Annotated in this window: 60 protein-coding genes and 5 pseudogenes (1 of these 65 cut by a window edge); 28 read left to right on the plus strand and 37 right to left on the minus strand. The window is 60.8% G+C overall.

All coding sequences use genetic code 11. From position 1 onward, the window contains the following. On the plus strand, positions 1–382 hold the 3' portion of the coding sequence (locus NKH83_RS18585; RefSeq protein ID WP_254820088.1) for a GntR family transcriptional regulator. The gene continues 299 nt to the left of window position 1, outside the view; only the last 382 of its 681 coding nucleotides appear in the window; the start codon falls outside the window, past its left edge; it ends in the stop codon at positions 380–382. Between the two features lie 95 nt (positions 383–477). On the opposite strand, the gene NKH83_RS18590 is transcribed toward NKH83_RS18585, so the two are convergent. The 8 genes and pseudogenes from NKH83_RS18590 to NKH83_RS18625 all read right to left on the minus strand — a co-directional run bounded on the left by NKH83_RS18590 (position 478) and on the right by NKH83_RS18625 (position 4,322). Continuing rightward, positions 478–714 (minus strand): type II toxin-antitoxin system Phd/YefM family antitoxin, encoded by a 237-nt coding sequence (locus tag NKH83_RS18590; protein ID WP_352507630.1) that lies wholly within the window; start codon positions 712–714, stop codon positions 478–480. A 106-nt stretch (positions 715–820) separates the two neighbouring features. Beyond that, positions 821–1,198 carry a recombinase family protein gene (locus NKH83_RS18595; RefSeq protein ID WP_352806453.1) on the minus strand — a complete coding sequence of 126 codons (378 nt, stop codon included), beginning with the start codon at positions 1,196–1,198 and terminating at the stop codon, positions 821–823. 48 nt (positions 1,199–1,246) lie between these two features. Further along, positions 1,247–1,612: a type II toxin-antitoxin system VapC family toxin gene (locus tag NKH83_RS18600; protein ID WP_352507629.1), complete on the minus strand. Its 366-nt coding sequence runs from the start codon at positions 1,610–1,612 to the stop codon at positions 1,247–1,249. Then, positions 1,606–1,821: a ribbon-helix-helix protein, CopG family gene (locus tag NKH83_RS18605; RefSeq protein ID WP_352806456.1), complete on the minus strand. Its 216-nt coding sequence runs from the start codon at positions 1,819–1,821 to the stop codon at positions 1,606–1,608. Before NKH83_RS18605 ends, NKH83_RS18600 begins: the two co-directional genes overlap by 7 nt. A gap of 341 nt (positions 1,822–2,162) precedes the next feature. Beyond that, positions 2,163–2,318 (minus strand): annotated as a pseudogene (locus NKH83_RS18610) (helix-turn-helix transcriptional regulator); the annotation flags it as partial. 385 nt (positions 2,319–2,703) lie between these two features. After that, a complete protein-coding gene (locus tag NKH83_RS18615; protein WP_352689862.1) occupies positions 2,704–2,892 on the minus strand; it encodes a hypothetical protein in 189 nt (62 codons plus the stop codon). A 506-nt stretch (positions 2,893–3,398) separates the two neighbouring features. After that, positions 3,399–3,698, minus strand: coding sequence for a DUF1236 domain-containing protein (locus NKH83_RS18620; protein WP_352480134.1), 300 nt, complete (start codon positions 3,696–3,698; stop codon positions 3,399–3,401). 285 nt (positions 3,699–3,983) lie between these two features. Continuing rightward, a complete protein-coding gene (locus tag NKH83_RS18625) occupies positions 3,984–4,322 on the minus strand; it encodes a hypothetical protein (protein ID WP_352806459.1) in 339 nt (112 codons plus the stop codon). Between the two features lie 310 nt (positions 4,323–4,632). Between NKH83_RS18625 and NKH83_RS18630 the strand changes: the two genes are divergently transcribed. The 5 genes and pseudogenes from NKH83_RS18630 to NKH83_RS18650 all read left to right on the plus strand — a co-directional run bounded on the left by NKH83_RS18630 (position 4,633) and on the right by NKH83_RS18650 (position 11,639). Continuing rightward, the gene (locus NKH83_RS18630) at positions 4,633–4,953 is read left to right on the plus strand and encodes a YidB family protein (RefSeq protein WP_352806460.1); all 321 of its coding nucleotides are present in this window, start codon (positions 4,633–4,635) and stop codon (positions 4,951–4,953) included. Between the two features lie 696 nt (positions 4,954–5,649). After that, a complete protein-coding gene (locus NKH83_RS18635) occupies positions 5,650–6,753 on the plus strand; it encodes an efflux RND transporter periplasmic adaptor subunit (RefSeq protein WP_352806625.1) in 1,104 nt (367 codons plus the stop codon). Beyond that, positions 6,750–9,953 (plus strand): efflux RND transporter permease subunit, encoded by a 3,204-nt coding sequence (locus NKH83_RS18640; protein ID WP_352806463.1) that lies wholly within the window; start codon positions 6,750–6,752, stop codon positions 9,951–9,953. Before NKH83_RS18635 ends, NKH83_RS18640 begins: the two co-directional genes overlap by 4 nt. Before the next feature lie 577 nt (positions 9,954–10,530). Then, positions 10,531–11,132, plus strand: a pseudogene (locus NKH83_RS18645) (NADPH-dependent F420 reductase). Between the two features lie 3 nt (positions 11,133–11,135). After that, a complete protein-coding gene (locus NKH83_RS18650) occupies positions 11,136–11,639 on the plus strand; it encodes an SRPBCC domain-containing protein (RefSeq protein WP_352806466.1) in 504 nt (167 codons plus the stop codon). Between the two features lie 150 nt (positions 11,640–11,789). Here the strand turns inward: NKH83_RS18650 and NKH83_RS18655 are convergent, their stop codons facing one another. Further along, positions 11,790–12,002, minus strand: a complete 213-nt coding sequence (locus NKH83_RS18655) for a hypothetical protein (protein WP_352806469.1) — start codon at positions 12,000–12,002, stop codon at positions 11,790–11,792. A gap of 127 nt (positions 12,003–12,129) precedes the next feature. Continuing rightward, positions 12,130–13,047: an NADP-dependent oxidoreductase gene (locus NKH83_RS18660; protein WP_352806472.1), complete on the minus strand. Its 918-nt coding sequence runs from the start codon at positions 13,045–13,047 to the stop codon at positions 12,130–12,132. A gap of 253 nt (positions 13,048–13,300) precedes the next feature. On the opposite strand from NKH83_RS18660, the pseudogene NKH83_RS18665 reads away from it, so the two are divergent. Together NKH83_RS18665 and NKH83_RS18670 are read left to right on the plus strand one after the other, a co-directional pair. Continuing rightward, positions 13,301–13,525 (plus strand): annotated as a pseudogene (locus NKH83_RS18665) (hypothetical protein); the annotation flags it as partial. Positions 13,526–13,893: 368 nt separating this feature from the next. After that, entirely contained in the window at positions 13,894–14,181 is a 288-nt protein-coding gene (locus NKH83_RS18670; protein WP_254818635.1) for a hypothetical protein, read from the plus strand. Positions 14,182–14,403: 222 nt separating this feature from the next. Here NKH83_RS18670 and NKH83_RS18675 read toward each other — a convergent pair. After that, positions 14,404–14,586 (minus strand): annotated as a pseudogene (locus NKH83_RS18675) (aspartate/glutamate racemase family protein); the annotation flags it as partial. A 272-nt stretch (positions 14,587–14,858) separates the two neighbouring features. Here NKH83_RS18675 and NKH83_RS18680 point away from each other — a divergent pair. The 4 genes from NKH83_RS18680 to NKH83_RS18695 all read left to right on the plus strand — a co-directional run bounded on the left by NKH83_RS18680 (position 14,859) and on the right by NKH83_RS18695 (position 18,157). After that, on the plus strand, positions 14,859–15,110 hold the full coding sequence (locus NKH83_RS18680; RefSeq protein WP_352507601.1) for a type II toxin-antitoxin system Phd/YefM family antitoxin: 252 nt from the start codon (positions 14,859–14,861) through the stop codon (positions 15,108–15,110). Positions 15,111–15,202: 92 nt separating this feature from the next. Beyond that, positions 15,203–15,496, plus strand: a complete 294-nt coding sequence (locus NKH83_RS18685; protein WP_352806477.1) for a hypothetical protein — start codon at positions 15,203–15,205, stop codon at positions 15,494–15,496. Between the two features lie 1,129 nt (positions 15,497–16,625). Further along, a complete protein-coding gene (locus tag NKH83_RS18690) occupies positions 16,626–17,777 on the plus strand; it encodes a Fic family protein (RefSeq protein ID WP_352806479.1) in 1,152 nt (383 codons plus the stop codon). A gap of 206 nt (positions 17,778–17,983) precedes the next feature. Then, positions 17,984–18,157, plus strand: a complete 174-nt coding sequence (locus NKH83_RS18695; RefSeq protein WP_352806482.1) for a Fic/DOC family N-terminal domain-containing protein — start codon at positions 17,984–17,986, stop codon at positions 18,155–18,157. A 130-nt stretch (positions 18,158–18,287) separates the two neighbouring features. Here the strand turns inward: NKH83_RS18695 and NKH83_RS18700 are convergent, their stop codons facing one another. The 3 genes from NKH83_RS18700 to NKH83_RS18705 form a co-directional block, all read right to left on the minus strand. Continuing rightward, positions 18,288–18,743, minus strand: a complete 456-nt coding sequence (locus tag NKH83_RS18700) for a Ros/MucR family transcriptional regulator (RefSeq protein WP_352804612.1) — start codon at positions 18,741–18,743, stop codon at positions 18,288–18,290. Positions 18,744–18,829: 86 nt separating this feature from the next. Next, positions 18,830–19,180 (minus strand): hypothetical protein, encoded by a 351-nt coding sequence (locus tag NKH83_RS31675; protein ID WP_502895583.1) that lies wholly within the window; start codon positions 19,178–19,180, stop codon positions 18,830–18,832. Between the two features lie 205 nt (positions 19,181–19,385). Next, on the minus strand, positions 19,386–21,776 hold the full coding sequence (locus NKH83_RS18705) for a thiamine pyrophosphate-binding protein (RefSeq protein ID WP_352806486.1): 2,391 nt from the start codon (positions 21,774–21,776) through the stop codon (positions 19,386–19,388). Between the two features lie 129 nt (positions 21,777–21,905). Here NKH83_RS18705 and NKH83_RS18710 point away from each other — a divergent pair, with 129 nt between their 5' ends. Then, a complete protein-coding gene (locus NKH83_RS18710) occupies positions 21,906–22,379 on the plus strand; it encodes an Lrp/AsnC family transcriptional regulator (RefSeq protein ID WP_254818629.1) in 474 nt (157 codons plus the stop codon). 136 nt (positions 22,380–22,515) lie between these two features. Here the strand turns inward: NKH83_RS18710 and NKH83_RS18715 are convergent, their stop codons facing one another. Continuing rightward, positions 22,516–23,148 (minus strand): acyl-homoserine-lactone synthase, encoded by a 633-nt coding sequence (locus NKH83_RS18715; protein WP_352806488.1) that lies wholly within the window; start codon positions 23,146–23,148, stop codon positions 22,516–22,518. Positions 23,149–23,221: 73 nt separating this feature from the next. After that, positions 23,222–23,971 (minus strand): autoinducer binding domain-containing protein, encoded by a 750-nt coding sequence (locus tag NKH83_RS18720; protein ID WP_352806491.1) that lies wholly within the window; start codon positions 23,969–23,971, stop codon positions 23,222–23,224. A 127-nt stretch (positions 23,972–24,098) separates the two neighbouring features. On the opposite strand from NKH83_RS18720, the gene NKH83_RS18725 reads away from it, so the two are divergent. Continuing rightward, a complete protein-coding gene (locus NKH83_RS18725) occupies positions 24,099–24,314 on the plus strand; it encodes a helix-turn-helix domain-containing protein (protein ID WP_352806494.1) in 216 nt (71 codons plus the stop codon). A 23-nt stretch (positions 24,315–24,337) separates the two neighbouring features. Here the strand turns inward: NKH83_RS18725 and NKH83_RS18730 are convergent, their stop codons facing one another. Continuing rightward, entirely contained in the window at positions 24,338–24,598 is a 261-nt protein-coding gene (locus tag NKH83_RS18730; RefSeq protein ID WP_352689842.1) for a helix-turn-helix domain-containing protein, read from the minus strand. A gap of 146 nt (positions 24,599–24,744) precedes the next feature. Here NKH83_RS18730 and NKH83_RS18735 point away from each other — a divergent pair, with 146 nt between their 5' ends. The 6 genes from NKH83_RS18735 (at position 24,745) to NKH83_RS18760 (ending at position 30,387) form a co-directional block, all read left to right on the plus strand. Next, positions 24,745–25,518 carry an IclR family transcriptional regulator gene (locus tag NKH83_RS18735; RefSeq protein ID WP_352806497.1) on the plus strand — a complete coding sequence of 258 codons (774 nt, stop codon included), beginning with the start codon at positions 24,745–24,747 and terminating at the stop codon, positions 25,516–25,518. Next, on the plus strand, positions 25,508–26,701 hold the full coding sequence (locus NKH83_RS18740) for a M24 family metallopeptidase (RefSeq protein WP_352806499.1): 1,194 nt from the start codon (positions 25,508–25,510) through the stop codon (positions 26,699–26,701). Before NKH83_RS18735 ends, NKH83_RS18740 begins: the two co-directional genes overlap by 11 nt. Further along, positions 26,698–27,990, plus strand: coding sequence for a threonine synthase (locus NKH83_RS18745; RefSeq protein ID WP_352806502.1), 1,293 nt, complete (start codon positions 26,698–26,700; stop codon positions 27,988–27,990). Before NKH83_RS18740 ends, NKH83_RS18745 begins: the two co-directional genes overlap by 4 nt. A 226-nt stretch (positions 27,991–28,216) precedes the next feature. Continuing rightward, positions 28,217–28,900 (plus strand): substrate-binding periplasmic protein, encoded by a 684-nt coding sequence (locus tag NKH83_RS18750; RefSeq protein WP_352806629.1) that lies wholly within the window; start codon positions 28,217–28,219, stop codon positions 28,898–28,900. 102 nt (positions 28,901–29,002) lie between these two features. After that, complete coding sequence (locus tag NKH83_RS18755; RefSeq protein ID WP_352806506.1) at positions 29,003–29,659, plus strand: amino acid ABC transporter permease; 657 nt, start codon at positions 29,003–29,005, stop codon at positions 29,657–29,659. Then, entirely contained in the window at positions 29,656–30,387 is a 732-nt protein-coding gene (locus tag NKH83_RS18760) for an amino acid ABC transporter ATP-binding protein (RefSeq protein WP_352806509.1), read from the plus strand. Before NKH83_RS18755 ends, NKH83_RS18760 begins: the two co-directional genes overlap by 4 nt. A 43-nt stretch (positions 30,388–30,430) precedes the next feature. Here the strand turns inward: NKH83_RS18760 and NKH83_RS18765 are convergent, their stop codons facing one another. Together NKH83_RS18765 and NKH83_RS18770 are read right to left on the minus strand one after the other, a co-directional pair. Next, positions 30,431–31,477, minus strand: a complete 1,047-nt coding sequence (locus tag NKH83_RS18765; RefSeq protein ID WP_352806512.1) for a cysteine synthase family protein — start codon at positions 31,475–31,477, stop codon at positions 30,431–30,433. Next, entirely contained in the window at positions 31,474–32,454 is a 981-nt protein-coding gene (locus tag NKH83_RS18770) for a GHMP family kinase ATP-binding protein (protein ID WP_352806514.1), read from the minus strand. The genes NKH83_RS18765 and NKH83_RS18770 overlap by 4 nt, the downstream gene beginning before the upstream one ends. Positions 32,455–32,803: 349 nt before the next feature. Here NKH83_RS18770 and NKH83_RS18775 point away from each other — a divergent pair, with 349 nt between their 5' ends. Then, positions 32,804–33,691, plus strand: coding sequence for a LysR family transcriptional regulator (locus tag NKH83_RS18775; RefSeq protein WP_352806517.1), 888 nt, complete (start codon positions 32,804–32,806; stop codon positions 33,689–33,691). A gap of 496 nt (positions 33,692–34,187) precedes the next feature. Here the strand turns inward: NKH83_RS18775 and NKH83_RS18780 are convergent, their stop codons facing one another. The 11 genes from NKH83_RS18780 to trbB form a co-directional block, all read right to left on the minus strand. After that, positions 34,188–34,415 carry a DUF2274 domain-containing protein gene (locus tag NKH83_RS18780; RefSeq protein WP_352806520.1) on the minus strand — a complete coding sequence of 76 codons (228 nt, stop codon included), beginning with the start codon at positions 34,413–34,415 and terminating at the stop codon, positions 34,188–34,190. Then, positions 34,412–35,620 (minus strand): TraB/TrbI/VirB10 family type IV secretion system protein, encoded by a 1,209-nt coding sequence (locus NKH83_RS18785; RefSeq protein ID WP_352806523.1) that lies wholly within the window; start codon positions 35,618–35,620, stop codon positions 34,412–34,414. Before NKH83_RS18785 ends, NKH83_RS18780 begins: the two co-directional genes overlap by 4 nt. Continuing rightward, positions 35,617–36,678 carry a P-type conjugative transfer protein TrbG gene (gene trbG, locus NKH83_RS18790; protein ID WP_352806526.1) on the minus strand — a complete coding sequence of 354 codons (1,062 nt, stop codon included), beginning with the start codon at positions 36,676–36,678 and terminating at the stop codon, positions 35,617–35,619. The genes NKH83_RS18785 and trbG overlap by 4 nt, the downstream gene beginning before the upstream one ends. Then, positions 36,678–37,364 (minus strand): conjugal transfer protein TrbF, encoded by a 687-nt coding sequence (gene trbF / locus NKH83_RS18795; RefSeq protein WP_352806529.1) that lies wholly within the window; start codon positions 37,362–37,364, stop codon positions 36,678–36,680. The genes trbG and trbF overlap by 1 nt, the downstream gene beginning before the upstream one ends. Continuing rightward, positions 37,361–38,731 carry a P-type conjugative transfer protein TrbL gene (gene trbL / locus NKH83_RS18800; RefSeq protein ID WP_352806533.1) on the minus strand — a complete coding sequence of 457 codons (1,371 nt, stop codon included), beginning with the start codon at positions 38,729–38,731 and terminating at the stop codon, positions 37,361–37,363. Before trbL ends, trbF begins: the two co-directional genes overlap by 4 nt. After that, positions 38,728–39,096 carry a putative entry exclusion protein TrbK-alt gene (gene trbK-alt, locus NKH83_RS18805; RefSeq protein ID WP_352806536.1) on the minus strand — a complete coding sequence of 123 codons (369 nt, stop codon included), beginning with the start codon at positions 39,094–39,096 and terminating at the stop codon, positions 38,728–38,730. The genes trbL and trbK-alt overlap by 4 nt, the downstream gene beginning before the upstream one ends. Before the next feature lie 12 nt (positions 39,097–39,108). Continuing rightward, positions 39,109–39,822, minus strand: a complete 714-nt coding sequence (gene trbJ, locus NKH83_RS18810) for a P-type conjugative transfer protein TrbJ (RefSeq protein WP_352806632.1) — start codon at positions 39,820–39,822, stop codon at positions 39,109–39,111. 32 nt (positions 39,823–39,854) lie between these two features. Beyond that, positions 39,855–42,362 (minus strand): conjugal transfer protein TrbE, encoded by a 2,508-nt coding sequence (gene trbE / locus NKH83_RS18815; RefSeq protein ID WP_352806539.1) that lies wholly within the window; start codon positions 42,360–42,362, stop codon positions 39,855–39,857. A 10-nt stretch (positions 42,363–42,372) separates the two neighbouring features. Further along, positions 42,373–42,636, minus strand: a complete 264-nt coding sequence (locus NKH83_RS18820) for a VirB3 family type IV secretion system protein (RefSeq protein WP_352494331.1) — start codon at positions 42,634–42,636, stop codon at positions 42,373–42,375. Continuing rightward, positions 42,636–42,899: a TrbC/VirB2 family type IV secretion system protein gene (locus tag NKH83_RS18825; protein ID WP_254818676.1), complete on the minus strand. Its 264-nt coding sequence runs from the start codon at positions 42,897–42,899 to the stop codon at positions 42,636–42,638. Before NKH83_RS18825 ends, NKH83_RS18820 begins: the two co-directional genes overlap by 1 nt. A 74-nt stretch (positions 42,900–42,973) precedes the next feature. Continuing rightward, positions 42,974–43,939: a P-type conjugative transfer ATPase TrbB gene (trbB, locus tag NKH83_RS18830; protein WP_352806637.1), complete on the minus strand. Its 966-nt coding sequence runs from the start codon at positions 43,937–43,939 to the stop codon at positions 42,974–42,976. Positions 43,940–44,672: 733 nt separating this feature from the next. On the opposite strand from trbB, the gene NKH83_RS18835 reads away from it, so the two are divergent. The 3 genes from NKH83_RS18835 (at position 44,673) to NKH83_RS18845 (ending at position 45,624) form a co-directional block, all read left to right on the plus strand. After that, positions 44,673–44,915, plus strand: coding sequence for an IS110 family transposase (locus NKH83_RS18835; RefSeq protein WP_352806543.1), 243 nt, complete (start codon positions 44,673–44,675; stop codon positions 44,913–44,915). Positions 44,916–44,981: 66 nt separating this feature from the next. After that, positions 44,982–45,287 carry a type II toxin-antitoxin system VapB family antitoxin gene (locus NKH83_RS18840; RefSeq protein ID WP_352806546.1) on the plus strand — a complete coding sequence of 102 codons (306 nt, stop codon included), beginning with the start codon at positions 44,982–44,984 and terminating at the stop codon, positions 45,285–45,287. Beyond that, positions 45,238–45,624 (plus strand): type II toxin-antitoxin system VapC family toxin, encoded by a 387-nt coding sequence (locus NKH83_RS18845; protein ID WP_352806549.1) that lies wholly within the window; start codon positions 45,238–45,240, stop codon positions 45,622–45,624. The genes NKH83_RS18840 and NKH83_RS18845 overlap by 50 nt, the downstream gene beginning before the upstream one ends. Before the next feature lie 225 nt (positions 45,625–45,849). Here the strand turns inward: NKH83_RS18845 and NKH83_RS18850 are convergent, their stop codons facing one another. Further along, complete coding sequence (locus tag NKH83_RS18850; protein WP_352806551.1) at positions 45,850–46,971, minus strand: GSU2403 family nucleotidyltransferase fold protein; 1,122 nt, start codon at positions 46,969–46,971, stop codon at positions 45,850–45,852. Positions 46,972–47,034: 63 nt separating this feature from the next. On the opposite strand from NKH83_RS18850, the gene NKH83_RS31680 reads away from it, so the two are divergent. Then, complete coding sequence (locus tag NKH83_RS31680) at positions 47,035–47,418, plus strand: DUF3072 domain-containing protein (RefSeq protein ID WP_502895584.1); 384 nt, start codon at positions 47,035–47,037, stop codon at positions 47,416–47,418. Positions 47,419–47,663: 245 nt separating this feature from the next. Here the strand turns inward: NKH83_RS31680 and NKH83_RS18860 are convergent, their stop codons facing one another. From NKH83_RS18860 to NKH83_RS18870, 3 genes are all read right to left on the minus strand, one after another. Further along, complete coding sequence (locus NKH83_RS18860) at positions 47,664–47,789, minus strand: hypothetical protein (protein WP_352806552.1); 126 nt, start codon at positions 47,787–47,789, stop codon at positions 47,664–47,666. Positions 47,790–48,240: 451 nt separating this feature from the next. Next, positions 48,241–48,345, minus strand: coding sequence for a DUF2905 family protein (locus NKH83_RS18865; RefSeq protein ID WP_352806555.1), 105 nt, complete (start codon positions 48,343–48,345; stop codon positions 48,241–48,243). A 186-nt stretch (positions 48,346–48,531) separates the two neighbouring features. Beyond that, entirely contained in the window at positions 48,532–48,654 is a 123-nt protein-coding gene (locus NKH83_RS18870) for a hypothetical protein (RefSeq protein ID WP_292654615.1), read from the minus strand. 273 nt (positions 48,655–48,927) lie between these two features. Between NKH83_RS18870 and NKH83_RS18875 the strand changes: the two are divergent. Together NKH83_RS18875 and NKH83_RS18880 are read left to right on the plus strand one after the other, a co-directional pair. Further along, a pseudogene (locus NKH83_RS18875) lies at positions 48,928–49,828 on the plus strand (hypothetical protein). A 520-nt stretch (positions 49,829–50,348) separates the two neighbouring features. Then, entirely contained in the window at positions 50,349–50,654 is a 306-nt protein-coding gene (locus NKH83_RS18880) for a hypothetical protein (protein ID WP_352806559.1), read from the plus strand. A 772-nt stretch (positions 50,655–51,426) separates the two neighbouring features. Here the strand turns inward: NKH83_RS18880 and NKH83_RS18885 are convergent. The 3 genes from NKH83_RS18885 to NKH83_RS18895 all read right to left on the minus strand — a co-directional run bounded on the left by NKH83_RS18885 (position 51,427) and on the right by NKH83_RS18895 (position 54,287). Then, positions 51,427–51,603 carry a hypothetical protein gene (locus NKH83_RS18885; RefSeq protein WP_352806561.1) on the minus strand — a complete coding sequence of 59 codons (177 nt, stop codon included), beginning with the start codon at positions 51,601–51,603 and terminating at the stop codon, positions 51,427–51,429. A gap of 247 nt (positions 51,604–51,850) precedes the next feature. Then, positions 51,851–52,285: a CopG family transcriptional regulator gene (locus NKH83_RS18890; protein ID WP_352806564.1), complete on the minus strand. Its 435-nt coding sequence runs from the start codon at positions 52,283–52,285 to the stop codon at positions 51,851–51,853. Positions 52,286–52,289: 4 nt separating this feature from the next. Next, positions 52,290–54,287 carry a conjugal transfer protein TraG gene (locus NKH83_RS18895; protein ID WP_352806566.1) on the minus strand — a complete coding sequence of 666 codons (1,998 nt, stop codon included), beginning with the start codon at positions 54,285–54,287 and terminating at the stop codon, positions 52,290–52,292. Positions 54,288–54,757: 470 nt separating this feature from the next. Here NKH83_RS18895 and NKH83_RS18900 point away from each other — a divergent pair, with 470 nt between their 5' ends. After that, positions 54,758–55,006, plus strand: coding sequence for a hypothetical protein (locus NKH83_RS18900; RefSeq protein WP_502895587.1), 249 nt, complete (start codon positions 54,758–54,760; stop codon positions 55,004–55,006). Positions 55,007–55,279 lie beyond the last annotated feature (273 nt).

Here is a 55,279-nt window from a genome sequence, read left to right on the forward strand (position 1 = left end):
AATCGAGGCGATCGCCGCCGCATGGGCCGCAGAACGCATTGACGATCACGGCGTGATGCTGCTGGGCCAGCATCTGGAGGCACTCGAGCAGGCCAATGCCGCCGGAGACGTAAAATCCTATCTCAGGGCCAATTACGCTTTTCACTTTTCCATCTACCGGGCCGCGGGCTCGGAAAACATGCTCAGCATCATCGAGAACCTGTGGCTGCAGATCAGCCCCTATTTCAACATGCTGCACGATTCTGGAAACTATTCGACCGCCAACCAGCACCATCAGCAGATGTTTGCAGCTCTGCGAGACCGCAATGCGGAAGCGGTTCGGGCGGCGGTTCGCGCCGACATTGACGCGGCTTTCGCAGTGCTGATCAAACTGCTGAAGTAACATTCCTCGAAGTCGCGCCGGTTGCGGCGGCGAGCCGCCGCTAGGCACGAATATGTCCATCTGCATGTAGCGTCCGCCCGTCTGCTTCCCTGAGATCAGGAAGATGAAGACTCCGGCTCCATTTCAGAGGCTTCGAGCGCGGCGACCTCGTCCGCGCCGAGCTCTGCTGTCAGCTCGACCCGCCGGTCGCGCTTCAACAGCCGGACAAAATCCTCGTAGGCCAGCAGCACCGTGTGCGGGCGACCGTTCTTGGTGACCGGGTCGTGCACCGCGGCATCCTGATAGGCGCCGAAATTTTTCAAGACGGCGGCGGTGGTGACGGTGGTGGTCATCCGCGAGACTCCTTTGTTCCGGAATATACGGGCTTTCCGCTAGTGTCGGGCGCCCGCCAGAGGGAAACGAGGCAGTAACAGGGCAACCTCCAAAAACCCCAGAATGCTAAATCGTCGCTACACAGGCCGAACCCTCGACGCGCGCGATTCCGTGCTGCCCTTCGACCGCCGCCATTTTCTGGCCCTCGGACAGGGTGACGATCGTCACCCCTGCGAAACTCAGGCGCCGGAAGACACCTGCCACGTCCTGATCGCGACTGATGCGATCCAGCGCCTCCGACAGAACCAGGTCGAAACGGCCCGCCTGAGCATCGGCAAGAACCGACTGAATACCGGAGCGGATAAGGATGTTCCCGAGATGGCCCGGTCGGATTAGTTCTCTACTCGGCCCCCCTCGCGCGGTGCGCTCACAACACTGGCGCAACTGGTCCTCGATGGAGGACGTCGCGCTGGTTGTCGGAGGAATAATGGGCGTAAAAGGCAATACGGGTCATGGGGCTGGCTCTCCCTTCACGGGCCGGGGGCGCGTTCGCTACAGGGTGTATGGTTCGCGAATCCCCGGATCGTCAGGTGGAAAGTCTTTGGTATTGCGGGTCACAAGCAAGCGTCCGGCGGTCTGCGATGTAGCCCAGATCACGGCGTCGGGCAGCTTGATACGATGTGCTCGCCGCAGCGCTACTGCACGGTTGGCGATCTCGTCGTCCAGAGCGATGACTTTGAAGCCTTCGAGGAAAAGCCGGGTCGGCTCGACGAGATCGGCGTTTGCGCCCACCATCACTTCCATCCAGGTGATGATACTGACGGCACGGCTTTCGAAGCGCTCGATTTCCTCGCGGGCCTGGGGGACGGCGTTCAGATAGTCGATGAGGATATTGGTATCGAAAAGCGCGCCTACCATTCGCGGCGCACTTTCTCCTGATAAACCAGCCCATCAACCTTGCGCTTACCCCACAGGCCGAAGCCTTCCTCGACCTGTTCGCGATGATGGCGGTCGAGATAATCGTCTATTGCCGCCCGGATCAGGGCCGCACGGGATTGGCGCGCCCGTTTGGCAAGACTGTCGAGGGCTTCAACCTGGGCATCGTTCATGTCGATAAGGGCTCGCATCGCACACTCCAGTGATATGCCTTATACATATCATATGCTGCGATGCAGCGGAAGGGAAAAGATCGTCTCGAGCATGTCTCGAGGCTGTCTCTTTACTCCCTGGCGGCCTCGTCTTCCATGGTCGGGGTGTTCAGAGGTTTGTTGTCGTTCGTTGCCGTGCGCGCGGCAAAATCCTCACGCGCCATGCGGCGGCCGATGATGTGCGCAAGCTGGAGGCCACGTCGTTGACCTTTCGCAGCGCCTCGGGATCCGGGGCCGTCGCGTCGCCATGACCATTGGCCCGCTCTTTCTCTACCGGTGCGTTTCCGCTCACCGGTCACAGCCGGCTTCTCCCTCTGGCCCCACCTGACCGGATCGGCAACCCACCCGTTGATATCGGATTCCCGCCATCCTGCGCCGTTGACGCTGATCCAGAACTGGGCCGGGAACGTCCCCTCGGCGATCTTTGCGGTAGATTGTGGATCGTGACAGGCGGTGCGAGCAAGGCCGGTGTTCAGGCGGCAACGCCAACCCTATCTCAGGGCCAATTAACTTCTCGATATAGGGCCGCCGGCTCGGAATACATGCTCAACATTATCGAGAACCTGTGGCTGCAGAGGTTTGCGCTCCGACACCGCGAAGCGAAGGCGGTCAGGGCTGCGGTTCGCGTTGGCATCGACACGGCTTTCACAGTTTTGATCATATTGCTGTCGGTGTTCGAGATGGACGCCCCACCTAGAACCACCCAGCTCGGTGTAGGTCTGGGCCTAGCGAGCTGCTGACTACCAGGCGCGGCCGGCTCTACACGCACATGGCTGGCGCGCTCGATCTCGGCAGCCCGGATAAGACGGTTCGCGATTTCACCGATGTTCAAGGCGCGCCTTTTCCTGGCTGTTCTGTTCCTCACCACCGTCCGTGCGGTTGATTGTCACCATGCACGTGATCAGGGTATTCCGGGCCGTGTTCAATGACGTTATGAAGCTCGGAAATCTCTTCTAGAAAATGCTCGATCGCAACGGGGCCGTTCTGGTGGGCGGAGACTAGAACCGCTTTCCAGCGCTTGTCACCATGAAGCGTTACGACGTTACTCATGCCGAGTGTCTCCTGGGTCACCAACAAATCCCGCTGGATGCCGCGGGCCAAATGCCTTGACCACCGCTCATATGGTACGCGTCGAGTGCAAACCTCAGTGGGACGATGCCGCGAAGACTCTTGGCAATCGTTCGGGCAGCCACCCCATATATCGCCGGTCGCCCGCGCTCAATTTTCGCCGAGCAAGCTCGCACCAGCCTCAGGCGGCGGATCGCGGCCGACAACGGGACGTAGAAGGAAACGCCAAGGTCAAGCCGCAGATCGCCATTGCCGCGCGATGATACGCCCAGCTGATCTCTTCAACAATCGATCCGGTGGCAGCACGGCGGCCAACTCGTGGGACGGGCAATCGACCTCGCCTCCTGAGGATGCGTTCACTTGTTCTATGGACCCACGGGTGCATGAAGGCGAGGCGTTTGCAAAGGCGATGATCGAAACTGTGGAACGGCTGACCCGGACTATTGGCGATTGCCACCGCTATCCGGGCCAGCGCTTCCAAGATCAGCTCAGTCGTAGACCTTGATGATCTTGCGCGTGCTCGGATCCACCAGAACGGTCCGGTTGTCGACGATCACATAACGGTATTTGACGTTTGGCACTTCATGAAGCTCGACTGTATCGGGCAGAGGCGAGCCGATGTTGAGCTCCACCCCAGGAATTTTCACCGAAGCGAGCGGCTGCTTCTTGACGTATTCCTTGATGACGGTTTCCTGCTGCGGTTCGATGATCACGTCCTGGGCGGCAGCGGCACCAATGCCGGCCAACAACAGAAATCCCGCCGCTGCGGTGGAAAGATGCATTCTCATAGCCGTCTCCTTGTTGAGATTTTGCCGGGACGCAGCTTCATCGCGCCAAGCTCACCTCAACGCGAGCCAACCAACGAACGTTCCTCGAAGGGGCTTAAACCACTAGACCGTAGGACTTAAGTCTGGCCTGGCCGCGCAATGGTCCGGTGCGCAAGACGCGGCGGGAACCAGCCCTCGCCATTGCCTGTTGGTAGCGTCATCTCCGGGAGGAGATTTGGCGCATAAAAAGTCCCTTCATGCGCTGACGGGGTCCGCCGGCCATTGCTGGATTTGGCAAGCGGACCCTTAGTTCCCAAGAGGCCCCGGATCATCTCTGAGCAGCGAAACGTTTCGCCGCGAAGAAACGCGAAAAACCGCCACCTGTAGGGAACTACCCCAGAAGCATTGCAGCGCCGATTCCGTAGCGAACCAGAACTGCGGCCAGCGCGACCCAAATCCCGGATCCGCCAACAACGCCATTTCACTGCGAAGCTGCTCCATCGCGTGGTCCCAATTGGTTTCAGCCCTCAGCCGCTGCTCCCGGACCCGAGCGGTCTTTGCGTCTCGTGCCGTGCGCTCGTCGTCGATCAGCGCCCGTGCGGCATCTGACGTGCGCTCTGTCGTGTCTTTGCTTCTCGAGGCCAAGCGGCGCTCTCCTATGCGGGGCCCGATCTGGGGGATAGTGCTACTTATCGAACCATCGCCGCAGGCGGATGTTCACCCAACGCAACAAAAAGTCCGCCGACCGAAGCCGACAGGCCAGGTGTGACCGACAGCCGATCACGATTGCTATGTAGCTGGAGGACAAAGTTCCAACACGCGAAAAGCCCGAAAGTCTCCGCAGATGTTAATATACAGCAGGTTCGGGGCTAGCCCGGAATTCCCGGTGGGAGGCCGAACCGTGGAACCTTTCAAAAGCGCATGGCTTTTGCTTTCTTGTGGAAGGAGATACGAAATGAGCCTTGACATAGGAAAGGTGGCCATAGCGTTGCTTGGCCTGCTTGCCTACAAGAACAGGGACAAGATCGGCGAGCTGATCGCTGGCAGGAAATCGACAGATCCCAACGCTAGCGCCGGCTCCCACGGCGGCCTCGGCGACATCCTGGACCGTCTCAGAAATGCAGGTGCGGGCGATCAGGTAGATTCTTGGGTAGGAAAAGGATCCAACCGACCGGTTCAGCGCGAACAGGTCGAGAAAGCAATCGACCCGCAAACCTTGGAGCAGCCGCGCGGACCGCCACACGGTTCCCCGTCGACCGGGAGCAGTACGCCATGACCCCGGCATGGAATGGTTCAGCCTTCAGCTGCAGGCACTCAGCCTTCGGCAACGGATCGACGCACGTCTATGGTGATTATCGACGCCGACAGAGCCGCGCCCAGCCGCCCACCGTCCCGACAAGACCGCGCGGAGGCGCAACGAAGCGGTCTGTCCGCATTCACCCCTGAGCTTCCCGACGGCGGTCACGCCATCGCCGACATCCGCCGAAATCCGAAATCCCCATAGCCATCGCCTGTGGCCCACGGGTTCCTTCGTCGCGGACTTTCGTACGCCTGCCGGCGCCCGAAACTCATCACGATGGCGGAATGGCGGCTTTAACGTTTGAAGAAGGATTGCGGACGTTCAGCCCGACGGGACCAAGATCTGCTCACAGGTCTAGCCGCCCCGTCTCAATGGCATCCCGGATCGCCCGGTGGATCTGCGTCGCCAGTCGCGGGTGGCGGGGCAGCCACAGGGTGGACATTTCAGCCCACATGGAAAATGATCATCTTGCCATGCACAACACTGCAGTGCTCTGATTTCGACGAGTAGCTTGAACGTAGAAGCGGATCAACCGGCCTCCGGGTCCAGCGAGCGGGGACGCAAATGGACACCCTAGAGAATGGGCAATTGCATCGCGACGCGGGCGGGCGAGCCCGTCGATCGGCCGACTGGCTTGCCCGCGCCGCCGTATCGGCGACATTCCTGCTCGGCATGGCTTTCAGCACTGCGTTTGCGCAGGACCAGCAGCTACCCGTGGTGACGGCGGCCAAGCCAGTGGTCCGTGAAATCGTCGAAGACGACGAGTTCGTCGGGCGCTTCGAAGCCGTCGACCAGGTCGCCATCCGTTCGCGCGTCAGCGGCTATCTGGACAAGGTCAGCTTCCAGGACGGCGCACTGGTCAACAAGGGAGACCTGCTCTTCACCATCGACCAGCGTCCGTACCAGGCGGCTTATGATGCCGCCAAGTCGCAAGTGGACGTCGCCAAGAGTCTGCTCGAATTCTCCAAGATGCAGCTGGATCGCGCCGACGAACTCGCCAAGACCGGCAATATCTCAACCGCGACGCTCGACGACCGCCGGCGGGAATACCTTTCGGCGCAGGCGCAGATGCAGGGCGCGACAGCTGCGCTGACGACGGCTAGCCTGAACATGGAATTCACCGAGATCAAGGCGCCCTTGTCCGGCCGCATCGACCGCCGGCTGGTGTCGGTCGGCAACCTCGTGCAGCCGGATTCCACCTTGCTGACGACAATCGTTACGCGCGATCCGATTGACTTCTATTTCGACGTCGATGAGCGCCTGTATTTCAGCTACGCCCGGGACGCGAAGGAGCGCGGCGGCAGCATGCAGGAAGGCGCCGGCGGGCTCGAGGTGGTGGTTCGCGTCGCCGACCGCGCGGAGGCGGTATTCAAAGGCAAGCTCGATTTTGCCGAGAACCGGATCGACAACGCGACCGGCACCATGCGGGTGCGTGCAAGGTTTCCCAACACCGACGGCATTCTCCAGCCAGGCATGTTCGGGCGCATCAACGTGCCGGGGTCGCTGCCGCATAGCGGCGTGCTGGTGCCCGACGAGGCGATCGGCGCCGATCAGGATCGCCGCATCGTGTTCCTGGTGGATGAGGCCGGGATGGTGTCGGCGAAGCCCGTGCGCACCGGCCCGCTTCTCGACGGCTACCGGGTGATCCGCGGGGGCCTGACCGGCAACGAGACGATCATCGTCAACGGGCTGATGCACGCCAGGCCCGGCACCAAGGTGAAGGTCGAAATGGTGACGTTGCCGCCCAAGGCCGAGATCGCCGAGTTGCAGCAATGAGGTTCGCACATTTCTTCGTCGACCGTCCGATCTTCGCATCGGTCGTTTCGGTCATCCTGCTGATCCTCGGCGGGATTGCTTATACCCAGCTGCCGGTCGCGCAATATCCCGAGATCGCGCCGCCGACCATCGTCGTTCGCGCGCAGTATCCGGGCGCCGACGCCGAGACGGTCGCAGCGACGGTGGCAACGCCGATCGAGCAGGAGATCAACGGCGTCGAGGGCATGCTCTACATGTCGTCCTATTCGTCGGGCGACGGGGCGATGGCGCTGACCATCACATTCAAGCTGGGCACCGATCTCGACCAGGCGCAGGTGCTGGTGCAGAACCGCGTATCGGTCGCCGAGCCGCGCCTGCCCGAAGAAGTCCGCCGCCTCGGCATAACGACCACCAAGAGCTCGCCCGACCTGATGATGGTCGTGCACATGCTGTCGCCCGACAATACCTACGACCAGCTCTACGTCTCGAACTACGCCCGCTCGCGGGTGCGCGACATACTGCTCAGACTCGACGGCGTCGGCGACCTCATCATCTTCGGCGAACGCGAATATTCGCTGCGCATTTGGCTCGATCCGCAAAAACTGTCCGCCCTGGGGATGACCTCGGGCGATGTGGTGCAGGCGCTGCGCGACCAGAACGTCCAGGTGTCGGGTGGCGCGATCGGCGCGCCGCCGACCAGCACCGGCACGGCGTTCCAGTACACGGTCACCACGCAAGGCCGCTTCAACGACGCACGCGACTTCCGATACGTGATCGTCAAATCGACCGACGACGGCCGCCTGATCTCGCTGCAGGACGTGGCGCGCATCGAGCTCGGCGCCAAGGATTACGTCACCAACTCCTATCTCAACGGCAAACCGGCGGTGGCGCTCGCCATCTTCCAGCGGCCGGGCACCAATGCGCTTGCCGCAGCGGCGGAAATCCAGGACAAGATGAAGGAGCTTTCCCGCGACTTCCCGAAGGGGTTGAGCTACGACATCGTCTACAATCCGACCGAGTTCGTCGCCGAGTCGATCCGGGAGGTCTACAAGACAATCCTGGAGGCGATGCTGCTGGTCATCATCGTCATCATCGTCTTCCTGCAATCGTGGCGCATGGCGATCGTGCCGATCGTGGCGATCCCCGTGTCGCTGATCGGCACGCTGGCGGTGCTTTACGCCGCCGGCTTCTCGCTCAACATGCTGACGCTGTTCGGCCTCGTTCTGGCGATCGGCATCGTCGTCGACGATGCGATCGTCGTGGTCGAGAACGTCGAGCGCAATATCGCCAGAGGGCTGGCGCCCAATCCGGCGTCGCACCTGACCATGGACGAAGTCGGAACCGCGGTCATCGCGATCTCGCTGGTGCTGATAGCCGTGTTCGTACCGACAGCCTTCATCCCCGGCATTTCTGGGCAGTTCTACCTGCAGTTTGCGATCACCATCGCGGTGTCGACGGCGATCTCGGCATTCAATTCGCTGACGCTTTCGCCAGCGCTGGCCGCACTGCTGTTCAAGCCGCACCACGCCGCGGCGGCGCCGCCGCGCTTTTTCCTGGCGCGGTTCGGACGGGCGCTCGCCGAGGGCTTCAATCGCGGCTTCGACAGGGTCGCCCACTGGTATTCGAGCATCATCCGCGTGCTGATCGGCTCGTGGATAACGATCGCCGCCATGCTGGCTGTTTTCGCGGGCCTCATCTACGCCACGGTCTACCTGGTGCAGGCGGTGCCGCGCGGTTTCATTCCGTCGCTTGACCAGGGCTATGCGATCGTCGTCGTCCAGTTGCCGGACGGCGCGTCTTTGTCGAGGACCGATGCGGTCATCCAGCAGGCGTCGCAGATCATCCAGAAAACGCCCGGCGTCGACTACGCAGTCGCCTTCGCCGGCTTCTCCGGCGCGACCTTCACCAACGCTAGCAATGCGGGCGTGATCTTCGCCAGGTTCAAGCCGTTTGACGAGCGACTGAAAGCCGACCAGTCGGCGACCCAGGTCATCGGCAATCTGTTCGGCAGCCTGCAAAGCATCAAGGAAGCCTTCATTATCGCACTGCCGCCGCCGCCGATCCGCGGCGTCGGAAATGCCGGCGGCTTCAAGCTGCAGATCCAGGAGCGCAACAGCGCCGATATGCGGCAGATCCTGGCGCTTGCCTACGAAATCGCCGGCAAGGCCAACAAGACGCCGGGGCTGACGGGCGTGTTCACCACCTTCTCCGTGTCGAGCCCGCAATTCTTCCTGGCGATCGATCGCGACAAGGCGCGCATCCTGAACGTGCCGATCCCCAACATCTTCGAGACGCTGTCGATCAATTTGGGCACCGCCTACGTCAACGACTTCAACGCTTTCGGGCGCGTCTACCAGGTGCGGGCGCAGGCCGACCAGGCGTTCCGCCTAGATCGCGCCGACATCTTGAAACTGAAGGTGCGCTCGGCGACCGGCGCGCTGGTTCCGCTCGGCACGTTGGTCGAGATCCGCGACGCCACCGGCCCGGCGCTGGTCCAGCGCTACAACATGTACGTCTCGGTGCCGCTGCAGGGCAACGCCGCGCCCGGCGTTTCCACAGGCGACGCGCTGGCATTGATGGAAGGGATCACGGCAAAGACGCTGCCGGCCGGTACCTCCTATGAATGGACCGAGCTCGCCTATCAGGAGCGCAACACCGGCAATGCCGCTCTCTATATCTTCGGACTTTCGGTGCTGTTCGTGTTCCTGGCGCTGGCGGCGCAATATGAAAGCTTGGTGCTGCCGTTCGCCATTGTGCTGGTGGTGCCGCTCGGCGTGCTCGCGGCGTTGCTCGGCGTGTCGTTCCGAGGGCTGGACAACAACATCCTCGTGCAGATCGGCCTCATCGTGCTAATCGGGCTTGCCGCCAAGAACGCGATCCTGATCGTCGAATTCGCGCGGCAGGCGCAGGAACGCGGGCTGTCGGCCGCCGAGGCTGCCGTCGAAGCCTGCCGGCTCAGGCTGCGGCCGATCCTGATGACCGCCTTCTCGTTCATCCTCGGCGTCGTGCCGCTGATGATCGCAACGGGCCCGGGCGCAGAAATGCGCCAGTCGCTCGGCACCGCGGTATTCTCCGGCATGCTCGGCGTCACCTTCGTCGGCCTTTTCCTGACGCCGGTGTTCTACGTCACGCTCAGGTCGCTGTTTTCGCGGCGCAAGCCCCGTGCCGAGGCCGAGCCTTCGCGGCCGGCAGGGGCGCCAGCGGAGACGGCCGCCGAGTAGGATTACGAATTCGCCGCGTCGGGCGCGGCCTACCACTCCAAAAAATCGGCGCGGCGCGGCAACGGCCACGATCTGCGCGACCTCGGCGTCGAGGTGCAGCGGAGACCCTGCTCGGTCTGAGCCAGCAATCCAGCCCAACAGCCGCATCTAGTTCAGGGAGACGATGCCGGGCGGCGAGGGCAATGCGATCTTCTATCTGGTCGGCCAGGCGGGGCTTAAGGGCGCAACCGCGACCTCCGGAGTCCTCGCTTGCGGTGTCTGCTTTCTCGGTCGGCGGCTACGTGCGAACTAATCTGTTTCGGCCGTACTTGATGGACGCGCTGGCAGCGGCCTTGCGAACGGCAGGGGCTCGCCGCATACGCGCCGCTATTGGCGGGACAACCCGACTCCAGCGAATGACGAGCGACTGTCCCTGGCCACGGATGTCGACCTTCACTGGGACGCTGAGGCGCGACCGATCCGTGAATGGTGCGCCGATGCACAGCCGCTGTCGAGAAATCGCCAATCCCGGTTGAGGCTCCACGACCTTAGCTAAGCTCCAGAACGTACCGGCAATTCGCCGATCTGGAGATATGAAATGACTTACGCAATCATAGGCGCCGGGGCCGTCGGTCAGGCGCTCGCGAAAATGTTCGCCCGCAAGGGTATCGAAGTGGCCATAGCAAGCACACGTGCGCCCAAGGCGCTCGCGCCGCTCGCAACGGCCATCGGAACCACGGTCATCCCCAGCTCCCTGAACGAAGCTATCAAGGCCGATATTATCCTGCTGGCTGTTCCGTTCTGGGCGCACGGGGAGGTTGCGAACACTGCCAAGGACTGGGGGGCAAGATCATTATCGATGTGACGAACGCCCACGGCGTCTGACCAAGCGATTTGGGCAGCCTCCCGTCTTCGGCCGTGGTCGCCAAGGCGTTTGGCGCTGCCGCGCTTGTCAAGGCGTTCAACCACCTGCCTGCAGGCGTCCTTGCTCAGGAGCCCTCCATCGACGGCTGGCGGCGAGTGGTTTTTCTCTCCAGCGACAAGGACAGCGCCCTTCCGGTGGTGTCCACGCTGGTCGAGCAACTCGGCTATGCACCGGTCAACCTTGGAAGGCTCGCAGAGGGTGGGCTGCTCATTCAGGCGCGAGGAAACACTTGGGCGCCTTTAATTTTCAAAGATCTCTTCAAGAAGCAGGCTTGAGCCATGTATGATCGTGTAATATGGCCTGACCATTTCGACCCGAAGATTTCGTCGATCTACGCGCTCAATGACATTGACGTGAAAGCCCCGCCTGAAGTGGTGTGGGAGCTGTTGGTCGACGCCAAGAACTGGTCGAGCTACTTTCCTCCTGAGGATCAGGTTAAGATCCTGACCGGTGAGCCTAAACTGGCGCTCGGAACCAGATTCAGTCGGGTGACAGTTGGATTTCCGATGAGCCTTGTCGTGACGGAGTGCGAGCCCGGCCACAGGCTCGCGTGGAAAACGGTGGTCGACGGCGACGAGACCGGCTCGACCGCCTATCACGGTTGGGTCATCACTCCCACGGACACGGGTTGCCATGTGCTGACGGAAGAGACGCAGCAGGGCCCTTGGTTCCTCGACGTGCTCGGACACAAGCACCCCGGTGGGCTCTACCGCTATCATCAGCAGTGGGTCGAAGACCTTGCTCGCGCTGCCGAGGCGGAAGCGGCGAGGACGGCACGCTAATTCCGCATCTGCGTCTTCTTCGCTCGCGGCTGATTTTAGGGCCTCCGCCTTAGGAACATCCCCGCGATAAGAAGCGGTCACGTGCTTGCATGACACGCTCTCTATTGGCGAATGCCCGCTTCGCCAAGGCAGGCGCGCAAGTTGTGGATGTCACGGCTTTGGCACGAACTCGAGCAACGGCGCGTAGGGCGGCCCCACAAGCGGTGGATAGCGGCGGTAGGTGTTGTAGACCGCTCCGTCCTCCATCGCGAAGACGCTCCACCCTGCGCTCACCGACACGGCCGACTGGAGGTCCGGCGCACCGACGTCGTCGCGGTAGTCCTGCAGCCATTGCGGGGCCCTCGCGGAGGGGAACAGCGCCAATACACCGATCGCGACACGGAGAGTCTAAGCGACGAAGACCGGCATGGCCGAGGCAATTATCTTGCTGATGGTATCTTGCTGATGGGAGTAGACGAGGAGAGAGGAACCGCCCTCTCTCCGCGCGTTCTTACGGACGAACGCTGATGACTGTCTTTCCCGTGCGTCGCTCGGTTGAGTTGAAGGTGGCGACGGCGTCATCCATGCTCGAGACCTTGCCGATGTTCGTCCGCAGTCGTCCATCCCGGATCCGCTGAACTATCTCCGAAAGCTGGGCTCGATCAGCCTCGACGACGAAGTCAACCGTCAGGCCATCTGCAGGTCGAATATCCGTTGGTCCGACGACTGTCACAAGCGTTCCTCCGGCCCGGACCAGCGTGGCGGACCGTTTCTGAATATCGCCGCCGATGACATCGAACACCAGATCGACACCGCCGACCTCTTCCAGGGTGTCATTCCCGAGATCGATGAATTCATTTGCACCGAAGTCGAGCGCCTTCTGGCGGTCGGCGGCGCGTCCGGTGCCGATGACATAAGCTCCGGCCTCCCTTGCAAGCTGCGCCACCATCGAACCGACGGCACCGGCCGCGCCATGCACGAGAACGCTCTGCCCCGCCCGAAGGCGGCCGTGCTGGAACAGTCCCTGCCACGCGGTCAGGCCGGAGATCGGTAAGCTTGCGCCAACCGTGAAGTCGACGTCGCCGGGCAGCGGTGCGAGATTGCGTGCCTCCATGGCGACATACTCGGCGAGCGTGCCGTCGCGATGCCAGTCGGCGAGGCCGAACACCCGCTGATCGATCGAAAGCCCCGTGGTGCCGTAGCCGAGGGCCGTGACCACACCGGCCAGCTCATGGCCGAGGATCGACGGCGTCCGGTCATGGAAGGCCCGATCGGCCCAGGTCGAAGGCCACTCCAGTTCGGTGTTGACGAATCCCGCCGCATGAACTTGTACGACGACATCGTTTATTGCCGCCTGCGGTTCGGGCCGCTGCCCCAGCTTCATTCCGGCCGTTCCTGCAGCCTGGTCCGTCACTACGATCGCTTTCATGGGAATTGTCTCCTCAGTGATTTGTTGGTTCGGGGTAAATTGCTGGCGTGGAAGGTCTTTTCGATCTCTCACGCAGTTAGACTAGGTCCCCATAAAGGCATGTCATCACGCCGAGCCGCAGCACGCCCTCGTTGCCGGTCGAGGTAATATCGCTACTTCAGCGCCGCCGACAGGATTCCAATGACGGTCTCATCGGTATCGGCGAGCCGCGAAACCATGCTAAGCCGCCGCCCTGTACGAAAGGACGACATCTGTGAGCGAACTGACCGTGGCCGAGGCGACCGAAAGTATCTATGCCTCGCTCTGGGCGGGCAATGCCGACATCGACGCAGGTATCGCGACGCTCAAGGCAGCGCTCACACGAGAGGGGATAAAACAGGCGGTGTTCGATCCGACCAAGTTGGCGCAGAACAATCGCTCGGGCCGCAAGTTGATGCAGGCTTATTTTCGGCAGCGCGGCGTGAGCGTGAGGTTTTCGGTAAAACCGAGCGCGGGCGATCTCAGGCGCGCCGTTGGGAGTGATGGGCCGATCCGGCGATTTGCCAACTGTAGTCGGGACTGCGCCGCATACCAGACATGAGACCATGCCGCGCTGCACGCTCACAGATGAACCCTCGCAATCCTGAAGCCGGAGGGACCAGCAAGAGCGCCGAGCAGCAGAGGCGCTCGGCCGAAGCGTCTCTCCAGCTGCCGTGCTTCAAACTATTGCAAGACGTTCAAATTTGACCTTCCGCATTCATGCTCTGTCGAGCGTATCTCTAATAGGCGCTTAAACCTTCTGCGCCGTAGGTTTTTGTCGGGCTGAATCGCCGTCAGCGACGATGACGACGAAATAGGAGAACGCAAATGGCTCGCAATCACGTTGAACGTCTTAGAGAATTCAGGGAAATTCTGGTCGCGACTCGACGCGAAGGAGTCCGTAACGTGCACCATACTCGCGACGCAATGCGGGCAAGTGGCTTTCAAATTGGCGACAGCGATGGCTCCAGCTACGGAGTCGAGCTGAAGGTCCTCCAAGAGGAAATCGAGGCAGTCGATCGCGCCATCGAAGACGAGAAGCGGTTGGCCTTGACACTCGAGAGCGCGGCCCAATCCCGCCGGCCGATTAAGCCGAGAGTCGTGAAAGGAACATAGAATCAGGTACGAATCGCTCCTGGTCGTTCGAACCTGTCCAGCATCTTCGCGCGCGCCGGCATGGCCCACACGCCACGTTTGGAAGGCGCGACGCCGCAGCGTATCAGGGTCTGCGCAAGACCGACTGCAGCGCCGACTCCATCCACCACGGGAATATCCTGCTTGCGCTGGAGCGGCGGATGCAAAATCAGCCATGCCCGCGCAACCCAGCGCAACCCCCTCCGCCCCCAGCCTGATGCCTTCGAGTATGAGCTCCGAAATTCGTTCGGACGCACCACTCTCGGATTTCTCGAGCTCGAGAACCGGGATGTCGGAAGAAAACACACGGCGGCAGCGATGGGAGAATCCGTACCGCCGGATGTTGTCTTCAATGAGCGGTGCGGAACGCGACAGAGTTGTCACCACACAGAAGCTGTGAGCGACAAGGCTGACGGCATGGAGCGAGGCCTCGCGAACGCGCCACGCGCAAGGTTGGGAGGCGTGGGTGGATTGGGACGGCTACGCGTTCCAGACCGCGCGGGCCGCACTCAGCAATAAACGGACAATGCCGCTCTTTCGAGCGAATCGATCCTGATAAGAGCGATGGATCCTGACAAGAATGGCGGCGTTCGCCCGCTACCATCCTTGCTTTTCTTACGTGAATTACCTATTGTAGGTACTTCAAAGGACGTACGGCGATGAAACAATTCACATTCTCGGACATGAACCGCGTGTCAGGCGAAATCCTCGAAACGGCATTGATTGAGCCGGTGGCCCTGACCAAGCGCGGCAAGGAAAAGCTCGTCATCCTGTCCGCTGCTCAGTACCACCAGCTCGTCGGCCAGCCGCATTCGGTCGCCTATACGCTCGAGGACGCGCCGGATGAAGTCCACAATGAACTCATGAATGGACTGGATGCAATAATTTCTGGCGACAAGCCCGATGCTTAAAGCCGGCGATCTGCTCCGATATTATTACCTATGGGCGCGGGAAGCAGACGCTGGCGAGGAATCCGGACGCAAGGCGAGGCCAGTTTGCGTCGTTGTCCGGACGCCAGCGACGCCCGCAGCCTTGTTTCTCTTTTCCGCTGACGTCGCAAAAACCCCGGTCGCGCCCGCATCTTGCCATCAGCGAAATCGAATGCCGCCGCGGCGGCCTCGACTATCCGTCATGGCTGATCCTGGACGAAGATAACCGGGTGCAGGTCGATGAAGCCTATGATCTGGTGGCGACGACGCCGATCGGCGCGTTCAGTCCCGCATTTCTCCGCAAGATTGCTGGCGCGATAAAAGAGACGGCGGCGCAGCGTCGATTGCGCGGCATCGTTCGCCAGTAGCCAGACCGATTTTCTTGGCAGGCCTCGGGTCATTACCGCATCGAGCGGGCCAGGGTCGGAGCGAGGGCGCCCCAGCGCGGGATGCGACCGGGTGCGAAGAGATCACGGTGCTGCGGCACGCCCTGGGCGGCGCGGACCGGAGGACTGCGCATGAGTTACGACCTTTCGGCATACGCTCCGGTGCTCCACATCGCTCCAACACCCGCTGCTTCTGCTCGGCCTCGAACGAGGCCATGATCTGCGCTCCCTGGCGCGTCGCCCCCTGGAGGACGGCGAGCCCCGTTGGCCGAAAGCGCAAGATATGTGATGCGGCTGCAGGGCTTGGCCGTCAGAAAACGTCATCACTACAGGCTGGGACAGTCTGGGCCAAAGACCACCTGTGCAACATGGTGCCGATCCGTCTATTGACGAGCAGGCGTATGCCCGCCGAGATCAGGCCAGTCCCGGCAAATCCCGATATCATCTGGCTGGCTGGAATGATCTTTTCCATGAGCACGAACATCGTCAGTGCGGCGATTCATGAAGCCGCCGACGAAAAGAAGAATTTGAGACTCAGCAACAGCCGACGCAAACGATCCCGTGCCGGGGCACTCATGCGGAATGCTTCGAGGGCATCGTTGCGAAAGCCCCCTGCCTCTGGATGAACAGAAGCGGTGCCTGACACTGTGCGAGGCAAGCCCTTTTCAGCGGCGTAGCGAGAATCAAGAAGGAGCCACCAAGGAAATTGCTGGCACTCGCCATCATGGGGTTAGCAGAGCAAAGCGTTCACGCGCCCCACTGACGATAGAGCAACTCGGAGGCGGCAGGCCGCTGCCTCAGGCACATCCTTTTGCTCCGACCAACGAGCAACTCAGCCCAATGGCACTGACGCCATCGGTGATTCCAGTCGCGCCCTGCCCGGCCGACCTTTGAGGCATTTCGGGTTCGCCTCCTGATCGGCGGCCGGCCTCGGCAAGAGAGATCGGCAATCAATATCGGCAATTATGCTGACTTGTGGTCTCGAATGCCTTACATTGCAGGCAATTGAGAACTTTGAGATCGGCAAATAATGCTTGAAACCCCTGCCCGCATCGAGCCACTGTTTTTTGGCGACGCGGTACCGACCGTCCTGGCAGATCTCGCGATCGAGTTGCAGAAGGCCGCCGATGACCTCGGCCGAGGCCTGCATCCGGAATCGGCTGCCGAACTAGCCGATCTCGTGCGCGTCATGAATTCTTACTATTCGAACTTGATCGAAGGCCACAACACCCGACCTCGAGATATCGAGAGTGCATTGGCCGGAGCCGAGATTGATCCCGAACGCCGCCCTCTCGCCTTGGAGGCCAAGGCCCATGTCGAAGTTCAGAGGATGATTGATGGTCTCGGTTTGCGTGGGGAACTGCCGAGCCCGACTTCGATCGATTTCATCCGGTGGGTTCATCGTGCCTTTTACGACGGGATGCCAGAGGAATTCCGGTTCATCGACAATCCTGACGGCACCAAGGCCGCCGAGATCGTGCCCGGCGAGTTTCGGTTGTCCGCAGATCATGATGTCGTTGTCGGGCGCCATCAGCCGCCATCGTCTGACAGGATGGTGGCCTTTATGGAGTATTTCCAGAAGCGGTTTGCGATGGCCGAAAGGCAGGCCAGCCTGCGGATCATCGCGATTGCGTCAGCTCATCATCGCCTCAATTACATCCACCCGTTTCCAGACGGCAACGGCCGCGTCAGTCGGCTGATGTCTCACGCCATGGCGCTCAAGGCCGGGATCGGCGGCAAAGGCCTGTGGTCGATATCTCGTGGTCTCGCTCGTGGACTGAAGGATCGGGGCGAATACAAGCGCATGATGGATCACGCCGACAGCCCAAGACAGGGCGACCGCGACGGCCGAGGAAATCTTTCGGAATCAGCACTCAAGGATTTCGTCGAATGGTTCCTGACAGTCGCGCTCGACCAGGTGCGGTTCTCGACCACGATGTTCGACCTCGGACGGCTCGAGGCTCGCTACCGCGCGCTGGTGAAGGATCTCGTCGACGACAAACGGGCACCTGATCTGGTGGCGGCAGTACTGCGGCACGGTAGGTTGCCCCGCGGCGATGCTAACTTAGTGCTGAAGACATCCGAGCGCACGGCACGGAACACGCTATCGGATCTCGTCGACCGCGGTTTCCTGAAGTCTGACACTCCGAAGACACCGGTGCGGATCGCTTTTCCTCTCGATTTCAGGGAACGGCTGTTTCCGAATCTCTTCACCGATGCCGAAGTCAATGTTCCCAAACCGCCCTCACTGTCTTTCAGTTGAGTGGAATTGTAGCAAGTTGCAGCATCGGGAGGGCCGCTTGCGGCGCCCAATTATGTCAATGGATTGCGATCCTATGATTTGACGACATGTCGTTGTCGAGGACATATCCCGCCCGACATGCTGATCGCATGGGGATTGGCCGACCGTTTCGCCCCTACAGCGACCTCCCGCCCCTTCCTCCGCGCCAGGATGTGGAGACAAGGGCGGTGCTGAAGGCCTGCATCGCGGCGCAAGCAGCACTGGCGGAACTGTGCGTGTCCGGACAGCTCATTCCCAACCAGGCGGTCCTGATCAACTCGATGCCTCCGCTTGAAGCCCAGGCAAGCTCGGAAATCGAAAACATCGTCACCACGACCGTAGGCTGTTCGCTTCGCCAATGAGTCCGGCAACCAGGTCAGGCGCTCCTCGGCCAATCTCTCAGCAGAACTTCGGCCGCGCCGGAGACCGACGCAACAACTCTGTCGCGAAGACCATCTAGACCTGATGGCCTGGCCCGACTGTCATGCACTGTCAGGCCTTGGCCTTGCGCTTTGCTGGTGCTTTCTTTGGCGGCGTTTTGGCACCCGCCTTGCGGCCGAGACCGGCAGCTTTGGCAAGAGCAGACCGCTGGGCCGCATAGCTGGGCGCTACCATAGGATAGTCCCACGCCAAACCCCACTTGGCTCTGTACTCATCGGGTGTCATCCCAAGCAAGCCCAGGTGGCGCTTCATCGACTTGAACTTGCGCCCGTCCTCAAGGCTGATGATGTATTCGGGAAAGATCGACTTCTTGGGATTTACCGCGGGCGTAAGTATTGGTGAGGGTGCAGCGACCGGCTTAGCCAGGCCAGACAACGCAGAATTAACGCTGGCGATCAAATTCGGCAGATCCGCCACCGGCGTTGCGTTGCTCTGGACATAGGCGGCGACGATATCTGCTGTCAGTCCTAGAAGATCCGCATTTCTCTGCCAAATTGCTTCGTCCATCAAAATCATTCCCTTGTTGATCTCTGGCGTTCCTATTTGGAAAACTCGGCTTGCGCAATTGCAAACAACGATTGTTTGACGCCAGATTACTCTAACGGCCGACTTCGGTGCACTGACGCCTGCCAACCAAAAAAGGAGATCGATCGGCCCGCTCTCGCCGATCGACCCAACTTCATCACGCACGGGCATCGTCGTGCGCTTCGAAGCGGGCGCGGTTCAACTCGGCGCAGACTTTCAAGTTTGTGAACATGGACATGGTCGCCTGCGACGGCCGGAGTTGCAAGGCGACCGATCACGTCTCCGTACTTGCGCACCTTGGAGCCTGGCGCGAGATCGTGCAGCACGAACTTGTCGCCTGTTTCGAGTGACGCATGGAGGTTGAGAACCAGTCCGCCCCGCGCGCCAGGCGTTCGTGCCGAACTCGGACCATGTTGCAATGCAGCATGGACGTTGAAGGAGGAATGTCAACCGTGCGGGAGGAACACGAATTGCGCTGTGCTGTTAGCGAACCCGAGTTGCCAATCTCCCGCTTCAGGTGCTCGTGCAGATGTCTGGCAGCACCGATGGCGAGTTACCCTCGCTTCGCCACGAACGCGATTGGCGGCTGGCTACGCCGACGATCCCGGACGGCGACTCACAGCATCAATCCAGCGCGCGCAGGTGGCGGATTGGCCGGCCACCAGCAATGCGATCTGCGGCTGTGGCGATGGAATTGGCGTCGATGCCGAAGTGGCGGTAAAGGTCACCGATCGTCCCCGACTGGCCAAAGTGCTCGACGCCGAGACTGCGCGTGCGGTGGCCGTAAACTGAGCCCAGCCAGCCGAGTACCGCTGGGTGGCCATCTGCGACGGTAATGATCGCACAATGGGCTGGAAGGTCGGCGAACAGCCGTTCGACATGGCTTCTTGCATGAACAAGGCCGCGCTCACGTGCGCGGCTTGCCGCCGTCCAGCCTGCGTTCAAGCGATCGGCCGAAGTCACGGCCAGAAGACCGACGTCCCGACGGTCCTCTGCCATCATGCCGACCGCCTCGATCGCTTCCGGCGCGACGGCGCCTGTATAGGCGACGATCACCTCGGCATTCGGACCGGGACGCCGCAGCCAATAGCCGCCGTCCACAATGTCCTGCTCGAGCTCACGCTCCATGGGACGAATGATCTGCTCGACCGGGCGCGTCGAGAGCCGTAGATAGACCGAGCCGCCGGTCTCGTCGCGCAGCCAGGTACGCTCCGACTGCACGGCGTCGCCGTCGCGCTGCATATAATCCAGCGCAAAGCGCATAATGACGCCCAACTCGTCGACGAATGCCGGCTCGTAGGCGGCAAGCCCGTCTTGCGCCATGCCGATCAACTGGGTGGCGATCGACTGATGCGCGCCACCCTCCGGCGCCAGTGTGACTCCGGATGGCGTGGCTACAAGGAGGAAGCGCGCATCCTGATAGCAGGCATAGTTGAGCGCATCGAGACCGCGCTGGATGAACGGATCGTAGAGCGTGCCGATCGGTAGCAGCCGCTTGCCGAAGATCGAATGAGACAGCCCGAGCGCCGACAGCAAGATGAATAGATTGTTCTCGGCGATACCGAGCTCGATGTGCTGGCCAGATGGGCCGAATTCCCATTTCTGCGCCGAGGCTATGCGTTCGCTACGGAACGTGTCGGCAAGCGAGCGATGCGCGAACAGGCCGCGCCGGTTGACCCAGCGGCCGAGATTGGTTGAAACGGTGACATCGGGCGACGTCGTGACGATCGCGTCGGCAAGCAGCCCGCCGGCCCGTGCAATCTCATCCAGGATCCTACCGAAGCCGACCTGGGTGGAAATGCTGCCCTTGGCTTCCGGGCCGAGACGATCGGGGACGAGGATGCGCTGGGCGTGTCGGCGGCGTCGGCCTTTCGCGGCGAAAGGCACCGCATCGAGGAAGCGTCGGAGATCAACCTTGCCGATGTCCAAGCCTTCGAAGGGATCCCACTCCCGCCCCTCACCGATTGACATCGAAGCGCGAAAGGCTGCCATCTGATCCTTGGTCATCAGCCCGGCATGATTGTCTTTGTGGCCGGCCAGCGGCAGGCCGAAACCCTTGATTGTATAGGCGATGAAGCAGGTCGGCCGGTCGTTGTGGCGCGCCGTCTCAAAAGCTTCAATCAGGCACTGCAGGTCGTGGCCACCGAGATTTGTCATCAGCGCTGCGAGTTCGGCATCGGATCGCCGGTCGAGAAGTGATCTCACGACCGGCTTTTCGCCGATATCGGCAAGCAGCCGCTTGCGCCAGGCGCCGCCGCCTTGAAAGGTCAGGGCCGAATAGAGCTGGTTCGGACAGGCATCGATCCAGGCCTTCAGCGCCTCGCCGCCCGGTTCGGCGAAGGCGGCCTCGAGCAGCGAACCATATTTCAGGATCACGACGTCCCAGCCGAAATTCCTGAAGATACTTTCGAAGCGTTCCCAAAGGCCCTCGCGCACAACCGCGTCGAGGCTCTGGCGATTGTAGTCGACGACCCACCAGCAATTGCGCAAGCCATGTTTCCAGCCTTCCAGCAGCGCCTCGAAGATATTGCCTTCGTCCATCTCGGCATCGCCGAGCAGCGCCACCATCCGGCCCTCGGGCACGCTTTCGTCGCGGGCTCTGAGATAATCCTGCACCAGAGAGGCAAACAGCGTCTGCGCGACGCCGAGGCCTACGGAGCCGGTAGAGAAATCGACGTCATCGACATCCTTGGTCCGCGACGGATAGCTTTGCGCGCCACCGAAGGCGCGAAATCCTTCGAGCTTCTCCCTCGTCTGATTGCCCAGGAGATACTGGATGGCGTGAAACACGGGCGAGGCGTGCGGCTTCACTGCAATGCGGTCGTCCGGCCTCAGCACGAAGAAATATAGCGCGGTCATGATCGTCGCCAGCGACGCCGAGGATGCCTGGTGTCCGCCAACCTTCAGCCCGTCGGCGTTCTCGCGCAGGTGATTGGCGTTATGGATCATCCATGTCGACAGCCAGAGCACCTTCTTCTCCAGCGCCGAAAGGGCCTCCAGTTTTTGTTTGTCCATGCTGCAAGACTCCCGGTTGCGATCGTCGCAATCATAGGACTGAGCAAAAACCGATTGTCGCTAAACTTGCATGAGGTTGGCAGCTGCGTTAGCTGGTTTTGGCAATATCGACCAATGGAGTAACGTTTCATGCCAAAACGCCGACTGGACGATATCGACCGAAAGATCATTGCCGCGCTGCAGGTCGATGGCAGGATGACGGCGCAGCAGCTTGCTGAGCGAGTCGGCCTTTCGGCGTCGCCTTGCGCCCGCCGGGTCCGCCTGATGGAGGATATGGGTGTGATCACCGGCTATGCTGCCCTGATAGACCAGGACATGGTCGATCTGCCGATCTCGGTGTTTGCCTCGATCAAGCTTGAGCGCCAGCGCGAGAACGAGCTGAAGCGGTTCAATGCGGCAATCGCGCGCTGGCCGGAGGTCGTCGATTGCTATCTGATGACTGGCCAGCGCGACTATTTGTTGCGTGTGGTGGTGCGCGACCTGCACGCCTATGAGCGCTTCCTGAAGGAAAAGCTGACGCGGCTCGATGGCGTCTCCTCGATCGAGTCCAGCTTCGCGCTTGCGCAGATCAAGCGGTCGAACCGGCTGCCGGTCGAGACATGATTTTCTCCAAACGTTGGCAAGTCAATCGCTTAGGTTTGGCTGACAGGTAGGTGCTCCATCGCCGGTATGCACGAACTTGTCTGCCAGACAGCATGTTCGTTCGAGGCGCGACGCCCAAAAAGCGGATGGCCCTCGGTCAGGCCAGCCGCTTGATTGGCGTTTCCGTCCAAAGCACTGGGTCGGTCATGCGGTAGAATTGTCGCGTCGCGGCCAAGGCAGACGGGCCGACGTCGACCATCACGCCGATGATGGTCATGTCATCGCACTTGAATGAAGACCCAAGCTGCCTTGGGCGCCAGCCGATCGATGCCAAGCGGTCGAACCAATACTCCTCACAGACAATCGTCAGATTGCTTATGCCTCTTTGAACGCAGAATTCCAGAATTCCGCAGTAGATCACGCCGGCGGCCTGGCAGGGCCGGCCGGGCTCGCGAAACTCCCGGGCCACGAAAAATCTCGTCCACTCATAGATATCGGCTCGGCGCGGAACGCCATCTTCGGCAAGTTGCGGAAAGATCTCGCTCATCAGATGCGGCCTGAGGCTCGGCACCAGGCGGGATCCGGCAACGACACCCCTTCCCGGCTGAATGCCGAGCAGATGAATCGCCTCTGGTGTATCAAACGGGTCGATCTCGCGACGGTCGGGCCGCCTCAGCTCATGCCAGCCACGTTCATCGACATAGATTTCATGTCGCAGGCGGAAGTAACTGTCGAGATCGCCTCGATAGGCAAAGCTGTTTGACGCGTCGACGACGTGGACCTGAATCATTGCGGTTCCTCGATATGGAACCCCATCCGACCACGCGACGATTGCCCATGAAATACCCAGATCTGAGGATGGATCAAAGTTCGATTTCGCGCCTGCGATAAGCCTCGACGATGGCGTGCACGACGTTGGCGGTGCTGAGCTTCTGCTTGATGTTGCGCAGGTGGGTCGTCACGGTGTTTTCCGAAATACCAAGTATTCGGGAAACCTCCCATGCGGTCTTCCCGCCAGCGACCCACTGCAGGATTTCACGCTCCCGTTGGGAAAGCTTTTGTCTCGGCCGCTTGAGCGAGCTGCCAACGAGTCGCTCGGCAGCCGAGTAGGCATGGCGCGCAAGGGCATGAACGGTGCAGCGCACCGTCGGCGCCAAATCAATTTCGCGTCCGGCAACCGTTACACAGGCCGGATCGCCAAATGACGCCTGGATTGGGATGCATATCCCCTCACAAAGCCCAAACTCTTTTGCCTCATCCATCACCTTTCTGGCATTGCTGTTCGTCAGGCCGTGATGAGCGTCCCTCCAAAGGAACGGCCCGATCGCACCACGGCACAAAGCAACGCAAGGGTCATGGCGATAATGTCCGGCAGCCATGTAGTGGTCGTACCATTCCCCCGGCCAACCGTTGACAAGGATGTGTCCATCCAGCGATCCGGTGTCCTGGCGTGGCAATTCGGTGACCAGACAGGCTGCATAGCCGTGACGTTCAATGCTCTTGCGCAGTTGCCGAATGATTTCGGCGACGCTGCTTGCACGATCGATCAGCGCGGTTGCTTCAAAGATTTGCGTTAACTGGTGCTGTAAGACGCTCGTATGAACCGCCGACATTTCACGCCCCTTCAATGTACTGAGACAAAGAAAGATTAAATAAGTTAGGCTCGACTGCAACCTGCGGCATGACGTTTGACTACTATAGTAGGTGGCACTAAAGGGCGCGTTCTGACTGCCTCGCCGCATGAGGCTGAGGTCGGTTTTTGCTCGCAATCTGAGGTTGCTTCGCCAAGGTACCGGCTTGTCGCAGGAACAGCTCGCGGACCTTGCCGGCCTTGATCGCAATTATGTCGGCAAGCTGGAGCGGGAGGAGAACTCACCGACCATCGATACCTTGGAGGTGCTGGCGTTGGCATTGCAGGTTGACGTGGAGCAGCTCATTCGTCGCAACGCGCCATGATCCACCGGCCAGGAGGGCGAGGATCAGGATTTTCTGCTGCGTCGGGCGCGCGGCGTCGCGGCTGGGGCGTCTTTGCCCGGCCGTTTGGTCAATTCCTCGATGTCGACGCTTAATGCAGTGGCAAGCTTTGCAAGCGACAGAATTGTGGGATTGCGCCGGCCGGCCTCCAGACCACTCAGATAGGCGCGCGTGAACCCTGAACGGAACGACAGTTCCTCTTGAGAGAGGGCTTGTGCGCGCCGAATCCTCTGTACGTTCAAGCCGACAACCACCCGTAGGTCCATGAGGGCATGGTCGTCGCTGCGTACACTTTAGGACGACACACTATAGTGAACATTCGTCATTGACAGGCGCCACCATTGCTGCTTTTCTCACCATATTACGGAACGCTATTCCGAAATAAGGAACGCTAGTGACAGGAAATCTTTCGTTGGAACGTGGCCTTGCGGTTCTCAATGTCCTCAAGGAAGCGGACGAGGCGGTCGGGGTGCGCGAACTCGCCCGCCGCCTTGAGCAGAGTGCTCCCGCCGTGCAGCGAATTCTGAACACCCTGGCAGAGCAGGGCTATGTCGAGCAGTCGCCAGACTCGCGGCGCTATCGGCTGGGTCACTCCGTGCTGGCGCTGGCGCGGAAGGTCCTGGGCAGAGATCGCCTGGTTGGTCTGGCTGAAATCGAACTGCAGGCGCTGGCCGCCGAAGGTTGCTTCAACGCATTCCTCGGCATCAGGCGGGGCAATTGCGGTATTTATCTCCTGACCGTGCAAAGCAAGAGTCCGGTCGTCATTCGCTCGTCACCCGGTGAAACTTTCCCCCTGCACTCCACCGCCTTGGGCAAGGCACTCCTGATGGAGCTGAGCGGCGAAGCAGTGGTTGGAATTCTCGGACAGGGTCCGCTGGAGCAGGTTGCCGTACGCACCGTCACCGACCCGCACAAGCTCGTGGCTCAGATCAGAGCCTCCGAATCTATCGGCTACACAACCTCCCTGGACGAGAACTTTACCGGGCTGATCGCGGTCGGCGCGCCGCTTCGCGATGCATCAGGCACAATCATCGCGGCGATAAGTGTGGCCTACCCGCGGTCTGTGGGACCGCATGTCGAGATCGCCGAGGTCGGAGAGGCAGTAACGGCAGCTGCGGCGCGCATCTCAGCCGGCCTCGGCTTTCCGGAAGCAAGACAGGCTCGGGATTCCCACCATGCTGCTTAACGAGACCCGCCTGAAACAATGCATGACGGCAGCCGGGCTTGATGCCGTCATAGCCACGACGCCGGAAAACGTGACCTATGTGAGCGGCTTCTGGGCGCTGCCGCAATGGATCCGTCGTGGCCCGCAGACCTATGTGGTGTGGCCGGCTCCTGACAAGGGCGCGCCTGAAATCATCGCCAGCACCAGCACGCTCGACCTCATTGCCGATCAGGAAGTCTGGGTAAGCAAGGTGCGGCCCTACGGCGACTTTTACGCCGATGTCGCTTCCTCGACCGCCGTGGACCGCGCCAATGAACAACACCTCCAGCTTCGCGACCTGCCGAGGCATGGCGATGCAATCGCGGCTTTGGTCGCGGCATTGGAAGAAGCCCAGCTCGGCCGCGGGCGGATCGGCATAGACGAGGCGGGGCTCGCGCCAGGATACCTGGAAACCCTGAGAGCTCATTTTCCCAACGCGTCGTTGCTACCAGGCACCGCGTTGCTTCGCGAGGTTCGTGCCGTAAAGACGGCAGATGAAATCGAACGGCTCGGCCAAGTTGCCCAGATTGCCGAACGCTCCATTCAAGCAGCACTCGCCGTTGCTCGGGAAGGCGCCACCGAGGCTGACCTGGCGCGCGCTTTTCATGTCACGACGGTCGAGGAAGGCGCCCTGCCCGTACTGGGATGCATCGGCTTTGGCGAGCGCAGCGCGCTCATGAACGTCCAGCCGTCTGACCGTAAGTTGCGCGCTGGAGAGATCATCCGCTTCGACGTCGGTGGCCGGTTTCGGCACTACCGCGCCGACATTGCCCGCATCGCCACGCTGGGCGAGCCGCCGCCGCAGGCGCATCGGCTTCAGCAGGCGCTGCTGCGCGGCGTTCAGCATGCCTGCGACATTATCCGACCCGGCCTGCCTGCTGCACAGCTCTTCGAGGCGGTGGTGCGTGTGGTCCAGCGCGAAGGAATTGCCCACTACGAGCGCGATCACGTCGGCCATGGCATCGGCCTTGATGGTTATGATGCGCCGACGCTCTCGGCGCGCAGTACTGACGTCCTTGAAGAAGGAATGGTGCTGTGCGTGGAGACCCCCTACTACGAAATCGGCCGCTGGGGACTCCAGGTGGAGGACATGGTGGTCGTTCGCCAGGGCGGAGTGGAGAGGCTGACAGAGACGCACAACGCAATCACCCGGGTGCCGCTATGAGCCGCGCGGCAGGTTTTTCCTGTATTCGATGCGGCGCCTTGTTCCGGATCGATACCAAAATCGACTCACGCGGCTGCCCGATATGCTGCGGCGAAGCACCAGCCAATCTTCGGGTCGTCTACGATCCATCCGCAGCGACATCGGCCGCTTCCGCAGCGGGTGCCGCGCTCCCCTCGCTTTGGCGGTATGCCGACACGCTTCCTTGTGGCCTCAGCGATGCAATCTCCCTGGGCGAGGGTCTGACGCCGCTGTTGAGCGCCGAGAGGCTGGGAAAGCAGCTCGGCGTCCCCAAGCTTCTTATCAAGGACGAGGGCGCAAACCCGACGTGGTCGCACAAGGACCGCTTCTCGACCGTGGCGGTGTCGATGGCACGTTTGAGTGGCGCTCGCGTCGTGGCGACTGCTTCGTCGGGCAACGCCGGGGCCTCACTTGCCGCCTATGCTGCACGGGCGGGCTTGAAATGCGTCGTTGTCACGTTCTCAGGCACTGCCGGCGCAATGTTGGCGCAGATCCGCAAATACGGCGCCAGCGTCGTATCCCTGGCCGACAAGTCCCATCGCTGGCCATTGCTTGCCGCTGGTACCGAGCGCCTCGGATGGTTTGCGACGTCGCCGTTTCACAGCCCCGTGGTGGGCAGTCATCCTGTCGGGATCGAGGGCTACAAGACCCTGGCTTACGAGATCGTCGAACAGATGCACGGAGCCGTGCCGGACTGGTGCGCCTTGCCTGTTTGCTATGGCGACGCGCTTGCCGGGCTCTGGGCAGGATTCAGGGATCTGCTCAGCCAAGGGAGGATCGATCGGTTGCCGAGACTCCTGGCGGCGGAAGTGCACGGATCTTTGGCCAAAGCGCTTGCCGGCAAGGCCGATCTGGTCGCCGAGGTTCCCGCGGGCTTCGACACGCTTGCCATCTCGATCGGCACCACACGAAGCACGTTTCAGGCGCTCAACGCGCTGCGTGAATCTGGCGGCATGGCGATGCCGGTCGGCAACTTCGGCCTGATAGCCATGCAGCAGCAGCTTGCGGCCACCGAGGGAGTATTTGCCGAGCTTGCCTCGGTGACGCCATTTGCAGCAATTGAATCCTTGAGACGGGAGGGCACGATCGCGCGGTCGGACAGTGTCGTTGCCATCGTGACAGCAAGCGGCCTGAAGGATTTGGATCGTTCGACCGGCCCCGACCAAGCACAACAATCGTTTCGGTCAGTTGCCGAAGCGTGGGAATACATTGGCGAGGACAGTGACTATTTCACGCCCTCTCATCAACAATGCGCGACCAAGATGTCCTGAAGAGAAGATAGAGACGATCATGAACAGATGCGACTTCTGATCGACTGATGATCTCGTCCACAACTGGACGGTATTGCGACTTCCAAAAGCTATCCACGAGAGGCAAATTCAACTCGCTTAGCGAGCGGAACCTCGATTCAAACATGATGAAAGGGGAATTTTCATGCTTCGCAAAACACTCATCGGCTGGCTCGCAGCCCTCGGTGTCGCAACGGCAACTCAGACGATGGCGGAGGAAACTCTGAGGGTTGGCGTCACGCCAACCGGAGTGCCGTTCACGTTTGTCGACACGGCAACCCGAAGGCCGACTGGCGCGATGGTCGATCTGGCAAGTGCGATTGCCGCAAACCTTGGTACCACCGCTGATTTCCAGGTAAACGCTTTTCCAGCCCTGATTCCGGCATTGACGACCAACAAGATCAATCTGATTTCCGCCAGCATGTTCATAACGGACAAGCGCAAGCAGGTGATCGATTTCAGCACGCCGGTTTACGCCTATGGCGAGGCGATGTTTGTTGCTGCCGGCGACAGCAAGAACTACACGATCGAAGAGCTGAGGGGCGAGACTGTCGGCGCGCAGATCGGCTCGACCTACGCCGACGCTCTGGAAGCGCTTGACGTCTTCGGTCAAGTCAAGCTCTACGACTCAATCGCTGACATGATGCGTGATGTGGTCCTGGGCCGCATCAAGGCCGGCTTTGGTGACGCCCCGATCGTTGCATATCAGCTTTCAAAGAACCCCGAACTGGGTGTTCGCCTCGTCGACGGCTACCGGCCGATGAAGAAAGGCGAAGTCGCGTTAGCGGTCGCCAAGGAAAATCCACTGCTCCTCGAAAAGGTGAATGCCTCCATCGCCAAGCTGAAGGAAAGCGGCGAATTAAGACGAATATTTGCCAAATATGGCCTCTGAAGCCATCCCGCATTGAAAACAAGCGCCGGCTGGCAGGACCATAGGATCGCATCGGAATGACCGGCTTTGAGCGCCGGAGAACGTGCCAAGAGGAAGCCGGCCATGACCAATTTCATCGCGCACGCAACGGAATATCTACCGCTTCTTCTTCAAGGCGTTTGGCTGACCGTCATGATAACCTTTCTTGCCCTGTGTCTTGCGACGGCGCTCGGCCTTGTCTGGGCGCTGTTCAGGACATCGGGAATAGGCTGTCTCGCCGTGCCGACGCGGCTGCTTGTCGACTTCGTGCGCGGCATACCACTGCTGGTGGTTCTCTTTTATATCTACTTTGTCGCGCCCGACATCGGCATCAACCTGACCGCGCTCCAGGCCGGCACGATCGGGCTGGGCCTGGCTCACTCCTGCTATCTCGGGGAAACCTTCCGCGCAGGCATCGAGGCGGTCGATAAGGGTCAGGTCGAAGCGGCAAAATCGATCGGGATGAAGCGCCCGTTGATGATGCGCCGCGTCGTGCTGCCGCAGGCGGTCAAGATCATCCTGCCGCCTTACGCCAACAATATGATCATGCTGCTGAAGGACTCCTCGCTTGTGTCGGTGATTTCGGTTCAGGAGTTGACCATGCAGGGTAAGATGCTTGCGTCGTCCACTTTCGACAACATGACAGTGTTTACCTTGGTGGCACTGCTTTACCTGTGCCTGACCGTTCCGCTGAACCTGTTCATGCGCAGAGTCGAGAGCTATCTTGGGGCGGCGGGATGATCACCTTCGACAACGTGCACAAGTCCTTCGGTGCCCACGAAGTCCTCAAGGGGATCAACGCCGAGATCGCCAAGGGGCAGGTCGTATGTCTGATTGGGCCCTCGGGTTCCGGCAAATCGACGCTTCTCCGATGTGTGAACGGGCTTGAGACCTATCAGCGCGGTCGCATCAGCATCGATGGCACCGTGGTGGATGCCGCCTCGCCCCAGGTTCACGCTATCTGCACCCGCGTTTCCATGGTTTTCCAACGCTTTAACCTATTCCCGCACCGCACCGCCCTGGAAAATGTCATGGAAGGGCCGCTCTACGTGCTGAAGGAAAATAGGAACCAGGTCCGCGAGCGGGCGATGGCATTGCTCAATCGCGTCGGCTTGGCCGACAAGACAAATGCCTATCCCGCGTCTTTGTCGGGCGGCCAACAGCAGCGTGTGGCCATCGCCCGCGCCCTGGCGATGCGCCCACAGGCCATTCTTTTCGACGAGCCCACCTCCGCACTTGACCCGGAAACGGTCGGCGAGGTTCTGCAGGTCATGCGCGCGCTCGCAGACGAGAACATGACCATGCTCATCGTTACGCACGAAATTCAGTTCGCGCGCGAGGTTTCCGACAGCGTCCTCTTTCTCGACGGCGGCCGGATCGTTGAGCAAGGTCCGGCCAAGGAACTGCTTCGAAATCCGAGACACGAACGCACTAAGGACTTTCTTCATCGGGTTATGCACCCCGTGTGACTCGGGCGCTGGTTTGTCGCATCCAACTCTGAATTCGGACCTGTCACTGCGTAGGGACCAAGCCGTCCAGCCCTGCGAGAACGGCGTTTAAAGTTCTGCGGTTCCAAGGGAATCTCGTCCATGCGGTCTCTTCGGCCGGACGAATTTGCGTGAGAACAGTTGGTTCAAGAGGAATTGAGATTGGCCAATCCTTCAAACCGGCGAGCCAGTCGGGGTTGTAGACTGTATCGGAATGACGATGCCCTTCATCCGGCATTATCACGACGGTGGAGGCTTCCGGATTTTGCCTGGCGAACCAGGCGCCGACCAAGGCAGCGGCGCCGCTGGTCGGCCCCATGAAGAGCCCGTGATCGCGAACCAGCCCATGCGCCATTGCGTAAGCCGGCAATGCGCCCACCCAATGAATATCGTCGATCATCTCGTGACGAACATTGTCCGGCAAAACGCTGTTGCCGAGCCCGCGCAGCATGCGACGTCCGACAGGCTGGCCAAAGAGCATGCTTCTGTGGGTATCGACAGCAATAATCCTGAGATCAGGAAAGAGCTCACGAAGGAAACCTCCAGTTCCGCAAAGCGATCCCCCAGTGCCCACGCAGCCCACGAGGCAATCGATGCGGCCGAATAATCGAACAATGAGGTCGGCCAGGCGCGCATAGGCAAGGCGGTTTTCCGGACTGTCGTATTGCCGGGGCCAATACGTGCCCGGGCTATCTTGCAGGGTCTGCTGGAGATACTGGAGCCGGCCGCGCTGATTGCCGTCTCCTTGAGGATCGTCGATGGCCATGACTTTGGCACCAAGTTGTTCCAGGCGCCGCCTGAGCTTCACGTCGATGAGGCTGGAGGCCGTGACAAGCGTAAGCGCATAGCCACGAACCGCAGCCAGCATGGCGATGGCGAGGCCGAATGTGCCCGACGTCGTTTCGATGATGTGACCTTGCTGCCTGAGGCGCCCTGACGCTTCCGCCTGATCGACCATGAACCGGGCGGGGATCAGCTTCATGAGGGAAAAACAGGCGGCGCTGAGGTTAGGTGCGAGTTGGGCAAAACGGGGCGTCTCGTAGGCGCGTAAATAGTCTGGGGCCGCGCTCACTGGATTAGCCCCGCTTCGGCATTAAGGGCAAACGTATGTACGCCTTGGAGGCCTGCGCCGCTCACCTGCCTTGCGAGTTCAGCAGCGCGCATGGCCGCCCTGGGTGCGTCGGCATCCAGAAGGATGCCGATCAAGGTGCCACTGTGGGCCACCTGCACACCGCATGCGTCATGCGCCCGTGCTATATCCAAAACGGTATTGAAGGATGCCTTCGGCAGATGCCTCTGACTGATACTGGCGCTGATGGTTGCGACACGTCCAAGCTGGCGGGGATCTTGTTGCCGAATGGATCGGCTCGCAAGTCCTCGCAGAACACGGAACAGCCCGATTTCCTCACCATCGTAGCGTGCCCGCGGCAGGCTTAGCGTATCGATCGGCCGGGCACTGCCGTCCCTGAAACCTACCAAGAGAAGGGGCGGGAACTCGCCACCGAAGTGTTCGATCGTACGGCCTTCCCGGTGGGCGAAGAGGAGGGGTTGGTCGCCATAGGCAATGGCGTCGCTTGCACCTTCCGCTGCAACCGCCAGTCGCGCAATCGTTGACTGACGCAGCGTGAGGCCCGCTGCAGCTGCCACCGCACGAATCGCAGCAATGACGTCTGCAGTCGAGGAACCATAGCCATGCCCTATCATAATAGAGCTTTCGATCGTAAGTTCTCCACCTCCTTCAGCCACGCCGATATGCTCGAGCGTGAGAGCCGCCGCGCGTGCCGCTTTGGTCCGGTTTGCAGGCCGCGGTCGAATCCCTACTTGCTCATGCGGCCAGAAAGTCGCTAGCGACTCTTGCGAGGTGAGCGGCAGGGTTATGAGTCCGCGACAAAGCCGTCCGTTTTCCCCTTCAAAGACGCCTTGGAGGAATTCCCCATGATGGGCGTGGGCTCGTCCGACTCCTACCGCCAGGGGCAGCCTGATGGTCTCGTTGTTTATCTTGCTCGAGCTTGTCCGATGGCCGGATCTCGTCATCTCCGTCTTTGTCACCACGTCATCTCCTCACCTGGAATTGACAGATGATGCGTATGACTGATCCTTGCTGTCACTCGCCAAATCTTGGTAATGCCAAAGGCAAGCGCATCGTGCAAAGATACGGGCAAGATCGCCCCACAAATTGGGCGTCCAATACTGGACTAGATACAGCAGCACGCGCCGAGGGCGGTTGGCCATGCGGACAACCGTTCCGAAACAAGTGCGCCACGCACCGTGTCTTCATTATTGTTCTTGTAAGGAGGGTTGGACTGTTCACCCTGTGTCAATACTGAGATTTGGCGATAGCTCGCAGCGGCCAAAAGCGCTCAAACGCGTTTTGTCGCCAACTTGACTTTGAGCAGAGATGCAGAGCTCCATCCAACTTGCTACCCTCAATTATGCACTTGTGGTCGCGGAGGAGGGCAGCTTCCTTCGCGCCTCGCGACGTACAGGGATCGATCACTCCGCGCTCAGCCGGCGCATCCGCGATCTCGAATACGCGATGGGTACGAGGATATTTCATCGCCATGCCCGCGGCGTCGGCCCAACCCCGGCCGGCGAGCGCTTCCTGGAGCATCTGCGCTCCGTGCTGCTCGAGCTCGACAACACGCTCACCCTGGCCAGGTCCGGCACCAAACATGACCAACAAAAGCTTTCCATCGGCTCCAACGGGATCATCCTCGCCGGGCGAGCCTTGGATGCAATCATCGAGTTCGGGCAATCTCATCCCAACGTGACCATCAGCTTGACAGAAAGTCCTTACCCTTCGCCTGAGGCTGCTCTGGGTGCCACTCAGGTCGACGTGGTTGTGACCTCCTCCTCCCGATTTACCGGCGGCGCATTCGAATTGACGCTGTGGAGAGACACTCTGGCTGTCGTTCTTGCCGCAAATCATTCTCTCGCCAGCCGTTCCGTGATCGAGTGGCACGAGTTGCAGCAGGAGACGTTGCTGGTGCGCAGGGGCGAAGCATTTCAGCTCGCCGACGCCGTTGGACGCGCCGTGCAGCTTCCTTTAATCGTCGAACATCACGTCAGTGCGGGCATCCTTTTGCGCCTTGTCGGAAACGGGCTTGGAGTCGCCCTGATTCACGACCAAGATGCCGACAGTGTTCCTCAGGATGCGGTCTGCCGCAAGCTGCGGATCGGGGGCAAACCAATCCAGATCTCCAGTCTAGCCCGTTGGCGCCCCGACAACGCCAATCCTGCCCTGCCGACCTTCATCTCTTTCCTGCGCGATCGGTATTCGTGCTGACAGTCGTCCGACCGGCATGACCCGAACAGTCACCCGGTCCCAGAGTGGGTCTCGCCATGCAGGAAGACGTGCTTGGGCACCCAGTGGCCGGCGCCTTCTGCGAGGCTTTGTGATCGAGACCCTCACCGCGGCGGTCCCCGCCGGCACGTTGAGCAATTCTACTGAACAGCTGCGGGCGCGGAGATCGACCTGCTGCTCACGTTGCCGGGCCAATGCGTCTGGTAGCTTTGGTATTCATTCCGTCAGGGCGCAGGCTCAGAAGGCCCCTCTCGTCCTACGCTCGAGGCCGGTGGTGAAGGTCGACAGTTCGGTTGTTTAGCTTCACGATCAGGCCACCCTGCTGTCTTGGTCTTCATCTGGCCGGTTTCATAGGAATCCGAGGCGACCTTGATTGCCAGCCGACAGCAATGCTGATCTTGAGCAGATGTGGGGTGGCTCTCCGTGCGGAGAACCGTCAGGCCGAGCAGACAACCGTCAAACCGATTGCTGCCTTTGATTACCCCGAGTTCGTGTGGGAACGCATTCGGCCGAATGCCCTGTCCGTTGCCATGAATCGTGCCAGCATCGGCGCAATCAGCTTTGTCGGATCTGCGATTGCTTGGCCGCTTTCACGGCCAAGCACATCGGCATAAGCGACAAGGTCGCGATGAACGGCGGCAGGCAGTTCGACCGTGATCTTGACCGGACGGTCATCGGGAATGGCGGAAAGTTTCAGCTTGGTCATGATGGATCCTTCAGCGTGCCGTAAGGCACAAGAACAAGGTCGCGATTGACAATCACGCGAACCGGGAAACCGGGCCGCACGGTGAGCGTCGGCTGGACATTGAGCTGATTGCGCACGAGCTGCTGGCCAATATCGGAGGCCGAATTCTGCGCGCTTTCGCGGATTGCCTTGGCGATTTCGCTTTCGTCGTCACTGGACCCAAGCGACGTCCCAATACCCAGCAATGTCGAGAGTGCTGCGGCACGGAACATCTGGCCCCAATGATGGTCAACCTCGTCTTCAAGTCCGGAAAATCCTTCGGCGTCTGCGCCCTGCTGGCGCTCCAGCACCGTTGAAGTGCCGTCAGGCATGATCAGCCGGTTCCAGACCAGCAGCACGCGCGACTGGCCGAAGGCGACGTGGCTGTCGTACTGGCCGATCAGCCTCGCCCCCTGCGGGATCAGGAGATGGGATCCTGTCGGGCTGTCGTAGACATTTTCCGTGACCTGAGCGGTGATCTCGCCGGGCAAGTCGGAGCGGATGCCTGTGATAAGGGCAGCTGGAATGACTGTGCCGGCTTGCACCACATAGGGCGAGGCCTTCTCGGCGAGCCGATTGGGACTGACGGTGCGACGGTCTGGCTCGGCATTGACGAAGGCCAGCTTGCGATCCTGCATGTTTTGCGCGGCACCAGAATCGATGGGTGGCAGCCCCAGCGGCGGAGTCAGACCAGATTGGGTGTCCGGTTCTACGACTCTGCTGCCAGCATCCTGTCGTGCCGGACCAGGTCTCGTGTTCGTATCGGTGAAGAGCTTCGCCACGCGTGCGGCCTCGATCTCGGCCAGTCGGCGCTGCTCCTCCGGATCGGCGCGCGGTGCACTGGACGCCCCAACCGGCTGGCCACGCTCCTGGGCACGCAAGATCGGCCGGCCCAAATCGCCAGGCAGAGCGGGGCCGAGCTGCGGAACCCCGGCATAGTCCTTCGGCAGCTTCTGAAGCCCGTCGGCCGTTGAGCGGTTTTCGGTGGTGAAGAGCTCGGCCGGCTGTTCGGTTGCGCGCTGTCTGGTGTCGAGCGCCCAAATCAACGTGCCGAGGATCGCAGCGCTGGCAACTCCACCAACGCCTATCAGCACCTTGCGCGACAGTCGGGTGACCCTGGCCGGTTCGGGCCGCAAGCGCAGTTCCGCTCGTATGTCCTGGTTGGGTGCATTCGCAAGGTCGCTCATCGGAACAGCCTCGTGCTGGGCCAGGTTCGTTTGCCGTCCGTGCGCACGATGCGAACGCGTTTTTCGCTTGTTTTGTCGCCGAGCCTCAATTCAGCGGCGGCAAACAGCCGATCAACAACGTAGTAGTTCTGGCGAGCACGGTAGTTGACCAGTTCCGAGCCGCCCGATGGGCCGATGACAAAGAGCGGCGGCATTTCGCCCTGCCCTATGCCTGACGGGAACTCGATGTAGACTTTTGCACCGTCGTCAAAGGCGCGAAGCGGCCGCCACGGCGCCATATCGCCTTCGATGCGATAGCGGAAATTCAGCTTCTGTATGTCGACGCCGGAGGCGACCGGCTGAGCGGCGGAAGCCTGCGCGTTCTGACGCCGCAGCGCAATCAGCTGGTCCTGCGGATACTGCCAGGAGACCGAGGCCATGTAGGTGTTTTCGGTCGAGCGCAGCTCGAGATGATAGGTGCGGCGGTCGCTGTTGATGACGAGATTGGTCTGCAGATCCGGTCGTGTCGGCTTCACAAGAATATGGACCTGCTGGCGCTCCCCTGCCCCGCTTTGTGTGTCGCCGATGATCCAGCGCACCGTGTCGCCGGCGGCAACAGGCCCGGAGCCGACGAGCTGCTCGCCGGGCTGCAAGGCGATGTCGGTGACCTGGCCGGGCGCGGCATAGATCTGGTAGAGCGCGCCCTCACTCCAGGGATAGAGCTGGATGGCGTTGACGAAGCCGTCGCGAACCGGCTGCATTCTTGCTGCCTCATTGGCCTGGCTGATCCGCTGCTTCGGATCGGTGGGCTCCAGCTTCACCTTAGTGGCCTCGACCGGTTTCAACTGACCTGGTAGCGGAAGCGGTTTCGGCAATTCCATTATCTTCACAGGACCAGGCGGGTCGACCGTGCGCACGGCAGGCACCGGATCGTCATAGGCGATCTGCGGCGGAATGTATTTCTTCGATGCACACCCGGCGAGCGCTGTTGCCGACAGCAGTGCCAGGGCAAGCCTACGTGCCTTGGGCGCACTGCGCGTGGCCGGTCTCGCCGATGTTCTTGTTGGTGCTGCACGCATCATGAAAACTCCTTCGACCAGCTGATGGCGTTGACATAGACGCCAAGCGGATTGGCTTTGAGCCGGTCAGCGTCGCGGGGTTGCTGAATCACGATTGTGAGGATTGCGGTCCAGCGCTCGGTGCCGGCCAGGTTGCCATTCTCGTAGCGGCGCTCGATCCAGGCGACGCGAAAGGAATCGGGCGTAGCGCGGATGACGCTGGAAACCTCGATCGCGATCTGGAGTTTGCCCAATTTGGCAAACGGGTCGTTCAACCGGGCGTAATCATTGAGAGAAATGGCGCCGCGGTCCGTGGCGTAATCGTAGGCGCGCAACCAATTTTGGCGGACGATGACCGGGTCGGCCGAAATGCTTCTGACCTGTTCGATGAAGCGAGCCAGGTGCCAAGCGATCTGGGGATCGGTCGGCCGATAGTCGGCAACGGCCGGGGCGACAAGCTGCGCCTCGCCAAACTTGTCGACCTGAACCACCCAGGGAACCACTGAGCCGCGCGTCGATTGCCAGACCAATGCGGATGCAAAACCGCCGGCCAGGACGAGCGAGCCGAAGGCCATCAGCCGCCAGTTTTTCGCCTGGACGCGAGCCGAGCCGATGCGCTCGTCCCAAATCTGGGCTGCGCGCTGATATGGCGTCTCAGGGTGAGGCGTTTTTGCGTAACGAACAAAAGGGCGTCGAAAGAGGTTCATCGGCGGTCGTCCTGATCGAGAGAAACATTCATCGAGCCGCCGCTATCATTGCTCGAGTGGATCGAATGCGCGGCGATGCTGGCTCCGTGGCTCATAGCCTGGCCGCGCTTCATGCGTTTTGCCCATGCGGGCGCAGAGTCGGCGCTGGCTTCGGTAGTCGGCCATTCACCGGAGGAAGCCGTTCGCGACGATTGCTCTCCACTCGCCGCATTCAAAGCTGCAAAGCGGCCGGCCTCGTAGCTGTCGGACAGGGCTGACGCGGCGCGTGACATCGCCTGCTTGACGGGTTGAACGGCAGCGCTGGCACCAATCTTTGCGATACCCGCCATGCCGGCGGCGATTGAGCCTGCACCACCTCTTCCAGATGTTGCTGCGCCAAATTCCCAGGCGGCCGAAGTGCTGCCGGCCAAATGCGCGCCGCCGCGTGCGGCTGCTGCCGACATACGCGCACCGGCATTGAGCGCGCCTGCTGCGCCGCTCAATCCGGCGCGAGCACCCATAGCGCCGGACACGCCAAGGCCGCCAGCGACGAGGCTCGTGCCAACAGCGGCACCTGCGCCCAGTTGCGGGGCACCAGAGACCAGCCCCGTCGCAATGCCGGGACCAAAGATCGACAGCCCCATCAGCGACAGAGCGCCCAGGACAAGCGACAGCGCATCCGTGATTGTGGGTTGTTCGGTGCCGAAACCTTGGGTGAACTCGCCGAACAGCCCCGAGCCGATGCCGACGATGACGGCAAGGACCAGGATCTTCACGCCGGAGGCAACGATGTTTCCGAGCACTTTTTCGGCAAGGAACGCAGTCCGGTTGAACAGCGCAAAGGGGATCAGCACAAACCCCGCAAGCGTCGTCAGTTTGAATTCGACCAGCGTGACGAAGATCTGGACGGCTAGAAGAAAGAACGCAATCAGTACGATCGCCCAGGCGATCATAAGCACTACGATCTGGACGAAATTCTCGAAGAACGAGACGTAGCCCATCAGTTGGCTGGCGGCCTCGAGGATCGGATTGCCGGCATCGATGCCGACTTGTGCGACGCGGCCCGGCTGCAGCAATGCCGAGCCTGAAAGTGCCGAGCCTCCAGCCTTCAGGCCGAGCCCGGAAAAGCTCTCGAAGACGATGCCGGCAAGACGGTTGAAGTTGCCGATGATGAAGGCGAAGAAACCGATATAGAGCGTCTTCTTCACCAGCCGATGCAGCACGTCCTCATCAGCACCCCAGGCCCAGAACAGGCCGGCCAGTGTGATGTCGATGACAATCAGGGTCGAAGTGAGAAACGCAACTTCCCCACCGAGCAGACCAAAGCCGGAATCGATGTAGCGAGTGAAAGTCTCGAGGAAGCGATCGATCACACCGGTGTCGTTCATGGCGCCACCGTTTCGGGATAGGGCCGGTCTTCCGCGAAAGGCGGCGTTGGCGGTTGGAGCGGTGGCACCCGGCTCGGGTCCTTTTCGATCGACGGAGCCACATTTGGCACGATCGGGCGGGATGGCCGCAGGAAGCGTCGGCGGCTTTCAGCCCAGGCTTTCCTGCAGGCGTCGTCATCAATCGCCGCTATGCCAATGTTCCGGCATCGGCCAAGTTCGACTCTTGCCGGCTCGCCGCCCGGATGCGCGGAGTGCGGGGAGGACGCGTCCCGCGAGCCGTCGCCGCGCAGCACCATGAAGGCGGCGGTCATGGCGGCGCCAAGTGCAAGAACGGCTGTTACCCGGGCGGCGATCTTGAGATCCATGCGGTCTTCGCCTCAGTCGTGGAACATTCTTACGGATGACGGGCTGTAGCTGCGGCCCGTCATGAAACGGCTGAACTGTTCGCGTGCCTGCTCCTGCGCGGCTGCCCTCCTCGCCTGCTCAAGGGCCTCGGCCCTTCCTTGTGCGGCCAGCATCGCGGTGAGATCGGCAACTTGCTTGGCCTGCACGGCAAGAAGCTGGTTGCCGGCCTGCGTCGCCTGCAGCACGCCGACAGCCGATTGGCTGGCGCTGACCAGCGCGCTCGTCTGCTCTTGTGTCCCTGCGATGTTGTCGACTGCGACGGCGCCGGTTTTCAGCGAATGCTCGAAGGCAGACACCGAGGTCTGCCAGCGTTGACGCGCACCTTCGACAAGCTGCTGGCTGGAGAGATCCGAACCGAAATTCGTGTAAGTGGAGGCAAACTGGCTCTCGATATCCTGGACGCTATAGGCCAGCTTCTCGGCCTCGCCGAGCAAGCTCTTCATCTCGGCAAAATTCCCCTCAATTTGGCCAAGCAGCGAGGTCGGCAGCGACGTGAGATTCCTCGCCTGGTTGATCAGCATCTGCGCTTCGTTTTGCAGCGAGGTGATCTGGTTGTGGATCTGCTCCAGGGCACGCGATGCCGAAAGCAGGTTTTCGGCGTAATTCCTGGGATCGAACACGATCAGCGCCGATGCTGGTGCCGATGACAGCGCCGTGGCGACGGCGATGGCGCCGGCTGCCGCCATGCGACGGATGCGGCTGCCTGCAAGAACGGAATTCATGACGAAATCTCCTCTGTGGACTGCTCGATCACGTTGGTGAGATCTGGGATGAGGTCGGCCGCCCAGGAGAGACCGCGCCCCGCTAGCCAAGCCTCGAGAAAATGGTCTTGGCCGGCCTCGGCGACTATCCGGTCGATCGCGGCCTGGTCCGATTTGGACGACGTGGCGCAGAGCGCCAGCGCGATCGGACCGAGCCCCAGTTCGAACAGGCGATTGCCGCGGCGGCTTTGACAGTAATAGTCGCGCTTCGGTATCGCCCGGGCGATGATCTCGATCTGGCGATCGTTGAGACCAAACCGTCGGTAGATCTCGGTGATCTGCGGCTCGATGGCGCGCTCGTTTGGCAAGAACAGCCGCGTCGGGCAGCTTTCGACTATTGCCGGCGCGATTGGCGATCCTTCGATGTCGGAAAGCGACTGCGTGGCGAAGACCACGCTGGCGTTCTTCTTTCTCAGCGTCTTCAGCCATTCGCGCAGCTGGTCGGCGAAACCGCCATCGTCGAGCGCCAGCCAGCCCTCATCGATGAGCAGGAGTGTTGGCCGGCCGTCCATCCTTTGCTCGAGGCGGTGGAAAAGATAGGCAAGCACCGCGGGAGCAGCACCCGTGCCGATCAGGCCCTCGGTTTCGAACGCCTGGACGGAGGCTTCGCCGAGACGCTCATGCTCGGCATCAAGCAGCCGGCCAAAAGCACCGCCGATGCAGTAGGGACCAAGCGCCTGTTTCAGCGGCGAGGATTGCAGCAGCACGGACAGGCCAGTCAGTGTCCTCTCCTGGACTGGCGCAGAAGCCAGCGACGTCAGCGCCGACCACAGATGTTCCTTGACCTGCGGCGTGATGGCCACGCCTTCGCGCAGCAGAATGTCGAAAAGCCAGTCGGCCGCCCAGGCCCGCTCTGGCGTATGATGGATGCGGGCAAGCGGCTGTAGCGACACAGTGCCGACATCGCTCGACAGATCGGCCAAGGTGAGCAAGGGCAACGGATCGTCAGACACATGCCCGCTTTCAGCATTGCTTCCGAGACTGTGCCAATCACCATACATGGCGAGCATGGCAGCGCGGATTGAGCCACCGAAATCGAAGGCAAAGACCTGGCTGTTCTCGTAACGCCGGAACTGAAGCGCGATCAGCGCCAACAGGACCGACTTGCCGGCGCCGGTCGGGCCGACGACCAGGGTGTGACCGACATCGCCAACATGCAGGCTGAACCGGAACGGTGTGGCGCCCTCCGTTCTGGCAAAGAACAGCGGCGGGGCGCCAAAGTGCTCGTCCTCGATCGGACCTGCCCAGACCGCGGAGAGCGGAATCATGTGCGCGAGGTTGAGCGTCGAAAGCGGCGGCTGGCGAATATTGGCATAGGCATGGCCAGGAATGCCGCCCAGCCAAGCTTCGACAGCGTTGACGCCTTCGGCGATACAGGTGAAGTCCCTGCCCTGAATGATCTTTTCGACCAGACGCAGCTTTTCGTCGGCAATCGAGGGATCGGCATCCCAGACTGTCACGGTGGCGGTGACATAGGCTTCGCCGATCTGGTCAGAGCCCAGGTCCTGCAGCGCCGCGTCTGCATCGGCCGCCTTGTTGGCGGCGTCCGTGTCGACGAGGACGGACGCTTCGTTGGTCATCACCTCCTTAAGGATCGCGGCGACGGATTTCCGTTTCGCGAACCACTGACGGCGTATCTTCGTCACCAACTTGGTCGCGTCGGCCTTGTCCAGCATGATCGCCCGCGTCGACCAGCGGTAGGGGAAGGCAAGCCGATTAAGATCGTCGAGAATCCCCGGGAAGGTCATCGTCGGGAACCCGGTGACGGTGAGTGTGCGCAGATGCGCATCGCCAAGCCTCGGCTCCAAGCCCCCGGCCAACGGCTGATCGACAAGCAAAGCGTCGAGATGCATCGGCGTTTCTGGCACGCGAACGCGATGCCGCTTGGTCGAAATGGTTGAGTGCAGGTAACTCAGCGTCTCGCCGTCATCGAGCCAGCGAGCTTCGGGAACGAAGCCCTCGATGAGGTTGAGCACGCGCTCGGTGCGATCGACAAAAGTCTTCAGGAGCTCCCAGGGATCGACGCCCGGCTTTTCCCGGCCTTCGTAGAGTAAGCTCTCCATTCGCGACGCTTCCTCGGCGGGAGGCAGCCACATGAAAGTGAGGAAGTAGCTGCTTTCAAACAGCACGCCGGAGGCTCCGAACTGTTCCCGACGCTCGATATCGAGAAGCGCGGATGCGCAATCCGGGAACCGGCTGTCGGGATAGCTGCTGGCGGGATTGCGCTGCGCTTCGACAAAGATTGCCCAGCCGGAGCCCAGCCGGCGCAGCGCGCCGTTGAGCCGAGCGGTCGTGCCGACCAGCTCCGCGGGCGTGGCGGAGTCCAGATCCGGCCCGCGAAAACGCGCCGTCCTTTGAAAACTGCCGTCCTTGTTGAGCACCACGCCCGGCGCAACCAGGGCAGCCCAAGGCAGATAGTCTGCGAGGCTGGCGTTCTTCTTTCGGTATTCCGCGAGGTTCATCATGATGAGGAGCTCAACAGCCGAAATGCGTGGGGTAGCGCAGGTGTCGGCGAACCACATCGACGAATTGCGCATCGCGCTTTGCCGCCCAGACGGCCATGAGATGCCCGACTGCCCAGATGATGAGCCCGGCGATCCACAAACGAAGTCCCAATCCGACCGCGCCGGCCAGCGTGCCGTTGGCAATCGCGACCGCGCGCGGCGCGCCGCCGAGCAGGATCGGTTCGGTGAGTGCGCGATGAATCGGCGCGAAGAAGCCACGGACTTCCTCCTCCATCAGATCAGCGCTCCGCCGCCGAAGGAGAAAAAGGACAGGAAGAACGAACTTGCCGCGAAAGCGATCGACAGCCCGAAGACGATCTGGATCAGGCGGCGAAATCCGCCTGACGTGTCGCCGAAGGCGAGCGAAAGGCCGGTGATGATGATGATGATCACCGCCACGATCTTGGCGACTGGTCCCTCGATCGATTCGAGAATTTGCTGAAGCGGCTCCTCCCAGGGCATGGAGGAACCGGCAGCATGGGCAGGTGCAATCATCATGATCGCAGCGGCCGCCGCATACGACAGCTCCACGGCAGGCTTACGGAAAGCCGATGAATTGAAGGGAATGAGGATCATTCTGAAGCTCCATAGGGCGAGTGGTGATTCAGGGCCGTTGTGGTCTCGAGATTTGCTTCCAGGGTGCGGTAGTCGCCAGTGGCCGGATCGAGCCCGTCGACCAAGGCGATCTCGACGAGCCGGCGCGCTGAGCCACGGCCGGCGAGAACCGCGATGAGATCTATGGTTTCGGCGATCAGCGCGCGCGGGACCGTAACGACGGCCTCCTGTATGAGCTGTTCCAGTCGCCGCAATGCGCCAATGGCAGAATTGGCGTGAATGGTGCCGATGCCGCCGGGATGACCGGTGCCCCATGCCTTCAACAGATCGAGCGCTTCGGCGCCCCGTACCTCGCCGATCGGGATGCGGTCGGGCCGAAGTCGTAACGACGACTTCACCAGATCGGACAACGAGGCGACACCGTCCTTGGTGCGCAGCGCTACAAGATTGGGCGCAGCACACTGCAACTCGCGTGTGTCCTCGATCAGCACGACGCGCTCGGCGGTTTTAGCCACCTCCGCCAAAAGCGCGTTGACCAGCGTGGTCTTGCCCGTCGATGTGCCGCCGGCCACCAGCACGTTCTTGCGTGTCTCCACGGCAAGCTGCAGGACGTCAGCCTGGCCTTCGGTCATGATGCCGGCAGCGACATAGTCTTGAAGCGTAAACACCGCGACTGCCGGCTTGCGGATGGCGAATGTTGGTGCCGTGACGACAGGCGGCAACAGGCCTTCGAACCGTTCACCGGTCCCGGGCAGTTCAGCCGAAACGCGCGGCGAGCCCGGATGCACCTCCGCACCGACATGGTGCGCGACCAGCCTGACGATCCGTTCGCCGTCTGCCGCGATCAGTATTTCATTGCTTGCAACAAGTCCTTCGGTGAGGCGATCAATCCAGAGGCGACCATCGGGATTAAGCATCACCTCGACGATGGCCGGATCGTCAAGGAAGCCTGCTATGGCCGGGCCGAGAGCGGTGCGCAGCATGCGCGTGCCGCGCGACACCGCTCCCTTGCTGGCATGATGGTTGGTGGCCACGATGGTCCCCGTTTCTCGCGGCGGACTGGTTCGTGCCGCGCTCGGGGATAATTAGAAAAGGCATGAACACTGGCTCCGCAACAAGTAAAACCGACTATCGTGGCATGACGTGCAGAGACTTGCGAAATTCGGTGCCACGATTGCGAGGGCTCAAGCAGCCCAGTGCACGATAGGACGTCGCCGCTCCAGCAGAACAGGCGGCTACGAGAAGGCGGATTTACTGCTCGGGATCGACCAACACGGATCGCTTTCGCCGAGCGTGACCCATCGACCAGTGTCATCGACCGCCCGACATTCAAGGGGTGGCATCCCGACGGAGGATCAGCGGCTCTTAGGTACGTCTGACAGGATGAAGGGACTGCTTTCACCCTCCATGGACCGCTGCCCGTACGCTCTTTGCTGCGGTCCGGTAGAGTTCCTCAAGCCAAGACTTATATTCAGCCGGGATTTATCCGACCCTTTTCTTCCGTCGTTTCCGAACCGCTTGGAGCTGGGCGGGTGGCATCCTTGTAACCTGTTTCTTGCCGACTCTGCTATGAAAGCAGGTCGGTGGCCGACGGGAGGCCGGAGCATCTCTGGGTGATCGAGCCCGTGGGAGAGCAAGGGTCTTCGTCCGCCGTTCCATAACTCGAACAGTCGCCTGGGCCGAAACCGAAACCCGATTATGCAAGGATGGGACAGGATGGAAATCATTGTTGGCATCGACGTTTCCAACGATCGGCTCGACGTGCATGTTTTGCCGTCCGGCGAGGCTTTGTCAGTGGAGAATGATCACGCCGGAGTGGAGGATCTGGTTCGGCGGCTGACAGCCCTTTCGCCGGCCGTTGTCGGATTGGAGACGACAGGCAGCTTCGAGAGACTGGCGGTCGCCGCCTTGGCAGGCGCCGGCCAGGCGACTGTCGTGGTCAATCCGGTGCGGGTGTAGGCAAGGCAGCACGTATGTGAGGGCTATGGTAGAAATTGCCTGAAAGGTAGGTTTTTGGAGTTTCTCGTGTCCCTGAACATCAAAAATCCGGCCACCGTTGCTCTCGCCGATGAACTCGCACGCCGCCAGGGTATAAGTAAGACAGCAGCCATTCATCAGGCCCTTAGCGAGCGCTTGCATCGCTTGGGCTTTGGAGAGACCGCTCAGGAGCGTCTGCTGACAGAATTGCGCGCCATCCGAGAAGAGTGGCACGATTACCTGAACTGGATAGTCGCAGCGACGAGGAGATCATCGAGTATGACGAGCATGGAATCCCTAACTGATGGTGATCGATACCTCAGCTGTTGTAGCGATCCTTCGGAGCGAGCCTGAGGCAACAAGGCTGGAACGAGCGCTGGTCTCCGACCCAATCCGTCTGGTCCCGGCAACCTGCGTGATCGAGGCACGCATGGTGCTGGTCAGCAGGCGCGGCGAACACGCGTTGGCCGAGATCGATCTTTGGCTGCGCAAAATCGAGGGCGACATCATTCCTGTCGACTCCGATTTGGTTGGTCTGGCGACCCAGGGCTGGCTGACCTACGGCAAGGGCCACCACCCGGCGGCGCTAAATTTTGCCGATTGCCTCTCCTATGCTTTGGCAAAGCGTGCAGACCAACCGCTGCTTTTCATCGGCAAAGACTTCGCCCAAACGGATATCGAACCGGCATGAGCACGAGACTCTAAGATCATCGGCTGTCTCCAGCTTGAACCCTTTGATAGCGCCCAATTAGTTTCGATTCTATCGGCTCGGCCTGCATCAAGAGGTGTCATGCCAGTTGATCCCAAAGCAGAGCAAGCTGGCGTCATTGTCCCTCCGATCTGGCGCTGCTGGGCCGCGTCTTCGATCGATTGGAAGTTGAGGGCCAATCCAGGCGGCCAACAGTTGCTCACACATTCACGGCCGCGACGCTGGTCGCGCGAATAAATGATGGGCCTCGTCGAAAACGGCCCTTGGGAGGACTCGAAGGTCGCTTGCTTCGTAGGGGAGATGCTCGAGATACTGCGTCGTCAGCCGGGCAACCACTTGCGCTTGGGCCAGGTCGCGACGGCGCTTGATTGCCTCGCGGTCAGCTCGTTTTGAGACCCAGAATTTGTGAGCGGCAAAAATACGCGGATCGGGAACCACAAGCCGTAACGGTCCGCCTTTTTCATCGATGACGATTGCTTCGAAAGCAGGGGCATTTTCCAACCATGCCAGGCCAGCGATCTCGGCGGCCACCAATTCGTCGTCGGCCTTCCCGATAGTTTCCCGGCTCGGCTTCCACGCCGGGTTTGCGAGCGGTTTGATCAGATCGACGAGGTACCCGTCGCGGTTCACCGCGCGGAACGTAGCGGATGAACGCTCGAAAGACCGATCGACCTTGCGCAAAAGGTTGATGAGCGCTCCATCTTCGACGTTGGCGCCAGACATGATCCTGAGGGACTGGCGCGAGTCCATGAGGAGATCGATATCTTGCGTCGAGGTGATTCCGGGATCCACGAACACTCCCGCCGCCGCCTCATAGGCGTAGATCGCATTCGTGCCTGCAATACGAATGCCTTCCCCGAGAAGACCGGCGTTATCGATTGCTCTGACAATTCTTGCGGCGATCAGGGGAACACGCCCAAGCCGGAGCGCGCGATTGACAGCAGATTGGCGCTCCATCTGCTCCTGTCGCGCAGAGAGCGTTTCTTGGGCGGACGCGCGAGCGGCTTCCCAATCCGCCTTGACAGCTTCGCTCGCCGGCGAGCGCCGACCCTCTGCCTTTTGGTGTCGTACGCCAGCGGCGTCGTAGTAGCTTCGCATCAAATGGTCGATGCCGTTCACGGTGTGCCAGACGAGGGATCCCCGAAAGCTCTTCGCCTTCCTTTGGGCCTCTTTGAGCGCAATGAAACGTTGGTCGGAATTGACTTTTTCCCGACGCTGATCGTTATTTAACTCAACAAAATCAGTCAATTCAACAGTTACCCTGCGTTTAACTCGGATCTGTTGCAAGACACAATAGGCGGCGGAGCGGTCGATTGCAACAGCTCTCACGTGATTCCATTGCGACTGTTGAACGGGCTGTATTAATTATAAAATTTGACGACGGAGCAGCCTTTGTACGACAGCGCAGTCGAAGCAAAACCGCCGCTCGAAGGCGGCCTTCGCTGGTTATCTTCGATCCGCAGACCGGGCCGATGCAAACGGTCAGAGAAGGCTAACAATGTGGCGGAACAAATCATGATCATTTCTCATTATGGTGATCATCAAGGGAGATTGAGCATGGTTGACCGGCACAACCCAAAAATCGAGGCATCGGCAAATGTCGAAAAGGACCCGGAAGATTGGGTCAGCGGAGATGACCCAATGACTCCCGCACAAGCCTCCTATTTGAAAACTCTGGCCGAACAGGCCGACGACCCTGACGCCTATGCTGATGGCCTCAGCAAGGCGGAAGCTTCTAAACGCATTGATGCACTCCGGGAGAAGTTGGGCCTGTAGCGTCCGCCCGTGGCTTTTCGTCTCCAGCGAAGGACCGCCGATCGGGTCGGATTGGGACAGTTTTGCTGTAGGTTGTGACCTGCGCAATTAATTTTTCTGAATTCAATTCAGCGCGTTGCTGCTCGACTCGCGATCGAGAAGACAAACGGCGGATGGGAGCGGCTTATAGGGTGCACCAGCCCGGCATCCGCCCCTAAGCTCACAAGACCTCGCGCCCGCCGGTCCAATCCTGCTGTCTAAACAGATCAGGACGTCCCGACGAGGGCGATGGTCAGCAGGGACACAAAAAGGACAAGAGCGATCGCAGCGCCCCACAAGAGAACTTTTTCGGTGCCGCGTTGCTCTTCCTCGCGAGATATGTCTTTCGCCATTGCATACATCCTTTGCGAAGGCCAACGACTTAGCAACGTGCCGCGCCAAGGCTGAGTTCCTGCAACTATCTTGCCCCTTCGGCACGGAGAGAAAGCTCTCGGAATCAAGCCTCGTGTTGTCCAACCGTCGGTTGGTGGACGCATTGCAGCTGATGCATCTAAGATCCCTGTGATCCGCGCGCACCGGGCATGCCCGCCCCGAGCTCCGGCCGGGTGCAACAGCGCTTGATCGGCCTCGCGCATCAAACTGTGCGGCGGGCTTTTTACTCACGCGATGGAACACCGGCGCGCAGGAAAGTTCTGCCCACGCAACAAACTCTTTCCCTCATATTTTTGCTGCCAGATCGGATAGCTCCGATCGGCCCAAGTCGCTCTTTTCCTCCGGCGACGCGGGCTCGCCGTCCTCGCTATCGGTTGAGTAGCCACAGAACAAACGAAAGCACGATGCTGATCAGAATCCCAGTGCCGACCGAAGTATAAACGTGAAGTTCTCACGTTGGATCACGATGTCACCAAGCAATCTGCCCAGACCGACCCGCGACAACCAGGGCCACAATAGGCCTATGGCAACTATAATCAGCCAACGACAATCAGAGTTCTGGACATGGCGCCAGCCGGCCGGGAATATAGTGGCTGACCATGAACATTGCGATAGTGGTCATCCGTCGCCTCAAGCCGATCCGTCGATTTGCAACCCCGCGGATTGCCGTGACAAAGCTCCCTTTCCCCGGCTCAGAAGTGCTTAGCTGTCGTCCTTATAGGACTTGGCGGCTTCATCGATCTTACGCCAATCGTTTCCGTGCCGGCGCACAAGCTCTCGCGCCTGGGCTGGCGATACACTTTGCGTTTCGACGATGTGGTTCACTTCCGTCTCCTCGCCTTTCAGGGGACGCGAACGAGGGCTCGTTGGCCGTCTGGCCGTTGGGTTTTTTGCATCTCGTCTGGGCATGAGTGGACCTCTCCTGGAGCAGAGTAAACGGTCCGGCGCGGCGAAGGTTTCGCCACGCCAGGGCGTTGAGCAGTTTCACCGATCGCCTCATTGGCTTCCCCTTGCGGCTCTGACCGAACGTCCTGGTGTTTTCGGACCCAAATGACCTGCACCGCGTTGTTTGCGAGCAGTGTTGTGCTTCGCAATCTGATGGAAAAATCCGACGTCTCTGCTGCACGGCAGACAGCTCCTGGTGCCGAAGCGCGCTTTCCGTACGATCGCGCGGCGGTTGAGCGGTTTCGACAGACATTCCCGCGCGCCAGGTGGAGTGACGAGCGCAAAAGCTGGTTCGTGCCGGGAAAGAATGCAGCGCGGCGCATCCAGCGCTGGCTTGCAAGAGGCGGATCTACAAGTAGCACATGATGACAGCAAGGGACGAGACGCCTTCGCCTTCGATTCCCTGTCGAGCCGGTATCTGGAAGTCGCGGACGACCTGCGCATCCGCACGCCATATTCGCGGACGGTTCTCGAAGAACTGCGAGCCGTTCCATGGGCGAGCTGGGACGACGAACTGCGGGCCTGGAGGGTGCCTTTCCGCTCGTACGAGGAGTTGAGGCGCCATTGGCCAAGCATCGAAAGGGCCGCACGCCGCGCAGAACCGGAGGAGAGGAAACGGCGACGGGAAGCGGCCAAAGACTCCGGGGAATATAAAGCCGCCAGATTGCGGTATGCCGAACGCAAGCGACGTCGCTATCCCTTGCCCCCTGACGATTTACCCCAGCTTGGCCGTGCCGTGGCCACGGAGCAATATGGCATCGTGGTCTTCACCGAGATTTCGGGCGAACTCGTCGACGCCTCGGAGCTAGCAGCGTTCTATCCGCATTTGATCGAGGCGACGGTCGACCATGTCTGGGGCAGATGGCGGCCGGCGACATTGACTGAATTGATTAGAACATGGCCCGCTCGGCGTGCTGCCGGGTTAACGGAACGGCAGCCAGGCTGGTGGCAACCAACGCTGCCCGAGCTCAGGATAGCTCGCCAAGAAGCTCGAAGCTTGGCCCGAAGAAGGGCAAAGCTTGGGCCCCATCCAGCGTCTGTCCGGTTGCTCTAATGTTGAAATGTCAACCGATCGGAACCTTCCATGTGCAGCGATTGCGAACAACATAAGAGCTGGCTGAACATTGCCGGCGTCGCTGGCCTTGAAGATCGGAACGCATGAAACCGAACTTGATCTGCCGTAGGCGCGCGACACCCGCATCAATGATCTGGCTCCAATAACCCGCGTGGCGGCTGAAGCCAGCGTCGCCGTTCATCGAATTTACCGGAACGACGTACCCGAAGGCGAAACATCCATTTCCGCTCCACGCTCCGCCTTTATGGCCATCGCCGGACCGAGAGGAAGTCCCCGCTCCGCTAACACGTGGCTGGGCGGGCGCGCCAAGGTCATCGCTGAATGTTAAACCATTTCTGCAGAATTTGACACACACAAGGCCGATCCGAGGCCAACTGGGAGTGCATACCCCAGCCTGGAATTGTGCGGAACCGTACGAAGTCGAATGCAAGCAACCAACATGGTTGGCCGGGCATTAATTTAGCAAAGCATCAATTAGGAAGGCATCGGGAGGAAGACCATGCTGCACGTTAACATGCCTCGCGAATTTGAGGTCGGCGATGAGGTTACGCTGACAGGTATCGTCATCACGATTCTCCCCAGCGGGCGCGCCAGGGTGAGCATTCCTTCGTATGACCATCCTTACACGATTGATCCGCCACCCAAAGTCCGCGCCGGCGACCGAGTGGTTCTTGTTGGGGACGTCACCCGCATCGATCGCCTGGCGAACAAACTCACTGTGCGAATTGACTGCGGCGGGGTGATCACGGTCGACAAGTCGGCGATCACCCGGCTGAGAAAGCACCACCGGACTTCAGCGGTTTGACGCTCCGGCGATACAACGGCCGGTGTCGGCGTAGGGAAGATGCCCGCGCCTTTGAACAGCCCAAGGGTGCGGCGCGGTCCAGCCGGATATGGAGCGGACGAAGGACAAATGGGAGCTGGACGGCTAGGGCACGCGTCCAGCGTAGTGCGTCCTTGGCGGCTTCGGATTACTGGTCAGTCAGATCTGGCCTATCGCAACCGCGCCTCACCTGCCGTCCAGCGTTCGGATTCGCGATCGTCGCACTCAGCAACAGGCGGCGCGCCCGTCCAGGACGTGTCGCACGTGTGCGCTGTGAAAGGAGACGCCCAGCACATTTCGGGTGAAGGCAGCGCGGGCATCGCGATCGATCGTAACCTTTGTCTGCAACGAGCGCCTGATCGCCGGTCAGCAGTTTCAATCGCGATGGGCGCCGGCTCGTACCCATTATGGAGATCACATGTTCGTCCCGGGCCCCGATGCGGGCAATAGGTCTGCTTCGAACCGTCGCGACGGAACTGGGCGACATGGTTGCGGTGGAGTAAGCGCCCTCCCCTGGGTTAACAACCTGGTGACGGCCGCGACCGCGTTGAAAACAACCGCAACGGCAATCAAGTCGTCGCTGAAGGCGCAAGGTATCTGTCACGACATAGCGTGCCGGCGAAGCTCCGCCCTTGCGACGGGGATTCGTTGTAAGCCGATCAAACGGCAACGCCGGCCAGATGAGCGAGAACTTACCCTCGGTGTGGGTCTCGACCAGGCTCGACGTTCGTCGACGTTCGTCGGTAACTGCCTACTACGAGTCAAGGTCGTAGGGCTCGTGGCCCAGCTCGTTGTGATGAAGCGCCTCTGCCATACACCTGATGTCGAACGCCTGACCGCACGCCGGGCAGACGACGAAATACTCCTCCTCCCCAAGTGGCGATGCATCGTGGTCTTGGGGGATGACGATGTCATTGTATTCGTCGGGCATTGGGTCCTCCGGCAACGCCGCCCGCCATGCTGGAACGCCTGCCGGCAGGATTTGTTTCAAAGTTACTGCGCCTAAGAAGAAGCCCTAGGCATCGATTCGTGGCCCCATGTCCGGTTTCGCTGTCAATAACCCCCGCCGAGGCCCGCCGCTCCGATGAAAGATGATCTGATGGGCATCCGCTGCGCAAAATAGCTCCGAAATCGGGCACCGGGGTTGGGCTGTTGAAGCGCCTGTCTTGCCCGGCAGCTCATGCGGTCGCTGGCGGAGCTGGCGGGACATCGTCGGCTATCTCTTGCCTGAGCCTTGGTCCTTTGCTGAGCCGGCGACCGAGCGCATCGACGAAATTGTCGTAACGCTGCAAACCCTTTGCGCGGGCTTCGGCCTGAGCGGATTCCGGCAAGGCTGGGGTCGAGTTGAGCCAAAACCGGACGAACAATGCTAGCGTCTCAATAGCAATTCCGACGTCACGCTCGACACGCTGCACGCGTCGATCGATCTGGTCGAGGCGGCGAGTTATCGCCGCTTGCTTCCGCTCTTCGGCATCCGGCGACAGAAACGATGCGAGCGCAGCCTCGGCGACCAGTGACAGCGAGACCTCGCGCCGCCCAGCGTAATCGGCCAGTGCGTTCATCACGTCAGGATCAAGATAGGCAGAGAGACGTTTTTTCTTGGCGTTCTTCATGGGCTCAAAGCTCAATGCCATCACTGGGGTCAAGAGCGGCCTGACGTGCTGCGCGTCTCATCGCTTGATCGACACTGCGACGACGTACGGCGTCATCGTCGGGCTCGTCCCGGTCGAGATCGAACTCATCGTCGCGCCGTGCCGTTCGCTCCGCTGCGATGTCCTCGTGTTCGGGAAGCTCGGGCTGACGGCGGATGCCGCCGTTGGCCGGATCGTCGTCCTGCTGATCCGTGGCGGACCTCGCTTCTTGAGCAATGCCCTCCTGCTTCGGGAGACTCGTCGTTCCGGTCCAGTCGTCAGAGCGTTCAGTTTTCAAGCTCTCGCCGTCTTTCGGTGGCGGCAGAACACGCTCGGTAAGCCGCTGATCGGCGAAGTAGCGTGCCTTCTTCGCTCGGATTGGGAACTGGCCCGAGATCATGACGATTGCGTCGGTGGGCGGCAGCTGCATAATCTCGCCCGGAGTCATGAGAGCGCGCGCCGTTTCCTGCCGCGACACCATCAGATGCCCGAGCCAGGGCGACAGTCTGTGCCCCGCATAGTTCTTCATGGCGCGCAACTCGGTCGCGGTCCCCAGAGAGTCTGAGACGCGCTTGGCTGTCCGCTCGTCATTGGTGGCGAAACTCACCCGCACATGACAATTGTCGAGGATGGAATTGTTCGGTCCGTAGGCCTTTTCGATCTGATTGAGCGATTGTGCGATCAGGAACGACTTGATGCCATAGCCGGCCATGAAGGCCAGCGCGCTTTCGAAGAAATCGAGCCGGCCGAGCGCCGGGAACTCGTCGAGCATCATCAAAAGACGCTGTCGACGGTCCTTGGCATGGAGATCTTCCGTCAGTCGGCGGCCGATCTGGTTAAGCACCAGGCGGATTAGCGGCTTTGTGCGGCTGATATCCGATGGCGGCACGACCAAATAGAGGGTCGTTGGCCGTCTCTCCTCGACAAGGTCGGCGATCCGCCAGTGGCAACATGACGTCACCTTGGCCACAACCGGATCGCGGTAGAGGCCCAGAAAACTCATGGCCGTCGAGAGCACGCCGGAGCGCTCGTTTTCGGATTTGTTGAGCAGTTCTCGGGCAGCCGACGCCACGACAGGATGCGGACCGGCGTCGGCCAAATGTCGCGTCAGCATCATGGCGCGCAGCGTTGTCTCAATTGGCCGCTGTGGATCGGAAAGAAAGTTTGCCACGCCGGCAAGAGTCTTGTCCTTCTCCGCATAGAGCACATGCAGTATGGCGCCGACCAGCAGCGCATGGCTGGTCTTCTCCCAGTGATTGCGGCGTTCCAATGTGCCTTCTGGGTCGACAAGGACATCCGCCACGTTCTGCACGTCTCGAACCTCCCACTCGCCTCGTCGCACCTCAAGCAGAGGGTTGTAGGCTGCGGATCCAGCATTGGTTGGATCGAACAGAAGCACCCGGCCGAAGCGTGCCCGCCATCCGGCCGTCAGTTCCCAGTTTTCGCCTTTGATGTCGTGGACAATCGCCGAACCCGGCCAGGTCAGCAGCGACGGCACGACCAAGCCGACGCCCTTGCCGCTTCGGGTCGGTGCGAAACACAGCACGTGCTCCGGACCGTCATGGCGCAGATAGTGTCGGTCAAACTTACCCAGCACCAGGCCGTCTGGACCGATCATGCCAGCGGCTCTGATTTCGTCTCGCGTCGCCCAGCGCGCCGAGCCATAGGTCGCGGTGTCCTTTGCCTCGCGCGCCCGCCACAGCGACATCCCGATCGCGGCGGCGATGGCCATGAGGCTGCCGCTCGCCGCAATCGCCGCGCCCTCGAGAAAGACCTTCGGCGCGTACGCGTCGTAGAAAAACCACCACCAGAAAAATGCTGGCGGAGGATAGACGGGCTGTCCCGCCAGTTCGAACCACGATGGACCGAGTTGGCTTTGAAAGCCGAGCCGCCATGCCGTCCATTCTGTCGCTGCCCATGTTGTCACGAGGACTAACCCAAGGGCGGTGAGGACCTGTCCCCACAAAATCTTGGTTGCCGGCATTGTCGCTTCTCCGACCTGGATGATCCCAACAACGAGAAAAGATCGAGTGTCGAGATCTGCAAGGGGACGGAGCTGTCAAAAGCGGCAGGACGTACTCTGAGAGAGAAAGACTTGCAGATTTCGGTTCGAGATTTCTTTGGAAAGTATTTCACTTGGGCAGAGACATCAAAGTGGAGCGGGCGAGCCTGTGCCCAAGTTGCAGAAGGGCCCGGCGGCATGGCTGGCATCAGTCGATTTGCATGTACCTAGCTGCCAGCAGCCAGATCTTCTACCTTGACACGGACGAGCTTCATGAAATCGGCGGAGTCTCCTGAATGCACCTCACACAAGGGTCACGTTCACGCGGCGTTCCTCCGGTCGACTTGTCCTCAGCGATAGGGAACGTCGGCAATTGACGTACAACGCGCCGTAAAGACAAAGATACCGAACAACTGGCGAGCGCACTGGCACAGCGCACCGGCGAGACTATTATCATCGCTATCAAGCGCCCACTTGAGGAGCGCCTACCTCGAGTCGGATCAGACACTCGCAAGGCGGCAATGCTCGAAGACCGAGCTGCCAGCCGCCGGCGCTGTGGCCGCCCTGCCCGTGCTCGATGCTCGCAGCGCCGACGAGATCATCGGCGCGGCCAGCGAAGACCCTTAGTGCGCAATCGATGGGACCCCCTCGCAACCCCGTTTGGGCATGGGCTTGGGAAAGCTGAAAAACGCTCTCGATAACCGTTATTTTGCGCTGGCGCGCGGCAGCGATGGCCTGCAAGAGATTAATGCTGCTTCTGTCAGGTCGACTGGACGCGGCAACCGCCAGTGCTGCGGCCTCGGCCATTTTCGCGATGTCGTCGCTGCTGATGGTTCTGCGCGTTGGCCTCTGGCTGGCATCTATCCCATGCCCCCGCTCCCGGCGGGAAGCACGGAAGTCTTCAGCAAGCGCTACCCACGACCTGCCAATTGCCAATCCGAGCAGATTACGCCAATCAGCGCGGAGAGTCTGAA

The sequence above is a fragment of the Mesorhizobium sp. M0909 genome, assembly GCF_040319515.1.
GTDB lineage: Bacteria > Pseudomonadota > Alphaproteobacteria > Rhizobiales > Rhizobiaceae > Mesorhizobium.

Coding starts and splice junctions, on each gene's coding strand:
- NKH83_RS18590 (WP_352507630.1), bottom strand. CDS start 714: ATGACCACCACCGTCACCACCGCCGCCGTCTTGAAAAATTTCGGCGCC.
- NKH83_RS18600 (WP_352507629.1), bottom strand. CDS start 1,612: ATGGTAGGCGCGCTTTTCGATACCAATATCCTCATCGACTATCTGAAC.
- NKH83_RS18605 (WP_352806456.1), bottom strand. CDS start 1,821: ATGCGAGCCCTTATCGACATGAACGATGCCCAGGTTGAAGCCCTCGAC.
- NKH83_RS18615 (WP_352689862.1), bottom strand. CDS start 2,892: ATGAGTAACGTCGTAACGCTTCATGGTGACAAGCGCTGGAAAGCGGTT.
- NKH83_RS18620 (WP_352480134.1), bottom strand. CDS start 3,698: ATGAGAATGCATCTTTCCACCGCAGCGGCGGGATTTCTGTTGTTGGCC.
- NKH83_RS18630 (WP_352806460.1), top strand. CDS start 4,633: ATGAGCCTTGACATAGGAAAGGTGGCCATAGCGTTGCTTGGCCTGCTT.
- NKH83_RS18635 (WP_352806625.1), top strand. CDS start 5,650: ATGGCTTTCAGCACTGCGTTTGCGCAGGACCAGCAGCTACCCGTGGTG.
- NKH83_RS18640 (WP_352806463.1), top strand. CDS start 6,750: ATGAGGTTCGCACATTTCTTCGTCGACCGTCCGATCTTCGCATCGGTC.
- NKH83_RS18650 (WP_352806466.1), top strand. CDS start 11,136: ATGTATGATCGTGTAATATGGCCTGACCATTTCGACCCGAAGATTTCG.
- NKH83_RS18660 (WP_352806472.1), bottom strand. CDS start 13,047: ATGAAAGCGATCGTAGTGACGGACCAGGCTGCAGGAACGGCCGGAATG.
- NKH83_RS18670 (WP_254818635.1), top strand. CDS start 13,894: ATGGCTCGCAATCACGTTGAACGTCTTAGAGAATTCAGGGAAATTCTG.
- NKH83_RS18680 (WP_352507601.1), top strand. CDS start 14,859: ATGAAACAATTCACATTCTCGGACATGAACCGCGTGTCAGGCGAAATC.
- NKH83_RS18700 (WP_352804612.1), bottom strand. CDS start 18,743: ATGGACGAAGCAATTTGGCAGAGAAATGCGGATCTTCTAGGACTGACA.
- NKH83_RS18705 (WP_352806486.1), bottom strand. CDS start 21,776: ATGGACAAACAAAAACTGGAGGCCCTTTCGGCGCTGGAGAAGAAGGTG.
- NKH83_RS18710 (WP_254818629.1), top strand. CDS start 21,906: ATGCCAAAACGCCGACTGGACGATATCGACCGAAAGATCATTGCCGCG.
- NKH83_RS18715 (WP_352806488.1), bottom strand. CDS start 23,148: ATGATTCAGGTCCACGTCGTCGACGCGTCAAACAGCTTTGCCTATCGA.
- NKH83_RS18720 (WP_352806491.1), bottom strand. CDS start 23,971: ATGTCGGCGGTTCATACGAGCGTCTTACAGCACCAGTTAACGCAAATC.
- NKH83_RS18725 (WP_352806494.1), top strand. CDS start 24,099: ATGAGGCTGAGGTCGGTTTTTGCTCGCAATCTGAGGTTGCTTCGCCAA.
- NKH83_RS18730 (WP_352689842.1), bottom strand. CDS start 24,598: ATGGACCTACGGGTGGTTGTCGGCTTGAACGTACAGAGGATTCGGCGC.
- NKH83_RS18740 (WP_352806499.1), top strand. CDS start 25,508: ATGCTGCTTAACGAGACCCGCCTGAAACAATGCATGACGGCAGCCGGG.
- NKH83_RS18745 (WP_352806502.1), top strand. CDS start 26,698: ATGAGCCGCGCGGCAGGTTTTTCCTGTATTCGATGCGGCGCCTTGTTC.
- NKH83_RS18750 (WP_352806629.1), top strand. CDS start 28,217: ATGGCGGAGGAAACTCTGAGGGTTGGCGTCACGCCAACCGGAGTGCCG.
- NKH83_RS18755 (WP_352806506.1), top strand. CDS start 29,003: ATGACCAATTTCATCGCGCACGCAACGGAATATCTACCGCTTCTTCTT.
- NKH83_RS18760 (WP_352806509.1), top strand. CDS start 29,656: ATGATCACCTTCGACAACGTGCACAAGTCCTTCGGTGCCCACGAAGTC.
- NKH83_RS18775 (WP_352806517.1), top strand. CDS start 32,804: ATGCAGAGCTCCATCCAACTTGCTACCCTCAATTATGCACTTGTGGTC.
- NKH83_RS18780 (WP_352806520.1), bottom strand. CDS start 34,415: ATGACCAAGCTGAAACTTTCCGCCATTCCCGATGACCGTCCGGTCAAG.
- NKH83_RS18785 (WP_352806523.1), bottom strand. CDS start 35,620: ATGAGCGACCTTGCGAATGCACCCAACCAGGACATACGAGCGGAACTG.
- trbG (WP_352806526.1), bottom strand. CDS start 36,678: ATGCGTGCAGCACCAACAAGAACATCGGCGAGACCGGCCACGCGCAGT.
- trbF (WP_352806529.1), bottom strand. CDS start 37,364: ATGAACCTCTTTCGACGCCCTTTTGTTCGTTACGCAAAAACGCCTCAC.
- trbL (WP_352806533.1), bottom strand. CDS start 38,731: ATGAACGACACCGGTGTGATCGATCGCTTCCTCGAGACTTTCACTCGC.
- trbK-alt (WP_352806536.1), bottom strand. CDS start 39,096: ATGGATCTCAAGATCGCCGCCCGGGTAACAGCCGTTCTTGCACTTGGC.
- trbJ (WP_352806632.1), bottom strand. CDS start 39,822: ATGGCGGCAGCCGGCGCCATCGCCGTCGCCACGGCGCTGTCATCGGCA.
- trbE (WP_352806539.1), bottom strand. CDS start 42,362: ATGATGAACCTCGCGGAATACCGAAAGAAGAACGCCAGCCTCGCAGAC.
- NKH83_RS18820 (WP_352494331.1), bottom strand. CDS start 42,636: ATGGAGGAGGAAGTCCGTGGCTTCTTCGCGCCGATTCATCGCGCACTC.
- NKH83_RS18825 (WP_254818676.1), bottom strand. CDS start 42,899: ATGATGATTGCACCTGCCCATGCTGCCGGTTCCTCCATGCCCTGGGAG.
- trbB (WP_352806637.1), bottom strand. CDS start 43,939: ATGCTGCGCACCGCTCTCGGCCCGGCCATAGCAGGCTTCCTTGACGAT.
- NKH83_RS18835 (WP_352806543.1), top strand. CDS start 44,673: ATGGAAATCATTGTTGGCATCGACGTTTCCAACGATCGGCTCGACGTG.
- NKH83_RS18845 (WP_352806549.1), top strand. CDS start 45,238: ATGGTGATCGATACCTCAGCTGTTGTAGCGATCCTTCGGAGCGAGCCT.
- NKH83_RS18860 (WP_352806552.1), bottom strand. CDS start 47,789: ATGGCGAAAGACATATCTCGCGAGGAAGAGCAACGCGGCACCGAAAAA.
- NKH83_RS18880 (WP_352806559.1), top strand. CDS start 50,349: ATGCTGCACGTTAACATGCCTCGCGAATTTGAGGTCGGCGATGAGGTT.
- NKH83_RS18885 (WP_352806561.1), bottom strand. CDS start 51,603: ATGCCCGACGAATACAATGACATCGTCATCCCCCAAGACCACGATGCA.
- NKH83_RS18890 (WP_352806564.1), bottom strand. CDS start 52,285: ATGAAGAACGCCAAGAAAAAACGTCTCTCTGCCTATCTTGATCCTGAC.
- NKH83_RS18895 (WP_352806566.1), bottom strand. CDS start 54,287: ATGCCGGCAACCAAGATTTTGTGGGGACAGGTCCTCACCGCCCTTGGG.